The following is a 50,574-nucleotide window of genomic DNA, read 5'->3' on the forward strand; positions in this document are numbered from 1 at the left end:
TTTCGGTCGCCGAGGTGGCCGGACATCTGTCACTGCCGGTCAGCGTCGTCAAAGTGCTGATCGCCGACCTCATGGACAGCGGCCACATCGTCACCCGCGCGCCCATCCCGTCAGCCCAGCCTTCCGAGGCCCGCATCCTCCAGGAGGTGCTCGATGGGCTCCGCTCCCTCCTCTGAAGACGTCTATCTGCGGCGCAGTGTTCAGACAGCAGTCAAACTCCTGATCGTGGGGCACTTCGCGGTCGGCAAGACCACCTTTGTCGGCGCGCTGTCCGAGATCCGGCCGCCGCACACCGAAGAGGTCATGACGCAGGCCGGGGCCCTCGTCGACGACCTGGCGGGGACCAAGGACAAGACGACCACCACGGTCGCCATGGATTTCGGCCGACTCACCCTCAGCGACCGCCTCGTGCTGTATCTCTTCGGCACCCCCGGACAGCAGCGCTTCACCCGGTTGTGGCAGGACATGACGCGGGGAGCGCTCGGCGCGCTCGTCCTCGCCGACACCCGCCGCCTCAGCCAGTCCTTCGACGTCATGGGGGTTCTGGAGGAGCTCGACCTGCCGTACGCGGTGGCCGTCAACCAGTTCGACGACGCTCCCGCATACGGCATCGCCGAGATCCGCGAGGCCCTCGATCTGCTCCCCGGAACACCCCTCGTACGGTGCGACGCCCGCGACCGGTCCTCGTCCGCCCGGGCGCTGATCACCCTCGTCGAGTACCTCCAGTCCCGCAACAGCGCACCACGCCCCCTGGAGCAAGCGTGACCTTCGCCCAACCCACTCCCGAGCACTCCACACACGACTCCGTGCCACCGCCGGGCTGCCCGGCTCACAGCAGCGATCGCCCCGATCACACCGGCGACTGCGGCCCCTCACGCGAGCCGCTGTACGGCCCGGGCTTCGCCGCCGACCCGGCCGCCGTCTACGGGCGGCTGCGCGCGGCCGGACCGACCGCGCCGGTCGAACTGGCTCCCGGCGTCCGGGCCACGCTCGTCACCGGCTACGACGCCGCCCTGTACGTGCTGCGCAGCACGGAGACGTTCTCCAAGGATCCCCGCCGCTGGCGCGATCTGGCGGACGGCACCATCCCCCCGGACACCCCGGTCGCGCCGATGATGGCGTACCGGCCGAACGCCCTGTTCACCGACGGGGAGGAGCACCGCCGGCTGCGCGAGGCGGTCACGGACAGCCTCGGCCGCGTGGAGCCGAACGCACTGCGCGGTTACGTCGAGCAGAGCGCCGACATGCTCATCGATCGGTTTGCATCGGACGGGAAGGCGGATCTGCTCGGCGCATACGCCCAGGTCCTGCCGCTGCTGGTGTTCAACCAGCTGTTCGGCTGCCCGCCCGACTACGGCGACCGACTGGTCGAGGGCATGTCCGGGATCTTCGACGGCGTGGACGCCGAGAAGGCGAACGATCTCCTCACCCGGACCCTGATCGACCTGGCAACCCTGAAGCGCGAGAAGCCGGGGCACGATGTGACGTCCTGGCTCATGGCCCACCACGCGGAGCTCACGAACGAGGAACTCGTCCACACCCTCGTCCTGCTCTTGGGCGGCGGTACCGAGCCCGAGCAGAATCTGATCGCGAACAGCCTGCGGCTTCTGCTCTCCGACGACCGGTTCGCGGGCAGTCTGTCGGGCGGCAGCCTGCCGGTGGAGGACGCCCTCGACGAGGTGCTCTGGACCGACCCGCCCATGGCCAACTACGCCGCGCACTTCCCCGTCCACGACGTCACGTACCAAGGGACCCTGCTGCGCAAGGGCGAGCCCCTCGTCATCAGCCTTGCCGCCGCGAACACCGACCCAGCTCTGACGGCCGATCAACGCGCGGGCAACCGGGCTCATCTGGCCTGGAGCGCCGGTCCGCACGCCTGCCCGGCGCAGGGCCCGGCCCGGCTGATCGCGGCGGTGGCGGTCGAGAAGCTCCTCGACCGCCTCCCCGATGTGGAGCTGGCCGTGCCCGTCGAGGAACTGACCTGGCGCCCCGGCCCCTTCCACCGCGCGCTCGCCGCCCTCCCGGTACGTTTTCCGCCCGCCGCCGGCTCCGGCCCCGAGGGGCCTGCCGTGCCTGCCGGGAGCCCGGAGCGGACTCCAACTCCATCGGCGGCTCCCGCAACTTCGGCGACTCCGGCGCCCAAAGGCCCGCAGCGCGTGTGGTCCTCGCTCCGGGCCTGGTGGCGGGGAGAGTGATCGAACGGGAATGATCGGAGGCGACTGACTCAGGAGAGGCGTACGGGCAGTGCGCGATGTCCGTTGGAAATGAAGGAATCCACAGGCCGCAACTCCTCCTGCGGCACGGCAAGGGCGAGGCCGGGGAACCGCTCGAAGAGCGCCGGCAGCGCGATACGGGCCTCCATGCGGCCCAGCGGAGCGCCGAGGCAGTGGTGCACGCCGTAGCCGAAGGCCAGGTGCTCCTTGTCGAGCCGGGTGACGTCGAAACGGCTTGCGTCCTCCCCGTACTTCCCGGGATCGCGCCCGGCGGCGGCGTACGCGGCCAGGATCGCCTCACCCTTGCCGATCACCACCCCGTCGGGACCGCCCAGTTCACTCAACTCCAGGTCCTCCACGGCGTACCGCAGCGGCAGGCTGGCGACCGGTGCCTGCACCCGCAGGGTCTCCTCGATGACGTCGTCCCACTTGGCACGGCCCTCGCGGACGTGTGCGAGCTGTTCCGGGTGGGTGAGCAGGGCGTGGATGGCGTTGTCGATGAGGTTGACCGTGGTCTCGTGGCCGGCGCTGATCATCAGCACGAGCGTGTCGAGCAGTTCCTGCTCGCTCAGCCGGGTGTCGCCCTCGTCGTCGCGCGCCGCGATGAGTCCGGAGGTCAGGTCGTCGGCGGGCAACTCCCGCTTGAGGATGACGAGTTCTCCCATGGCCGCGTAGAGCCTGGCGTAGTTGTCGGTGACCTCTTCCGGCGTGGCGGAGGTGTGGAAGACGCCGTCCACGACGGCGCGCAGCTCGGAGCCCTTCTCCTCGGGCAGCCCGAACAGCTCACTGATCACCTGGATCGGCAGCGGATAGCAGAACTCCTCGCGCAGATCGATGGGTTCACCCTTCCGTAAGGCCTCGGCGATCCGGTCGAGCAGCCCCTTGGTGATCTCCTCGATACGAGGCTGCATCGCGGCGCTCCGACGCGCGGTGAACGCCTTGGAAACGAGCGTGCGCAGCCGTTTGTGCTCACCGCCGTACGCCGTGAACATGTTCTGCACCGCGACCCAGGTGAACAGCGGCCACTCCGGGGAGATCTCCCCGTTGATCCACACGGGCCAGTGACGCCGCGGGTCCTTGGACACGCGAGGGTCGGTGAGCAGCCTCTTGAGGAGCTCGGTGCTGCTGACCGCCCATGCTTCGACGCCGTCGGGGAGCTCGACGCGCGTCACCGGTCCCTTCTCGCGTATGCGGTCGGCTTCTCCGTGGATGTCGCTGCCGGTGGGGTCTATCACTAAGCGGGACTGGTCCCCCATCAGAGGCCTCCATGATGCTCGAACTCCAATACGACACATCACGCTAAGCCGTCGTACGGCTTCGGAGCGAGACCACACCGCACACGCTGCGTGCGGGGGGAACTTCCCTACGCGTACGCATAAGTGGCGGCCCCCATCGCGTCCTACGGTCACTGCATCCGATGGGAGAGCCGGTGAGAGCGCCATGACAATCAGCAGAGCCCAGCAGTGGGTGGAGCCGTACGGCGTGGAGGTACGGACCCTGCCCGCCGGGCGATGGTGGGACGCGGTACGCGTGCCGCTCAGTCTCGGAGTCCGCGCCCTCGAGCACCTCGGACACGATACGGGGGCTGTGATCAAGGACGGGTACGGCAGCGTCCTCTACTGGCTGATCCGGCCGACTGCCGCCGACCACTGGCGGTTGCCGCAGGTCCAGGTGCTCGGGCCTGGTTGTCACGTGGCGGTTCCGGCCCAGCACCGTACATCTGGGCCGGGGCTCTATTGGCGCGTACCGCTGACCCGCCAGCGGTATCGGACAGGCCCGGAGCCACTGCACTTCGCGCTCCGGGCGGCTCTGGCCGACGCCTCCGGACCGCGTCACCCGGCACGCGTCTGCTGTCGCTGCGAGCGCAGCACCGAGGCACCGGTCCTCGTGCGCGTCATCGAGCGCCGCCCCAATACCGCCAGGGCGGTGTACGCCTGCCCCGACTGCGTGCCTCACTGCCCGGCAGGACCAGGCCAGTTGGAGTAGTACATCCCGCGAGATGAGGGCATCGTCAGCAAGGCTGTCGGTGCTGTCCTCGACGACAAGGAACTGGACTGACGTGGATGCCACCATCTGCCGGCGCGCTGATCGACGCGACGAGGGGAGCGCCCAGACGCGGCTTCGCGGCGGCCGCGGGGTAGTGGACTCCAACGGGGTTCGTGCGGTGGAAGACGGCCACCCGCAGCACTCGGTCCGCCAGCGGCAGGCACCACGGCCGCCCGCCACCGGGACCGTTCCCGCCCGTTCCCGCACCACCTTCAACAACGCTCGAACTGCCTCATCCGCAGCCAAATGTCTCCTTGCACAACGGCCCAGCCCTCAACGACCCATGCACAAAAGGGAAATGCCCAAATCATCGTCTTCTGCACACGCTCTAGCCGGCTTTAGACGGTGTTGCGCTGCGCGGTCAAGAGCGGGTGGTCTGCCGCCCCGACTGCCTCGCCGAGGTGGATCCGGAGAGCCAACGCCCAAGCCTTGAAGTCCCCCTACGATCAGGCATATGGTCCTCACCGTGCCCGCGAAGCGGCGCACCACCACGACGGGGGACAATCCATGCGGCGCTTTTCTGTGACTGCTGCAGTAGATGCTGGTCTTCTTCTGCTCGGATCGTCCCCGCCTGTAGCCAGTCCTACGGCTGACTGGTAACCAGTCAAGGCCAATTCAATCTGACGGTCGACGGCTGGACCGCCCGCGTCGACAAGGGCTGGGAATACACCTGCAAGTAAGCGGCCGCGAAGGTGGGCGGCGGCATCACCCCAGTCGTCAACCCGGCGCCTCGTTCGGCTCAAGTCAGGTACTGCCGCTGCGATCTGGGCACCGCCCTTGCCAACTGTCCGCTGTGGGGGCCCGCTTACCCTGACGCCGACCGAACGACAACTACTGAGGAAAGAGACCTGATGAAGAAGAGACTTCTCAGCCTGCTCGCCGCAGGCGCGGCAGTTATTGGCTCCGGCCTTGCTACCGCCACCCCCGCGGTGGCGATTCCTCCGTACTGGCAGGCGGTGAGTACCAACTCGGACTGGGACTGTTCGCCGTACAAGGCGCATCGTCTGTCGCTCAATATCAAATTCAAGACGTGTATCGTGCGCAATTCCAGTGGTGGTGCCCAGGCTGTGCTTGTGGTGCAGAACAGTGGCACCAAGGCCGCCCTTATCCGTGGCGAACTCAATACATACAACACGGGCGGTACCTATCAGGGCAGCTACACATACTACTGCTCGGAGTCGACGCTCAACGCGGGATATACGCGGGGCTGCTTCGGCAGAACATTCCCCGGCACGAGTGACATTTCCGCCACCTCTTCGCTGTACATGAATGGTTACGACGATCTCCACCTCTCTCAGGACTCGTGGCACGGCTAGCCTCGTGGAGCTACGGATCAAAAGGCGCCCGTGCCCCTGCCGTGCCCACACCCACGGCAGATGAACGGCCCCTGACCAGGCAACTCGGTCAGGGGCCGTTCTCATGTGCGCTGCCCGGTAACCACCGCCGTCGCCGGAGAAGTCGCCGGGCGCAATGTCAACCGTCCGCGGCTGACCCTAGGCGGCGGGGCGGGTGACCACGTTGATGTTGAACGTGTGGGCACCCAGGCCGCCCGCGATGCCCATGAAGAGCAGGGCGAAGTGCTCCTGTCCGCGTGCGGTCGTGATGCCGCCGATGTCCAGCTGGGACGACGGGGGCCAGCCGAGGTCGGTGAGCAGGCGGCCGGTGGTCCGTTTGGCTTCGGCATCGTCGCCGGAGAGGAAGACGGTGCTCGGGCCATCGAGGCCGTCCGGGGCGGTCATCACGGTGGAGTCCATGGTGCACAGCGTCTTGACGACGGGGGTCAGCGGGAAGGCTTCCTGGATCTGTTCACCCAGGCTGCTGTTGGGGTGCGAGAGCTCGGTGAAGTCGTCGGAGAGGCCGACCCCGACGTCGATCAGCAGGGTGCCGGCCAGCGCCGGCGCCCCGATGGAGTGCAGCAGTTCCACGGAGACCGCCCCCGGGGTGGCATTGACCAGTACCTCTGCGTGGGCGGCTGTCTCGCTCAGGCCCGCCACGGGGAGACCAAGGTCTGTCCGTTCCTTGGGCCGACGTGAACCGAGGAGCACGTCGTGTCCTGCGGCACTCCAGCCGTGGGCCAGTGCTCGGGCGACGTTGCCGGTGCCAAGTAGTCCTATACGCATGGTGCGACGCTAGGCGTTGCCGGGGGCTCAGCGAATCGGACCGCGGGCCGGGTGGACCGGCACCAAGGACGTAGTCCTGTGGTCGCTTGCCACTGGCTACGACAAGACCGCCGAGTCCTACCGGGCAGCCGTCACCCTCGCATCGCTCCTGATGCGGGCGTGACGCTTTGACGACAACTCCCAAGTCGCCCTCTTGGCCTGACGGCCCTTCAGCCCATGCGGTCTCGGCGAACAACACACTCCGTACGGCGGAACAAACGCCCTGAATAGGACGTACGGCAGTCGCCCCCCTTGGAAACAATCCAGCAAACCATTAGGTTAGGCTCACCTAAGTGGTTGGATGTGGCCGTGCGGCTGCCCGACAGTCCGTTTTCCTCAGGGGGGACCCGTGCCTCGTTCGAACAGTGCCATCACGCCCGGGCCCATGGGTTCACCGAGTGACCACAGCAACCCGCCGATCTCGCACCGCTCGATGCCGCGTGCGCAGGTTCCCGGCTTCGCGCTGGGGCCGCGCCGGGCGGCGATGACCTGGACGGATTCGTCTACGGGCACACGCTGCCGCGCAACTCAGGCACAGCGCTTTCACGCGCGGTGATACAGCGCGACCTCGACCACCGCTGAACACCTTCAACCTCCCGCACCCCGACCCGAGGCAGAGCCGTGTCCATTCAGTTGCCGCCGTCCGCCGCCCCGCGATCCGCCTATCCCATAGACGTGCTCCCCGTAGCGGTCCGTCACCGTCTGCTGGAGCTGTCGCAGGCCGCGGGGCCGGTGTCGGCCTACGTATACGACGGTGCTGTCGCCGCGGAGCGTGCGCGCGAGTTGCGCGGGGCGCTTCCGGAGTGGGCAGCCGTCTACTACGCCGTGAAGGCGAACTCCTTCCCCGGGGTCGTCCAGGCGCTGGCCCCACATGTCGACGGCTTCGAGGTCGCTTCCTGTGCCGAGCTCGAACTCGCTGTATCGGCCAAGCCGGTGGCCGGGGACGCCCCGGCCCCGGTGGTCGCCGCCGGGCCTGCGAAATCCGTCCCCGTCCTCACCGCCCTGGTCCGGGCCGGAGCCGAGGCGATCAATGCCGAGAGTCTGCTCGAACTGCACCGGATCAGCCGGATAGCGGTCAGCGAAGGGCTCCGCGCCCGAGTGGCGCTTCGCGTCAATCCCGCGACGATCCCCGTCACCGGCTCGCTGCACATGGGGGGTGTGCCCTCCCAGTTCGGGGTGGCGGAGCCCGACGTGCCCGGGGTGCTGCGCGAGGCTCTGCGGCTGCCGGGGCTGGATGTGATCGGCTTCCACATCCACGCCGCGTCCAACAACCTCGACGCCGAGTCCCATGCCGCGTATCTGCGTTGGTGTGTGGAGTGGAGCGTGCGGACCGCCCAGGACAACGGGATCGAGCTGCGCCATATCGACGTCGGCGGGGGCATCGGCGTCGCCTTCGAGGGCGAGAAGCCCTTCGACGTCGCCCGCTTCGGCGAACTGGCCGCGGCTGTCGAGGTTCCCGCGGGCGTGAAGGTGGTGCTGGAGCCCGGCCGTTTCCTGGTCGCGGACTGCGGCTGGTACGCCGCCGAGGTGACGGACGTGAAGGAGTCCTACGGCGAGGAGTTCGTGGTGCTGCGCGGCGGCATCAACCACTTCCAGCTCCCCACCTCCTGGGACATCGTCCACAACATGGCGGTGCTGCCCGTGGAGGACTGGCCCGAGGAGTGTCCCCGCCCTTGCGCCGAACAGACGCGCGTGACGGTCGTCGGCGAGCTGTGCACTCCGGAGGACACCCTGCTGCGCGATGTCCTGGTGGACCGGATACGCGCCGGTGACCTGGTGGTCTTCCCGTACGCGGGCTCCTACGGCTGGGAGTTCGCCATGCACAGCTTCCTCGGCCACCCCGTCGCCGAGCGCCATCTGCTCTGAGGCGCCGGCAGCCCCGTCCGGGCCTTACCAGGCCCTCGGGGCCCTCGTCGCCACTCACTCGCTTCCTCACCCTCCCCATCCTGGAGCCGTACATCATGACCGTGCACCCCGCCGAACGAACCGACGCCGAACGCACTACGGGACAAGCCGACGCCATCCTGCAGCGCCAGCGCACCCGGGAGTCCTCGGCCCGCACGTATGCCCGGTCGTTCCCGATCGTTCCGGCCCGCGCAGAGGGCATGGACCTCGTGGGCACAGACGGCCGCCGCTACCTCGACTGCCTCTCCGGAGCCGGCACTCTGGCCCTCGGCCACAACCACCCGGTCGTAGTGGAGGCCATTCAGCGGACCATCAGCAGTGGGGCGCCGCTGCACGTCCTGGACCTGGCGACCCCGGAGAAGGACGAATTCACCGACGCGCTGTTCGCCACCCTGCCCAGCGGCTTCGCGGACAAGGCCCGCATCCACTTCTGCGGGCCCGCCGGGACCGACGCCGTCGAGGCCGCGTTCAAGCTGATGCAGACCGCGACTGGGCGACACGGGCTGCTCGCCTTCACCGGCGCGTACCACGGGATGACGGCGGCAGCCCTGGCCGCTTCCGGCGGTGTCACCGCCAAGCAGCCGGTACCGGGGATCGCCGCCGACGTCACCCGGCTGCCCTACCCGTACCCCTACCGCTGCCCGTTCGGCGTCGGCGGGGAGCGCGGCGCGCAGCTGTCCACTGCATACACCGAGCGCCTGCTGGACGACCCGAACGGCGGAGTCGTCCCGCCCGCCGCGATGATCCTGGAAGCGGTGCAGGGCGAGGGCGGCGCCGTACCGGCCCCGGATGCCTGGCTGCGCGAGATGCGTCGTATCACCAGGGAGCGGGACATCCCGCTGATCGTCGACGAGGTGCAGACCGGCGTCGGACGCACGGGCGCCTTCTGGGCCGTGGAGCACAGCGGGATCGTGCCCGACGCGATGGTGATGTCCAAGGCGATCGGCGGCAGCCTGCCGCTCGCGGTGCTCGTCTACCACGAGGACTACGACGGCTGGCTGCCCGGCGCCCACACCGGCACCTTCCGCGGCAACACCCTCGCCATGGCGACCGGCACGGCCACCCTGCGGTACGTCGCCAAGGAGGGCCTGGCCGGGCGGGCGGCCACCGTCGGCGCCCGGATGACGGACCGGCTGGAAGGCCTGCGGAGCGAACTCCCCGCGATCGGTGACGTTCGTGGCCGGGGCCTGATGATCGGTGTCGAGCTGGTCGACCCCGAGGCCGAACCCGACTCCTGCGGCGCCCGGCCGGTCGCCCCGCAGGTGGCCGCGCAGGTACGGGCCGCATGCCTTGAGCGCGGCCTGATCGTGGAGTTGGGAGGTCGCTACGACTCGACCGTGAGGCTGCTGCCGCCGCTGATCATCACCGACGAGCAGGCCGAAGCGGTGCTGGACCGGCTCACCGACGCCATCGCCACGGTGACGACGCCGCACGTTCGGGGCGTGCGGGCATGACGGGCGAGATACCCGGCCTGGGGCCGGCCACCGGTGGCTTCGACGCAGCCCTGAAAGCGTACGACGCGGAGACCGCGCCCGGTCAGACCGGCGGAATCCATACGCGCGGCGGATTGAGCCTCGTCCCTGAACCCGCCTCTGCGGGGGCCGGCGCTCTGGGCGAGGCCGTGGCCGGGCTGCTCCGCGGTGCCGCACCGTCGGGCAACCAGGTCCGGAACACGGCACTGTCCGGAGGCACGGGGGGTCCCGTCGCACTGGAGCCGCTGGTGCAGGCCGTGTTGGAGGCTCTCGCCAAAGGCGCCGTGCGGCGCGGCGGACCCGTTCCCACCGGGACGCCCGAGGAACTGGTCGCGGAGGTCGCGCGGGTGTTCGCCGAGGCGGACGGCGACGACGCCCTGCACCAGCTGACCGAACTCCTGGCGTACGGCAGCGCCGACCCCGCCGACCCGTCCTGCGCCGCGCATCTCCATTGCCCGCCGCTGGCCGTGGCCGTCGCCGCCGATCTCGCCGTCGCCGCGCTCAACCCCTCCCAGGACTCCTGGGACCAGGCGCCCGCCGCCACCGCTGTGGAGACCCTGCTGCTCGGGGAGTTGGCGCAGCTCGTCGGGTACGACCCGGCCCAGGCCGCCGGAGTGCTCACCTCTGGCGGCACCGAGTCCAACCTCATGGGCCTGATGCTCGCCCGTGACCGCGTGCTGGGACGGGCGGCCGAGCGTCAGATCGAGCTGAGTGGAGTACCGGGCACCGGCCCGCGTCCGCGGATCTTCGCCTCCGCCGCCGCCCACTTCTCGGTTCAGCGCTCGGCCGCGCTGCTGGGTCTCGGGGAGAACGCGGTCGTCCCCGTGCCGGTCGACCGCGAGCTGCGGATGAAGCCGGACGCGCTGGCGTCCGCTCTGCGCGACTGCGTCGCGCGGGGTGAGGTGCCGGTGGCGGTCGTGGCCACCGCCGGCACCACCGACACCGGTGCGGTCGACCCGCTGCGCACCTGCGCGGGCCTGGCCGCCGAGTACGGCGCCTGGCTGCACGTGGACGCCGCCTACGGCGGCGGCGCACTGCTGTCCGACGAGCTCGCCCCGCTGCTCGGCGGTATCGCGCTGGCCGACTCCGTATCCCTGGACTGGCACAAGCTGGGCTGGCAGCCGGTCGCCGCGGGCATCTTCCTGGTCCGGCGGGCGGAAACCTACGCCTCACTCGCACGACGGGCGGTGTACCTCAACCCGCAGGACGACGAGGAGGCCGGCTACCCCAGCCTCCTCGGTCTCTCGCTGCGCACCACCCGCCGCGCCGACGCCTTCAAGATCGCCGTCACGCTGCGCACACTGGGCCGCGAGGGCCTGGGCCGGCTCGTGGACGCCTGCCATGAGCTGGCGCGCGGCGGTGCGGAGGCCGTACGGGCGCATCCCCGGCTGGAGTTGCACGCCGATCCCATCCTGACGGCCTTCCTCTTCCGCTACCTGCCCGAGGGCGCTGACCCCGGGCACACCGACCGGGTGAACGCGGCGCTGCGGCGCAGGCTGCTGCGTGAGGGCCGGGCGGTCGTCGGCCGCACCGAGCTGCCGGGCGAGGGGCCGGGCCGGGTCCGCTTGAAGCTCACGCTGCTCAACCCGCACACCACCCCGGCCGAGGTCGAGCGACTGCTGCACGCGGTCGCCGCGGCGGGCCAGGCCGAGGAGGAGAGCCAGTGAACCGGCCCGACGACGCCCGTACGGCGCGGCCGGCACCGCCCACGGCAGGTGCGCCGTCAAGTGCTGCCGGCGCCCCGTCATACGGAGCTCCCGGGATCGGCCCGGACCCGCTCGACGACGCCGACCCGCTGCGCGCGGGAGATGCCGCGGCGATGGAGACATTGCTGCGCGCCTACGTACGCGAGACCGGGACCGACGTGCCGGAGACCGGGCAGGCACTGCTGATCGACCTGCCTGCCAGCCGGCTCACCCTGCGGGCGCCTGTGCGGTACCGGTCGGCCACCGGCTGGCATCGCTTCGGTGCGCCCAGCCTGGTCACAACCGATGGCGACGACGGCGACGGCCTCCCGGCCGACGCAGCGTTGGTGGCGGCGGCGCTGATCCGGCAGACCACGCTGGGCCGCGGTGTGCTCCCGCACCACGGGGGCGACGCCGCCGCCCGGGTGCTGAACTCCGCTCGGCGCACCGCCACGCACATCGCCCACCGGCGCGCCGAGGGCGAGCACGGCCAGGGGCCGACGCCGTTCCTCGACAGCGAGCAGGCGCTGTTGCTGGGCCATCCGTTCCATCCCGCGCCCAAGAGCCGCGAGGAGGCGTCGGAGGCCGAGCTGGAGGCGTACTCGCCCGAGCTGCGCGGCTCGTTCCCGCTGCACTGGTTCGCCGCCCACCCGGATGTCGTGGTCGGCGGTAGCGCGGACAGCCGTTCGCCCGCGGAGCTGCTGCGTCCGCTCGCCGCCGGGCTGAAGGTGCCCGAAGGCATGGTCGCGGTGCCCGCGCATCCCTGGCAGGCCCGGGAGGTGCTGTCCCGTCCGGAGGTCGCCGCGCTCGTCGACGCCGGACTGCTCCGTCCGCTCGGTGCCGCCGGACCCGCCTGGTACCCCACGTCCTCCGTGCGTACCGTGCAGCGGCCGGACGCCGAGGTGATGCTGAAGCTGTCCCTCGGCATGCGGATCACCAACTCCCGGCGGAACAACCTGCGCAGCGAGATGCGTCTCGGCGTAAGGGCCGCGCAGTTGCTGGCCGCGGGCCCCGGGGACTGGCTCCGTGCCGAGCATCCGGAGTTCGGCATCCTGCGCGAGTTCGCCTGGGTTTCTGTCGGTGTTGAAGGCCCGGAAACGGGTCTGGAGACGGCGATCCGTGACAACCCCTTCGGGGGCGGCGGCGACGGCGCGCCCGAAGGGCTGTGCGTGGCGGGCCTGCTGGCCGAGCGGACCGGTCCCGGCGACGGTACCCCGCCGCAGCAACGCGCCTTGCTGTGCGAGGCGATCGAGCGCGCCGCTCGCGCTCTCGGCGTCCCGGTGTCCGAGGCGTCGGAGCGTTGGCTGGCCCGCTACCTGGATGTACTGGTCGTTCCCCTGATCCGTCTTCAGGCGCGGTACGGCATCGCCCTGGAGCCGCACCACCAGAACACCCTGGTGGCCCTCGACACTCATGGACTGCCCCGCGCGGGCTGGTACCGGGACAGCCAGGGGTACTACCTGGCCGCTTCCCGCGCCGACGACATCGAGCGGCTCCTGCCGGGCGCCACGGATGGCGTCGAGCTGGTATTCGATGACGCCTTCGTGGACGAGCGGGTGGCCTACTACCTCGGCATCAACAACCTGCTCGGTCTCGTCGGAGCGTTCGGCGCGCTCGGACTGGCCGACGAGGGCCACCTGCTGCGCGTGCTGCGCACCGCCCTGGAACGGCTGCGCACAGCGGAGCCCGCCGCCAAGGGCCTGCTGGACCTGCTGCTCGACGCACCCGTACTGCGCTGCAAGGGCAACTACCTGACCTGCGTGGACGGGCTCGACGAACTCGTCGGCGACGTCCACACCCAGTCCGTCTACATCGATCTCCCCAACCCCCTCACGGAGGCCCAGCGGTGACCGCCCTCTCGACTTCTGACGACCGGAATCTCCCCTATGATCTGGTCGGCGTCGGAATCGGCCCGTTCAACCTGTCTCTGGCCGCGCTGGCGGACGGTGTACCGGGCTTCCGGTCCCTCTTCCTGGACGCGAAGCCGGCGTTCTCCTGGCATCCGGGCCTGCTGATGGAGGGAACGACACTTCAGGTGCCGTTCCTCGCCGATCTGGTCACCATGGCCGACCCGACCAGCCCGTGGTCGTATCTGAACTACCTCCGCTGCCACGACCGGATGTTCAAGTTCTTCTTCTCCGAGCGCTTCCACATTCCGCGCCGTGAGTACGACCACTACTGCCGCTGGGTCGCCGAGCGGCTGCCCTCATGCCGCTTCGACGCCGAAGTCACCGCGCTGGAGTGGGACGAGAAGGCGGACGCGTTCGCTGTCGTCCACCGCTCCGCCTCCGGCACCGAGACCCGCGTCCTGGCCCGCCAGGTCGTGCTGGGTGTGGGCACCGACCCTGTCGTTCCCGAGCCACTGCGGCCGCTGCTGACCGACGCCCACGCCGGCCGTGTGCTGCACAGCGCGGACTACCGCACGTACCGTGCCCGGCTGGCCGCCGCCGACGACGTCACGGTCATCGGCGCGGGGCAGTCCGGCGCCGAGGTCGCGCTCGACCTGCTCCGCCACCAGGACGGCGACGGCCAGGGCGGCCCGTACGTCCGCTGGCTGGCCCGCACCACGGCCTTCGCGCCGATGGAGTACTCGAAGATCGGCCTGGAGCACTTCACCCCGGACTACATCCGCTACTTCCGCGAGCTCCCCGAGGTCACGCGCGAACGGCTGGTGCGGGAGCAGTGGCAGCTCTACAAGGGCGTGAGCGAGGAGACGCTGGGGGAGATCTACGACGAGCTGTACGAGCGCACCATCGGGGGTGGCGAGCCGCGCGCCGCCCTGCAGCCGGGCGTGGAGATCGTCGCGGCCGAGGCCGACGGTGAGGGGTACCTGCTCACCTGCCGGACTCAGCAGCAGGATTCGCTCTTCGAGGTCCGGACCTCCGCCGTGGTCTCCGCCACCGGCTATACCGCCTCCCGTCCGGCGTTCCTGGAGTCGATGGGCGACTTGGTCGACTGGGACGACCGGGGCCGCTACCAGATCGACGGGGAGTACAGGGTCGCGCTCGACCCGCGGGTCTCCGGCACGCTCTACGTCCAGAACGCCGAGATGCACACGCACGGCGTGGGCGCTCCCGACCTCACCCTCGGTGCCTGGCGCGCCGCGACCATCCTCAATGCCACCGCCGGACGCGACGTACTGCCCGTTGCCTCGCGGCAGGCGTTCACGACCTTCGGCGCGCCTCAGTCGCCGACGTCCGCCACGCTCTCGGCGGCCGTCCCGGAAGGGGCTGCCGCCACACCCTCCGGTACGCCGCGATGACGGTTGTGGAACAGGCCGGGACAGCGGCCCCGGGTGGAGCGGCACGCCACGCCAGGACGGTGCTCATATCCGTCATAGGGCTCCACCTGGTCGCCGAGACCGCGCTGACGCCGTTCCTCCCTCAGCTGTTCGAGCGGCTGTACGGCATCGAGGACCCGGGAGCGACCGGGCTGTACATCTGGATCTGCCGCATCGTCGGGCTCGCCGCCCTCCCTCTGTGGGGGCTGGCGGCCCGGCGCTGGCCGCTGCACAAGCTGGTGCTGGCCGGACTGTGCGGGTCCGCCGTTCTGGACCTGCTGCTCGGTCTGGCACCGAGCTATGCCGCGTACACGGTGCTGTCGACGCTCATCGTGGTGACCAACAGCGCCCTGCTGCTGGCTTATCCGGCTTTCATCGCCGAGCACGGCGACGAATCGGAGGGCGGCGAGCGGAAACGGCTGGCCGGGGTGTGCACGCTGGTGGTCGTCTTCCATCTGTCCGTCGTGGTCTCCACGATGGTGGGCGCCGGGGTCCTCGCGCTTCCGGAACCGCGGATCGGGATCTCGGCGTTCGCGGTCCTGGACACGCTTCTGGCGGTGCTGACGTACCGCATCCTGGGCAGGCGCCGGGACGTGAAGACCGCCGAGTCCGCCGCGGACGGCTCCACGGCCGGCGACGACCAGGACACCGACGGCGCGTCGGACCCGGCGCCGGGCTCGCCCGGCCCGGCCGTGCGCGGGCCGTCGAGCCGCCGCACCTGGTTCACGATGCTCGCCTATGCCGCGCTGATCGGGGTCGCCTTCGACTTCTCGGCCAATGTCGCGCGGCCCTTCTTCACCGAGTTCGCCGACAGCCTCGGCAGCGGTTCGGTCGGGTCAGCCGTGCTGTTCTTCCTGCCGAGCGTCTCCGCTCTGGCTGTGCTGCCCCTGGTGCGCCGCTGCCACGACCGGTTCGGTGACCGGCTCCTGCCGCTTGCTCTGGCAGTGGGCGCGGCCGGGATGGCCTGGTCGTGGCTGGCCGACTCGCTGCCCGGCCTGGTCGGCGGCCGGCTGCTGTACGGCGTGGGGCTCGGCCTCGGCCAGGTCGCCGTCGAGCTGCGGATGTTCCGCGCGACCGGCACGAAGGGCCCGGCGTTCACCGCGGTGGAGACGGTCCGGTCCGCAGGTCTGCTCGCTGCGCCGCTGGCCGCCACGGCCGCGGTCTCCCACGACCTGGCGCTGCCCCTCGCTGTCGCCGCGGCCGTGCAGGTATGCGCCGTCGCCCTGTCCGTGCGGCGCTTCCGCGGCACCGGCCCACAAGTCGGCGCGCGGCGGGGTTCGCCCGGCCCGGACGCGTCGGCAGCCGACCGTGACCATGTGCCGAAGCCGCAGGCCGGCGTGACGACGACCAGCGTGCCGGCCTCTGTGGCGTCCGGCGCCGGTGATTCCGCGCCTTCCCTGATGGCCACCGCCTCACCCGCGTACTCCGAGGAGAACCACCGATGAACCGCACCACCCGTGACGCCTGGGCGCAGGCCGGCCGACGACTGCTCGTCAAGGCAGTGGAGGAGTTCGCCTACGAGGAGCTGTTCGTTCCCGGACCGGACCCGTCGGCCGGCGCCCCGGACGCGTACCGACTGGACCTCGCCGACGGAGTCCATTGGACCTTCCGCGCGACACGCGGCACCTTCGGCACCTGGCGGCTCACACCGGGCACCCTGCGGCGGCATCCCGAGCCCGCCGACGGCAGCGTGGCCGGCCCTGAACAGCTGCTGCTCGACGCCCGCCCGGTCCTCGGCTGGGACGGGCCCACCACCGCCGAGGTGCTGCGCGAACTCACCGCCACCCGGCGGGCGGAGGCCGAGGTCATCTCCCGCGCCCTGCCTGCAGCCGAACTCGCCGACCTCGACCACCTCGACCTGGAGGCACATCAGGACGGCCACCCGTGCATGCTGCTCAACAAGGGCCGGCTGGGCTTCTCCGCCTCGGACGCCGCCGCCTACGCCCCAGAAGCCGCCGGCTCGGTACACCTGCTCTGGGCTGGTGTCCACAGCAACCTCGCCTCCTACTCCGGCGTGCCCGGTCTGGACGCCGACACCCTGCTGGCGGAAGAGCTTGCCGAGGACACACGTAAGCAGTTCGGGTCGACGCTCCGGGAGACATGCGCAGAAACCGGTTACGACCCCGCCGACTTCCGCTGGCTGCCGGTGCACCCCTTCCACTGGGACGAGGCCGTCGCGACCCTCTTCGCCCCGTATCTCGCCGACGGCCGCATCGTGCTGCTCGGTGAGGGCCCGGACCGCTACCGGCCGCTTCAGTCCATCCGCACCCTGGCGAATCTGGACCACCCGCACCGCCGCAACGTGAAGGTGCCGCTGTTCATCCGCAACACCCTCGTCTGGCGCGGCCTTTCCACGAAGCCCACCGAGGGCGCACCCGATGTGAGCGCCTGGCTGCACGCCGTCCGCGACGCCGACCCGTATCTCCACGACGAGTTGCGTTTCCACCCGCTCGGCGAGGTGGCGGGCGTGGCCGTGCACCACCCGCTGTACGAGTCGGTGAAGGACGCCCCGTACCGCTACCACGAGCTGCTCGGCGCGGTGTGGCGTGAGCCGGTCGCGGCGCTGCTGCGCGACGGCGAGCAGGCCCGCACCATGGCTGCGCTGCTCAAGGTCGGTTCCGACGGGCGTGCACTGATCAGTGAGCTGGTCGACCGGTCGGGGCTCGAACCCCGCGCTTGGCTGGACCGCTTCTTCCGCGCCCTGCTGCCCGGCCTGCTGCACTACCTCTACCGGTACGGCGTGGCGTACTGCCCGCACGGCGAGAACACGGTCGTCCTCTACGACGCCGCCGACACCCCCGTCGGCATTGCGGTCAAGGACTTCGCAGAGGACGTCAACCTGCTGCCCGGCAGTCACCCGGAGTACGCCGGCCTCTCCGATCGCGCCGACTCGTTGCTGCTGCGCTGGCCCGCCGGAGAGCTGGCCCACTCTCTGCTCAGCGCTGTCTTCGCCGGTCACTTCCGGTTCTTCGCCCCGCTGGCCGCCGCGCACCTCGGAGTACCGGAAGAGGAATTCTGGGCCATGGTCCGCGCCGAGATCGAGCGTTACCACGCCCGCTTCCCCGACCTGGCCGACCGATTCGAGGAGTTCGGGCTGCTCTCCCCGGAGTTCGACCGGGTGGCACTCAACCGTGAACAGCTGCTCGGCGGCGGCTTCCACGACCGCGCCGAGAAGGACGAGGGCTTCGACGTCGTCCACGGCAGCCTCCCCAACCCCCTCGCCACCCTGCCCGCCGTCCGTCAGGAAATTCAGGAGCAGATATGACCGACTCGCCGTACGAGCGGCTGCGCGCCGAGGCCGAGGAGGGAAGCGTCGAGGAAGTCATCGTCGGCGTCCCGGACCTCCAAGGCAGGCTCCAGGGCAGCCGCCTGTCCGTGCCGTACTTCCTGGACGAGGTGGCCGAGCAAGGCTTCGGCGCCTGCGTCTATCTCCTTGCCTCCGATGTCGAGATGGGCACCGGATCCGGATACGCCATCGACGCCTGGCAGAGCGGCTTCGGTGACTTCGTTCTCCGCCCCGACCCGGCCACGCTGCGTACCCTTCCCTGGGACCCGGGCACCGCTCTCGTGCTCGCCGACGCCGTCTGGCCGAGCGGCGACCCGGTCGCGGTGGCCCCGCGCCAGATACTGCGCACCCAGCTCGACCGGCTCGCCGAGCGCGGACTGACCGCCTTCGCGGGCACCGAGCTGGAGTTCCTGATCTTCCGCGGGTCGTACCGCCAGGCGTGGGACCGCCGTTACCACGGCCTGGAAACGGGCACCGCCTACAACGTCGACTACTCCCTCCAGGGCCTGGCCGACATCGAGCCGGTGGTCCGCCGCATCCGTCGGGAGATGGTGCGCGCCGGGCTCACCATGGAGACGGCCCGGGGAGAGTGCCACGCCGGCCAGTACGAGATCGTCTTCCGCTACGACGAGGCGATGACCACCTGCGACAACCACGTCGTCTTCAAGAACGGCGCCAAGCAGATCGCCGCGCAGGAGGGCGTCGCGCTCACCTTCATGCCCAAGTACGACGAGGGCGAGGGCAACTCCTGCCACATTCACCTGTCGCTGCGCGGCACCGACGGCTCCGCCGTCCTCGCGGACCCCGCGGCCGAGGACGGCATGTCCGACCTGATGCGCCACTTCGTCGCAGGTCAGCTCGCCTGCCTCGCCGACTTCGCGCTGCTGATGGCGCCGAACATCAACTCGTACAAGCGGCTCCAGCCAGGTGCTTTCGCCCCCACCGGCATCACCTGGGGCCAGGACAACCGCACCTGCCCGATCCGCGTCGTCGGCTCCGGCCACTCGCTGCGGATCGAGCACCGGGTGCCCGGCGGGGACGCCAACCCCTATCTCGCCGTCGCCGCCGCGGTGGCCGCCGGCCTGTACGGCATCGAGAACCGCCTCGACCTCCCGGCGCCGCACACCGCCAACGCCCTGGCCGATCCGTCGGTGGAGCGGCTGCCCAGCACGCTCACCGAGGCCCTGCACCGGTGGGAGAACAGCGAGATCGCCGCCAAGGTCTTCGGCGAAGCGGTCGTCGGCCACTACGCGCAGGCCGCCCGCACAGAGCTGGCAGCCTTCGAGACCGCGGTCACGGACTGGGAGCGGGTCCGGGGCTTCGAACGCCTGTGACGTCATGAGCCTTTGCTACGACTGCGGCCCTGGCCACGGATATTCCGTGGCCAGGGCCGCAGTCGTAGTGTCCCGTAGCGCCGTTACGAGAGGTCCTTCTTCATCTCGTCGAGGATCTGGCCGGCTCCGGTGTAACCGATGCCGAGCATCCACAGGCTGTCGTCGACCTTGAACGCCTTCTTGTTCTTCACGGCGTCCAGGTTCTTCCACAGCTTGCCGCCGGTGACGCTGGTCTCCTTGGCCTTCGCCGGGTCACCGTAGGTGGAGTAGAAGATGACGTCGGAGTTGCCCTCGCTGATCCGCTCGGGGCTGATGTCGAGGGAGAAGCCGGTCTTGTCCACGTTGGCGGGGCGGCCGGCCTTGAGATCCTTGAGGATGCTGCCGACGAACGTGTCGTTCATGTACAGGCGGGTGTCCGCGCCTTCGACGAAGCGCACGAACCCGACCTTCGTCTTGGCGGCCTTGTCCACTCCGCCAAGTGCCTCGGTCACCTCGGTGACGTGCTTGTCATAGTCGGCGGCGACCTTCTTCGCCTCTTCCTTCTTGCCCAGCACGTCAGCGTGCAGCTCGAAGTTCTTCCGCCAGTCAGGGCCGGTCGTCTCGGTGAAGACGGTCGGCGCGATCTTGGAGAGCTCCTTGTAGCTCTTCTCGTCGCGCGCCTTGCTGCTGATGATCAGATCCGGGTTCAGCCCGTCGATCGCCTCGAGGTTGGGCTCCATGATGAGCCCGACCGGCTTGATGCCCTTGAGCTTGTCCTCAGGGAGGTAGGTGGACATCGGCGCACCCGCTTCGGCGGTGACGGCGCCGACCGGCGTGACACCGAGGGTGAGGGCCGAGTCCAGGGCGTCGGTGGCCAGAACGACCACGCGCTTGGGGCTGTCGAAGACCTCCACCTTGCCCATGGCGGTCGTCACGGTGTGCTTTCCGCCCTCAGCCGCCGACTTGGCGTCATCCTTTTCGGAATCGGACCCGCATGCGGTGGCGCTGACGGCGAGCGCGGCAACGACAGCGACAACTGCGGCGCGACGGTTGAAGGAGGGGGCCATGAGAGGAAAGCCTTTCGTCACAGGTACACAATCAGCGCGGGGGGTGAACTTAGGTAAAGCTAACCTTACGTAAAGATGGGGGCAAGCGCGCCGACATCACAACTCGGACTACGCGGCAATACGGCCGACCTCGCCTTACCTGACGTCGAACAGGCGTCCGCCCACACGAACACGAGTGCGCCGTCGACGAGTTCAGCCGACCTCTGCCGAGACCGCTGCCGTGGTGGACGCGTCTTGATGCCAGGGGCTGCCGGGGACGACCAGCGGGCCGCCGGTCACAGGATCCGGCACCACAACCGATTCGAGGCCGAAGACATCACGTACGAGGTCCGCCGTGACGATTTCCGAGGGGTGTCCCTGGGCGACGATCCGTCCCTCCTTCATCGCCACCAGGTGATCGCCGTACCGCGCGGCCTGGTTGAGGTCGTGGAGCACCGCGACAACCGTCCGTCCGCGTTCCCGATTGAGCTGCCGGACCAGGTCGAGCACCTCCACCTGGTGCGAGATGTCCAGGTAGGTGGTGGGCTCGTCGAGGAGCAGCAGATCGGTGTCCTGCGCGAGCGCCATGGCGATCCACACGCGCTGCCGCTGACCTCCCGACAGTTCATCAACGGGCCTCGCGGCGAGGGCGGTCACATCGGTGCGGTCCATGGCGTCGGTGACCGCCCGCTCGTCCTCCTGCGACCACTGCTGCCACCAGCGCTGGTGCGGCTGGCGACCGCGCGCGACGAGATCGGCCACCGTGATCGCCTCCGGCGCGACCGGGGTCTGCGGAAGCAGCCCGATGGACTGCGCGATCGTACGGGTGGCTATGCGGCCCAGTTCGGCGCCGTCCAGCAGCACAGAGCCCCGCCGCGGCTTGAGCAGCCGTCCGAGGGCGCGCAGCAGCGTGGACTTGCCGCAGGCGTTCGGACCGACGATGACGGTGACGAGGCCGTGCGGAACGTCCAGGTCGAGGCCCTCCACGACCGTGCGTTCCTCGTAAGCCAGGGTCAGGTCACGGGCTGTCAGCCTGCTCTCGGTCACGCTTCTCCTCCAGTACGGCCGCGGACGCTGCGGTCTTTCACGATCAGCCAGATCAGATACGGCGCGCCGACAGCCGCGGTCAGCACACCCACGGGCAGCTCGACCGGCGCGAACAGCAGGCGCGCAGGCAGGTCGGCGGCCACCACGATCAACGCACCGAGCAGCGCCGAGCACAGCAGCGGGATCTGCGCCGTGCGGGTCAGCCGGCGGGCGATCTGTGGGGCGAGCAGCGCCACGAAGTCCACCGGGCCCGCCGCACCCGTCGCCACCGACGCGAGAAAGACGCCCAGCAGCGCCAGCCCGAACCGGGTCCGCTGGAGCGGCACGCCGAGCGCCGTCGCCGTGTCGTCGTCGAAGGCGGCGTTGCGCTGTGCCCGTGCCGCCCAGACCACACACGGCGCCAGGGCGAGCAGCGTCCAGCCGAGCGGTGCGGCCTCGTCCCAGCCACGCCCGTTGAGTGAACCGGTGATCCACACCTGCGCCTGATGGGCCACCAGATAGTCGCCCTTGGTGATGAAGAGATGGACGACGGACCGCAGCGCGATGGCGACGCCGATGCCGATGAGGACGAACCGCGCCGCGTGCAGTCCACCGCGCCAGGCGAAGAAGTAGACGAGCACGGCGGCGATCATTCCGCCCGCGACCGAGAAGTACGGCAGCACACTGAACGAGCCGACACCGAAGGTCAGAGCGCCGATGGTCAAGGCGCTGGCCCCTTGGGAGACACCGATGATGTCGGGGCTGGCCAGAGGGTTGCGGGCAACGGTCTGGATGAGGGCGCCCCCGACCCCGAAAGCGGCGCCGGCCATCAGCCCCAGGACCAACCGCGGCAACCGCAGCTCGCCCACCACGAACTCGGCCCTCGAAGACCGCCCGGACAGCACGTTCAGTACCTCGCCCGGCGCGACGGATTTCTCACCGAGACAGAGGTACGCAAGGCAGACAGCCGCCGTCAGCACGGCGAGCACGCAGGCGACGACGGCGGCACGCCTGTGGACGAGGAAGGACGCGCGGCCGCGTCTCGCGAGCGAGTACCCGCCGGGGCGTACGGCCGCCGCCCGGCTCTCGATGAGCGAGGTCGTCATGCGCCCACCGCCTTGCGCCGGACCATGGCAATCAGGAACGGCACACCGATCAGGGCGGTCATCACACCCGCCGGCACCTCGCCCGGCGGGAAGACGACCCGGCCGATGACGTCCGACACGAGCAGCATGACCGGGCCGAGCAGGGCCGCCATCGGCAGCACCCATCGGTGGTCGGTGCCGACGATGGCGCGGGCGATGTGCGGAACTGCCAGGCCGATGAAGGCGATCGGTCCGGCCGCCGAGACCCCGACGCCGGTGAGCACGGTCGCGCCGATGCCGCCCACGATCCGTACGGTCGCCACGTTCTGTCCGAGCCCCTTGGCCACGTCGTCGCCGAGTGCCAGGGCGTCGAGCCCTCGCGCCACCGACAGCACCAGCACCGCGCCCACCGCGAGGAACGGCCAGATCTGACCGGCCACTTCCGCACTGCGTCCGGCGATCGAGCCGACCTGCCAGAAGCGGAACTCGTCCAGGGTGGCGGCGTCCGTCGTCAACATGCCCTGGATGACGGAAATGAGAAGCGCGTTGATGGCGGCGCCGGCCAGCGCCAGCTTCAGAGGCGACGCACCGCCCCGCCCGCTGGAGGCGACGGCGTAGACGGCCACCGACGCGACTCCGGCACCGACGAACGCGAACCACACATAGCCGGAGAGCGTGTGCACCCCCGCGAACGCAATCGCCAGCACCACACCTACCGCGGCACCCTGGCTGATGCCCAGCACACCCGGGTCGCCGATGGGGTTGCGCGTGATGCCCTGAATCACCGTGCCCGCGAGGGCCAGTCCCACGCCGACCATCACCCCGACGACCGTGCGGGGCACCCGCAGCGACCGTACGATCTCGGCGCCCTCGCTCGTACCGCCGTACAGCAAGGCGTCGAAGACCTCACCCGGGGCGATGTGGCGGGCTCCGACGGCAAGGCTGAGCAGCACCGCAAGCAGCAGCGCGACAACGGCCGCTGCCGTCCAGCCTATTCGGCGGCCGACAAGAGCGGCTCTCGGGCTGCTGATGGTGGCGGCTGACATCGCATCCATTCCGACGTGACGGATTCTCGGTGATCACGAACTTAGGCGAGCCTAAGTGTAGGGGTGACGGCAACCACCGCGTAACGGACTGCGAGCGATTTGATTGAGGGCTCGACAAGTGGTAAACGCCCCGGCCGCCTCCTGGGGAGCCCACTTCACCGGTGCCGCGTACCGGCGCAGGCGACGGGATCAGGCATTCGCCGAGCTGATGAAAGACGCGCAGAAATCGGGACTGCAGGCCCGTGCACGTCGCCGGGAGCGCAAGCGGGCCCCCTTCCGGGCCATGCGTTACAGACTGGTCCAGGGGAACACGGACGGCGGGTCCAACGCCCAGGCCCGTGAGGGTGTCTGAGGCCGGACTGCTGCGGTCACGTGCGGCGGCGCTGCTCCTGGACGGCCTTCATGAGGTCCTCGACGGCGGACTGGGTTTCGCGGTCACGCGCGTCGTCGATCGCTTCGAGAGCGGCGGCCGCGGCCTCACGAATGTGGTGGGGAAGCCCGTCGGCAGCCGTGAGGTGGTAGGCGGCCTTACGGCGCGCCCTGCGCTCGGCGGGGTCTACCGCGTCGGGGCCGGACAGCGGAAAGACGGAGGCTCTGTACGCGGATATCCCCAGCACCACCATGTCCCCTATTCCGTCGGCGTACCCGAGCGCGGCGGCCTCCCCCCGGCCTTCCCGAATGGTTGCGATCATTCGACGGCGGGACAGGACCGTGCCCAGGGCCGCGCCGCCTCCCAGGGAAAGGGCGCAGGCGACGGCGAGGAACGGCCCGTCCCAGGCGAAGCCGGCGAATGCTCCGAGGACCGCGAGCGCGACGGTCCATCCGGCCGCTGTCCGGGAGCTCATCTGCTCGGGTGTGGTGTCCACAGTGGGAGTATCCCAGCCGGTAACCAACAGCCCGGTGCGGGGTGGACCGCCGCACCCCCGCCGCCCCTGACGGCTCCGCCCACGGAGCGGACCCAAGGAAACGCGTCCTTGCCGGGCTGGGCTCCGGCTGCGCCGCGTCTGTCTGTCTGTCTGTCGTCCGTGCATTTTTTCATGGGTGGTTCATGACAATCCCGACTGTTGCAGGCACCGGAGGCGTGAAAACGTCTCAACCCCACCGGCCGAAGGAGTGCGATGAACAAGGGGTACGCCGTCTTCTGCGACGCGAACCGGCAGTTCTACGACGCTCCGCACCGGTCGCACGAGGAAAGCAGCGGTTCCTCCGCTCTCTACGAGGCCGTGCGACGCGAGCTTCCGGACGGCTGGCAGCGCCACCGGTCGGGCGACTGGCTGGCGTTCCGACCGCTCGACAGCGCACTGCCCAACCAGGGGTGGAAGATCCACGTTTCCGCCTGCCTGGACAACGCGGAGAAGGTGCTCGCCCAGGTCTGGGACTACTGCGTCCCTCGATCCGTCGCCTTCAAGTGCATGCCGAGCCGCTACCTGCTGCACACTCGCAACGCCAAATACGCCGACCGCGCCGCCAGTGGGAAGTTCCTCACCGTCTACCCCGCCGACGACGACCAGTGCCGCACCATTGCGGAAGACCTGGACCGTCTGCTCGCAGGCGAGCCCGGTCCGTACATACTCAGCGACTTGCGCTGGGGCGCGGGGCCGGTGCATGTGCGCTACGGCAGCTTCACGGAGCGGCACTGTTACGACGACCGGGGTGAGCTGTGCCCCGCAGTCGAAGACGACCATGGACGACTTGTTCCCGACCGGAGGGACCCGACGTTCCACGTCCCGGAATGGGTCACTCTCCCGGCGTTTCTGGAACCGCATCTGGCCGCCCGCTCCGCCACCACGCTCACCGGCATCCCGTACCGGTTCGAGCGCGCGCTGCACTTCTCCAACGGCGGTGGCGTGTTCGTCGGCCGGGACCTGCGTACCGATGAGCAAGTGGTCTTGAAGGAGGCCCGGCCACACGCCGGCCTGGCCGCGGACGAGGCCGACGCCGTGACCCGGCTGGAGCGCGAGAGGGATGCGCTGCGGCGGCTTTCCGGGCTCGGCTGCACCCCCGAAGTGCGCGACTGGTTCACCCTGGGCGACCATTCCTTCCTCGTCATGGAGTTCATCGAGGGTCGCCCGCTCAACAGCTTCTTCGCCCACCGGCACCCGCTGATCGAAGCGGACCCCAGCCCGGAGCGGCTCGCCGAGTACACCCAGTGGGCCATGCGGGTGCACCGCCTGGTGGAGGACGCCGTATCGGCGATCCACGCGCGGGGCGTGGCCTTCAACGATCTGCACCTTTTCAACATCATGCTGTCCGAGGACGAACGCTCGGTGGTTCTGCTGGACTTCGAGGCGGCCGCGGTCGACGACGTGAACCGGCGTCAGGTGGTCGCAAATCCGGGGTTCGTCGCACCGGCCGACCGCAGGGGCTTCGACGTCGACCAGTACGCCCTGGCGTGCCTGCGCCTGGCCTTGTTCCTGCCCCTCACCAGTCTGTTCGCCGTCGACCGGGCGAAAGCCGCGCACCTGGCGGAGATCGCCGCAGAGCAGTTTCCGGTGCCCCGCGACTTCCTCCAGGAAGCGGTCGACGAGATCCTGCGCGGCCATCGTGGCTCGGAGATACCGGAAGGTCCGCCCCGCGGCTCGGCGGACCGCTACTTACCCGTGGAGCTCGCCGACTGGCCACGCAGCCGCGACTCCATGGTCCGCGCGATCCTGACTTCCGCCTCTCCGGAACGGGAGGATCGTCTCTTCCCCGGAGACATAGCCCAGTTCGGGCCGGTCGGCGGCGCATGCTTCGCCTACGGAGCGGCCGGCGTCCTCTACGCCCTGGCAGAGACCGGGGCCGAACCGGCTCCGGAAGCGGAAGAATGGCTGCTGAGGGCCGCGAAGTCCCCCGCTTCCGGCAGCCCGCTCGGTTTCTACGACGGCCTGTCCGGCATCGCCTGGGTCCTGGACCGGCTCGGGCACCGCGAACGCGCCCTGGACCTCGTGGACACGATCACCTCCCAGAACTGGCAGGACATAGCCCCCGACCTGCACAGCGGACTGGCCGGACTCGGCCTGGCCCTCGATTCCCTGGCCACTTCCACGGGCGAGAGCGCCCTGCGCGAAAAGGCGCTCCAGTGCGCCCGGCTCGCAGCCGACAAGGCCGCCGCTCCCTCATCCGGGCCGGCCGGCGCCGGGTCCCCACGGGCCGGACTCCTCCACGGAGCCACCGGAACGGCGCTGCTCCACCTGCGCCTGTACGAGGCGACCGGCGACCACGCCTTGCTGGACCTGGCCGCCGACGCGCTCCGGCGCGACCTGGCCCGTTGTGTACGAGGCGTGGGCGGAGCCCTCCAGGTCGACGAGGGCCGGCGGACCATGCCCTACCTGGGTGCCGGCAGCGTCGGCATCGGCATGGTGCTCGACGACTACCTCGTCCACCGCGCCGACGAAGAGTTCGAGAAGGCCAGGGGCGAAATCGTGCAGGCGGCGCAGGCCAAGTTCTATGCCCAGCCCGGCCTCTTCCGCGGTGCCGCGGGCATGGTGCTGCACTTGAGCCGCACCACGACCGGAGGCCCGGGCACCCACGCCGCCGATCTGCGCCGTCAGATCGACTCACTCTCCTGGGGCGCGATCCCCTACCAGGGGCATCTCGCCTTCGCCGGCGAGCAGATGATGCGCCTGTCGATGGACCTCGGCACCGGCACAGCCGGCTGCCTGCTCGCGCTGGGCAGCGCACTGCACGACCAGCCCGTGCACCTGCCCTTCCTCCCGCCGCCACGGCGGCCCTGAAGCCGGTCCCCCTGCACGGGGGGACCTGAGCAAAATCCGTCCCCATAAGAGAGGAACACCACCATGGCACTTCTCGACCTGCAGACGATGGAAATCCCCGAGTCAGAGGACACCGGCGAGCTTGCGACCGGCGGCAGCCGCGCGAGCCTGCTGCTCTGCGGTAACAGCAGCCTGAGCGTGGTCACCTGTAACTGACGCGTCGTCACCACGGGACTCCGGCTCTGTGGTGACACCGGCGCAGCGGTCCCGGGCGAGCAACTTCGCCCGGGACCGCGGCGTGACCGGCTCCCGCATCTCTCCGACGGAGGCGAGGACTGCACCCCCCATGGCCCCGACGCCCCCCTCTGGAACACCATGGAACGCCACGGAATCCGTACCCCCCGCCGGTGCTTCAGGCATCCTGGCCGGTGCGGTACGGCACAGTGCGAGCCGCACATTCGCCATCTTCCTGTTCAGCGCGGCATCTGCCGCCGCGGCCGTCGCGCTGCCCGCCGCACTCGGGCACACGCTCGACCTGCTGCTCGATGAAGCCGCGGGGGTACAACGGGCCGTCGTGCTGTGCGCCGTGCTGGTCGCCGCCGAGGTCCTTTTCGACGCCTTGGAGGCGCTGGCCGGCGGCGCGACCAGCGCCCGCACCACCGCCTGGCTGCGCCGCTGCGGAGCCGACCACCTCCTCTCCCTCGCGCCGCACCGTCCAGCCGACCGCTTCACCCCGGGCGATCTGGTGACCCGGCTGACCGGCAACGCCGCGGAGGCGGGCACCGCGCCCACCACGGCCGCCATCGGCCTGGCCTCGCTCCTCGTCCCGGTCGGCGGTCTGGTCTTTCTGGCGCTCATCGACCTCTGGCTGGCCGTCGTCTTCCTCGCGGGGGTCCCCCTGCTGGCCCTGTTGCTGCGGGCCTTCGCCCGCGGGTCCTCCGACAGCATCTCCCAGTACCAGCGGGTGCAGGCGGACGTCGCCGGCCGCCTCCTCGAGGCCCTCGGCGGCGCCCGTACCGTCGCAGCCGCGGGGACCGCCGAGCGCGAAATCGCCCGCGTGCTGGCACCGCTTCCCGAACTGGGCGCGCAGGGGCGGCGCATGTGGCAGGTCTACGGACGCGCGTCGGTCGACAGCGGGATTCTGGTGCCCCTGCTGACCACGGCCGTCCTCGCCGTCGGCGGGGTGCGACTGGCCGGTGGAAGTCTGTCCGTGGGCGACCTGCTGGCAGCCGCCCGCTACGCCGCCCTCGCCGCCGGCCTGGGCGCGGTGGTCGGACAGCTCAACTCCCTCCTGCGCAGTCGCGCCGCCGCTCGCCGCATCGCCGGACTGCTCGCCCTTCCCGCCGTACGCCACGGGACGCGTCCACTGCCCGCCGACGGTCCTGGGCGCGTCGAACTGCGGGCGGTCACCGTCAGCCGCGGCGGCGATCCCGTGCTGCGCGGTATCGATCTCGTCGTGCCGGGGGGCACGACGATGGCCGTCGTCGGGCGCTCCGGCGCGGGCAAGTCCACGCTCGCCGCCGTCGCCGGGCGGCTGGCCGACCCCGACACGGGAGTGGTGCTACTGGACGGCGTACCGCTGGCCGAGGCCGATCCGTCGGAGCTGCGCCGGGAGGTCGGGTACGCCTTCGAACGGCCGGTGCTGTTCGGCGAAACGGTCGGCGCGGCCATCGGATTCGGACTGTACGAGCCCACCGTCCGCGAGATCGGGGCCGCGGCCCGGGCGGCGGGGGCCGACACCTTCGTCCGGCTCCTGCCCGGCGGGTACTCGGCACCGCTCGCCGACGCCCCTCTGTCGGGCGGAGAACTGCAACGCCTCGGGCTGGCACGGGCCTTCGCCCACGCCGGCCGATTGCTGATCCTCGACGACGCCACCTCCAGCCTCGACAGCGTCACCGAACTCCACGTCGGCCGGGCACTCGTACACGACGTACGGACGGGTACCCGGCTGCTGATCGCCCACCGCGTCTCCTCTGCGGCGCGTGCCGACCTGGTCGCATGGGTCGAGGACGGCCGCGTCCGCAAGGTGGGCCCGCACGAACGCCTGTGGGAAGAGCCCGACTACCGGGCCGTGTTCGCGGACAACGGTCAGGAAGCAGGCGGGAGTTGATGACGGTGACGGGCTCACGGCTCCTGCCGCAGGCCTTGCGCTTCCTCGGACGCCGCAAACGCGTGCTGCTCAAGCTCAGTGGCTGGTCCCTGCTGGAATCGGCCCACACCTTCCTCGGCGGTTACGCCGTGGCGATGGCGCTCGACCGGGGCTTTCTCGCCGCCCGGACCGGCACCGGCCTGGCGTGGCTGGCGGTGGCCGCGCTGGCCGTCGTCATAGGCGGCCTGGCCACCGGCGGTGTCTTCCGAGGGCTCGCCGACCTCGTCGAACCGCTGCGGGACGGCCTGGTACGCCGGGTGGTGACACGGTCCCTGGACCAGGCGCTGGCCGAACCGGCGCACGCCGCTGACAGCGCGGTGGTCTCCCGGCTGACCAACCAGACGGAGATCGCACGGGACAGCTTCGCCGGGCTGGTGCTCGTGGCCCGGTCCTTCGTCTTCACGTCAGTCGGGGCGCTTTTCGGGCTTGCGGCGCTCGCTCCCGCACTGCTGGTCGTCGTGGCGCCACCGCTGCTGACGGGACTGCTGCTCTTTCTGGCCACGCTGGCGCCGATGGCCGCCCGGCAGCGCGACTTCCTCTGTGCCGACGAGGCACTGTCGGCACAGTTCGGCTCGATGGCTCAGGGTCTGCGCGACGTGGTGGCCTGCGGCGCAGGGGCACCCGTCGCGGCGCAAACACACGCGCTCATCGAGCAGGAGGCCAAGTCGGCACGGTCCCTCGCCCGGTGGGCGAGTGCCCGCGCCCTGGCACTCGGCATAGCCGGACACCTTCCGGTGGTCCTGCTCCTGGTCGCCGCACCCTGGCTGCTGCGTCAGGGCGTCACGGCGGGCGCCCTGCTCGGCGCGCTGACGTATCTGACCCAGGCCCTGCTGCCCGCTCTGCACAACCTGATGAACGCGCTCGGCGCGGCCGGCACCAGGCTGCTCGTGGTCCTCGGCCGGCTGTCCCCCGGGCCGGACCCCCGTCCGGCCGTCCCGGTGCCCGCGGGTCCCGAGCGGCCGGCGCAGGCACCTGGACGCCCCGACGCACCGCGGGTCGAACTGCGTGCGGTGACGTTCGCCTACGGGCCGGCGGCGCAACCCGTGCTGCGCGGCCTCAACCTGACGATCGAGCCCGGCGAGCACCTCACCGTGGTGGGGCCCAGCGGCATCGGCAAGTCCACGCTGACCTGTCTGCTGGCCGGCCTGCTCGAACCGGACAAGGGCGAGGTACGGCTCCACGACCGGCCGGCGCATGCGCAAGCCGGTCGTGGAGCAGACCCCTCCCGGCTGCGCGTGCTCATCCCGCAGCAGGCCTACGTCTTCACCGGCAGCCTGTACGAGAACCTGCTCTACCTGTGCCCGGACGGAGCTTCGCGGTCGGCGGTGGATGCCTCGTCGGAAGCGGTCGGTCTCGGCCCCCTGGTGCGCAGGCTCGGCGGGTTCGACGCCCATGTCGATCCCGCGGCCCTGTCACAGGGCGAAAGGCAGCTCATCGCGCTCGGCCGGGCTCATCTCTCCCCCGCGCCGCTCGTCATCCTGGACGAGGCCACCTGCCACCTCGATCCGGCGGCAGAGGCCCGGGCCGAACGGGCCTTCGCCCTGCGGCCCGGGACGCTGATCGTGGTTGCCCACCGGATCAGCTCGGCTCGGCGCGCCGACCGGATCCTGGTGCTCGACGGCCTCAACGCCACCTGCGGGAGTCATCAGGAGCTGCTCGACCACTCGCCCCTCTACCGTGACCTGGTGGGACGCTGGCACGCCGAGAAGATCTGAGACGGCATCCGTCTACACCCAGCCCGCCCCGTGCGAAATACGGACGGCGTCACCCCAGTTACGGGCGTTGGTCTTGCGGATGATTGCGGACATGTAGTTCCGCACAGTCCCCTTGCTCAGCTGCAGAGTGCTGGCGGTCTCAGGGACGGAAGCTCCGTCCGAAGCAAGCGCCAGCACGCTCAGTTCACGGGGAGTCAGTGACAGGTCGGCCGCCTGGACGAGGTCCGGGGCGAGCGAGGCGTCGACGTACCGCTTCCCCGCCGCCACAGCCCTGATCGCGTTCGGCAAGAGGGTCGGCGACGCGTCCTTGTCCACGAAACCCAGAGCCTTGGCCTGGGCGGCACGCCGCAGAACACCGGGCCTGCACGAGGTGGCCAGGACGATCAGCTCGCATCTCTGCCCGGTGGGATGGTCCGGTAATCGCGATGACCCCGGACAGTCCGCGTCCACCACGCAGAGGTCGGGCTCCAGCGAGTGGGCCTGGTCCGCGGCCCTGTCCCAACAAGCGGCTGACGCCTCGATTCCCTCCGCAGGCTCCAACAGTGCGGTAAGGGCCGATCGCATCAGCCATATGTCGTGCACCAATAACACCCGGATCACGTTCGCCTCACTTCAACAAGAAGTAACGAAACTTGCGCCGTGCCACGCCCACATCTACCCGGCTCGGACGGAGCAATGGCTCAGCTTTCGGCCAGCTGTAAGTGCCTCTTGTCCGGGCGGCGAAACCGGCCTCCACCGGGCCAAATCGCCTGCCCCGCTGCCTTTGGGGCTTCCGTCTCGTGACCGGATTCGACGGGCGGCTCAGGGTGCAGGGCACCGCGTCCGGTCTCCGGCTGGTCTTCCGTGCGGCCGTCCGGTGCGGGCCGGGACAGCGCGTGGCTGTGCTCAGGCAGCACGACGCCGGGAGCGTGCCCGAGCCCGCAGCGCGCAAGTCACCAGAGCACGAACCGGCGCGGGCGGGCGGCGTACTTCCAGGGCCGTGCGCAGCGGCTGGTCCAGCAGCGACGCGGCCACCGCCGGAGCCAGCGGGGCCAGGGGAGCGGGCAGCCGGGCTGCCAGCAGACCTCTGCTTGCAGCCTCCCAGAGTGCGCGCCCCGGAGCGCTGGGGGCGAAGCAGCGGCTTTCGTAGCCTCGCATCCAGCTTTCCACGCCGGCCAGATGACCGTCCGGGGGACTGGGCAGACCGAGGGCATCCGAAAGGCTCAGACAGAAGGTGTACGCCGCGTCCCGTTCCTCACCCGTGACCGTCCGGTATCCGTGGTCGTCGATGAACCGCAGCGGGCACACGGTGAAACAGGCCAGGACATACTGCATCAGCTCGGGCGTGATGTCCGGCCGATCGTGGACCCGGCGCAGCCCGTCGACGATCCTCCGCCCCTCGGCGCTGTCCAGCCCCAGTCCGATCAGGGAGAACATGGCCGCCCCGGTCGCCTTGGCCCGGCTGCGCGGCTCGGTGGTCATCCGGCCGGTGCCGTACAGCACTCGGGCGATGTCCGGAATGCCGAAGGTCCGGACGAAGCCCAGGGTGAGCCCGACCCGGGACTCCTCCGGCATCGTCTCCAGGACGAGCCGTGCGTAGGCGCGGTGCGCGCCTGGGGGCAACTCCCAGCCCCCGGGGGGCTGGGGCGTCCCGGTGCTCATCCGGTCGCGGTGGCGACGGCCAGCGCCTCGCCGGTCAGGGGCCCGTACAGGCTGCGGGCGACCCGCACCAGGTGCGCCCGCTCCTCAGCCGGCTCCGCGTCCAGGCCGGGCAGCGGAGTCTGGTCCTCGCGCGGGCGCGGCGGGATCCCGGTGTTCAGCGCCTCGACGGCGCATCGCAGCGCGGCGGCCACGATCAGCGCCGCCCGATCCTCCGCGCCCAGGTCGGCCCGCTCGGCGACCTGGGCAGCAACGGTGACAACCGCGGGATCGACCCACGGGCGAAGGGTCAGCTGGCCGTCCCGGATCTCCAGTCCACGCCGGGCGGTGCGCCACTCCAGGTCCCGGAACGCCAGCCGCTCGGTCCAGGCCGACGGGGGCGCTTCCAGGGCCAGGCGCTCGTCCGCCCGGTACACCAAGTCCCACAGCGGGCGCAGGGCTTGGTAGTCCCGGCGCCGACGCGTCCATGCCGCGGCGGCGGGTCCGGCGAACCCGGCGGTGATGAGCACGGCTCCGAGCGCGGCGAACGCAGGGCCGAGGGCAGTGCTGAGCCATTCCGTCCCGATGGCCCTCCCCCCGGCTTCGCCCGGGTCACCCCCGGTGAAGGCCGCACCGATCGCAATGAGCTTGCACACGACGTAGCCGCAGGCGACGAGTCCACCGAGGGCGATCAGTCGGATGCCCCGGCGCAGCCACCCGGGCGGCAGCCGGGAGGCGTGCCCGAGGCACACCCTGCTGATGTCGATCAGCGCAAAGCCGAACAGAGCCTGGTAGAGGACCAGGAATATCGCGATCTGCGGAATCGTCGCGAAAGTGGTGTCGAACGTGAGGGGTGTCTCCGGACCGTCGGCTCCCCCCGTGAAGAACAGGACGATCATCACCGGGACCAGGACGGCGAACACCGCGAGGCGCCGCCGCACCTCGCGCCAGATGTCCGCGCCGGCCGCGTCCCACACCTGCGAGTCGGCGCGCTCGCTCGGCGGGGTCCACATCCGTGCCAGCACCACGACGGCGGCGGAGAAAGCCGTGATGCCCAGGTAGACCAGCAAAGTCGCCAGGTTGCCGAGGTTTGCGATCCGGTCGACCAGCCGGTACACCAGCGGCGCGGCCACCACGAACGCGGTCGCCGGTGCCGCGATCGTCAGGGCGACGACGAGCAGGCCGAGGGACGGATCCCGGCGCCACGCCCGGATCTTCAGACCGGCCACGGCCCAGGCCACCGTGCCGATGCCGAGGTAGATGATGTCGAACGGTGTCTCAGGTATGTCAGACATGCTGGCCTTTGCGGTGCTCCAGCGCGGGCGCCAGTTGGGACGTGGTCCCGGCCCCGGGCGCCAGGATGAGGATGCGCGTCAGCTCGGCCCCCAGGATCTCTGCTTCCTCTTCCGCCGCGTCGTCGTAGTGGGAGCGGCCGAGGACCAGTCGGATCATGTCGGCGTCGATGGTGGACAACTCCACATGTGCCGTCCCCTCGTCCACGGCCGGGGGCTCGGCCAGGTGCCCGCACAGGAGGTGGGCGAGTTCATGGCAGATGATGTGGGCCTGGTGCAGGCCCGAGGTCTCCTGCTCGAAGTAGATGACATCGGCGTCCGCGCGGCGTTCGACGAATCCTGACGGCTCGCCCACCCGCATCCGCCGCGGAACCAGCCGGACGCCACGTCCGGCCCGGTCGGCGACCACCGCGCACAACTCCTCCACGGTGCTCACCGGCGGAAGCTCCAGCCGCCTTGCCATGGCCCGCATCCGGCGGCGGGTACGTCCAAGATCTCGCACGTTCTCCCCATCAGCCTGCCGCCAGTGCCCCAACGGCGTTTGCTGGTAGCCGGTCACGCCTCTGAGCTGCCGTCGGGCAGCCCGACCGCCTTGCGCAGTTGTTCCACAACGGTGAGGGCAGCGTCCTGCATCTCAGGGGGCAGGCCGGCCGCCCGCATCGCGATGCGTTCCACCCGTGCGTCCCGTAGTGCTTCGATCTTCCGCAAATCCCGCTCGACGGCCTGGGCGGTGGCGGAGTCGCTGAAGTAGTCCAGCGGAATGCCGAAGAACTTGGCGATCTTCACCGCGTTCTCCAGACTGGGCTTCTGAGTGCCTTTGCGCAGGTTCCCGATATAGGTGCCGCTCAGACCGGTCCCTTCAGCGATCTCCGAGTCGCGCCAGGGACGGCCCAGATCCTTCGGATAGATCACCGAGATCACGCGCCGGAAGCGAGCCGCGAAGTCCAGAGAGTCCGCCGGCTCCTCACCTTCGCCAGGTCGAAGAGCCGACGCTTCTGAGCGTGGAGGATCGGTGGCCATATGCCGGATCATAGAACTCTCCGGCCCTCAGCGTGGATCCTCGTACCGCACCGATTCAAACGATCGTTGCGAACAAGCGGACCAAAAAGCCCAGTTGACGCAGAATCATCACTGATTGCCCATCAGGCAATCAACAATAGTTGACACAGTCTCAACTCAAGTGCAGGATCGACCACGCTGGCGCATGCGCCTCAGGGCCGTTCCTCGCGGCCCCCGGATCCGCAGCCGCTGGGCGTCGCTGCCTTACGGGGGTGGGCAACAGCGCCCGGCGATGCGTCCCTCGGGCCGCGTCCGTCAGCCAAGGCAAGGCTGCCCGGGTGGCCGAGGATGTCACCGCACTCACCGCGATGGATGGCGGCGACGCCAAGTCGGCGGCCGCGGGCCGAGCCGCGAGAACCCGCAGGTCACAGGTCATGGACAGGGTTCTCGGCACCCAAGGCGCGGGGCGAGGGGCGCGCGGAATGCGAACCCGAGTGCTGATGTTGTTGTCTTGGTGAGCGATTCTTCAGCTGATGCCCCTTTCCCCCCGGTCACGCGTGAGCCCGTCCGCGAGCGGCTGGCGGCCGAACGTGCCGGCACGAGCGCCCAGATCGCGGCATTGAGCCGTGACTTCGACGGGATCGTCGCGGCGAATGCCATGGTGGCGGTCGACGACGAGCACGACCCGGAGGGGTCGAGCACCGCCTTCGAGCGGGCCCACGTCGCCTCGTTGCTGGCACAGGCGCGCGACCATCTGGCCGATGTGGACCGGGCGCTGGAACGGCTGGAGCGAGGCGACTACGGGCGGTGCGAGGGATGCGGCGAGCCGATCCCGGCGGAACGCCTGGAGGCACGCCCGGCCGCCAGCACCTGCGTGCGCTGTGCCGCGGCCCGCCCTCGCTGACCGTAGAGGGCTGCGCTCGGATGCACCGCTCAGTCCGGACTCGCGCCGAGGCCGTCATGGGCGGCGTCCGCCCGGTGCGCCGCCTTCGCGATGTTGCGGGCCATGCCGCCGAACACGACCGCATGGAACGGCGACACGCTCCACCAGTAGACATGCCCGAGCAGACCGTGCGGGTGGAACAGCGCCCGCTGCCGGTAGCGCGCCCCGCCCTGCTCGTCCCGGTCGGCGTACATCTCCAGCCAGGCCAGCCCCGGCAGGCGCATCTCGGCACGCAACCGCAGCAGCCGGCCCTCTTCGATCTCCTCCACGCGCCAGAAGTCCAGCGAGTCCCCTACCCGCAGCCGTGCGGCGTCCCGGCGGCCACGGCGGAGTCCGGCGCCTCCGGCCAGCCGATCGAGCCAGCCCCGTACCGCCCAGGCGAGCGGGAAGGAGTACCAGCCGTTGTCACCGCCGATCCCCTCGATGACCTGCCACAGTGCCCTCGGTGAGGCGTCGACAGCACGCTCGCGCCGGTCGTTGTAGAGGCTGCCTCCGGCCCAGTCCGGGTCCGAGGGCAGGGGATCGCTCGGAGCGACGGGCGGCGAGGCGGAGGACCAGCGGGTGGCCACCTGGGCGTCGCGTACGCGCTGAAGGGCCAGGGTGAGGGCCTGGTCGAAGCCGATCGGTGCGCCGGGCGGATCGGGTACGTACTGGGCGATCTCGTGCTCGCGGCAGACGACCTCGTGGCGCAGCGACTCGGCCAGCGGCCGGGCGAGGGAGGGGGGAACAGGAGTGATCAGGCCGATCCACAGGCCGGAGAGACGGGGTGTCAGCATCGGTACGCGCAGGATGAAGCGGTGGGGCAGGCGGGACACCACCGCGTACCGCCGCATCATCTGCTCGTACGTCACGACGTCGGGCCCACCGATGTCGAACGCGCGGTTCACCTCGTCGGGCATCCGTGCACTGCCCACCAGATACCGCAGCACGTCCCGGACGGCGATCGGCTGGATGCGGGTACTGACCCAGCTCGGGGTGACCATGACCGGCAGCCGCTCGGTCAGGTAGCGCAGCATCTCGAAGGACGCCGAACCGGAGCCGATGATGACCGCGGCGCGGAGCACGGTCGCCGGCACCGCCGAGCGGAGGAAGATCTCGCCGACCTCGGCGCGGGAGCGCAGATGGGGTGACAGTTCGCGTTCCGGCACATCGGCCGGGGTCAGCCCGCCCAGGTAGACGATGCGCCGTACGCCCGCGGCGCGGGCACGCTCGGCGAAGGCACGGGCGGCCGTCCGGTCGGTTTCCTCGAAGTCGTCCCCGGCCCGCAGGGCGTGCACGAGGTAATAGGCGACATCGATACCGCGCAGAGCGTCGCCGACCGAATCCGGGTCGGTCACGTCCCCGCGTACCACCTCGGCGCGTCCCGCCCAGGGGTGATCGCGCAGCTTGTCCGGAGACCGGGCCATGCACCGTACGCGGTACCCGGCGTCCAGCAAGTCGGGCACCAGCCGGCCTCCGATGTACCCCGTCGCGCCTGTCACCAGACAGTGCAGGCTCCGCGTGTCCCGGCCGCTCATGGAAGCCTCCGATCCGCCGGCCGCTCCCATGCCACTTTCGCCCCTGCGGACGGATTCCGCTCATGGGGCGACCGCGGCGAAGTACGGGCTACGGACTACGGGGAGGACTGCGACGTACGCGGGCGAGTACCAGCACCGTGTCGTCGTCCGGCGGGCCGGGCAGCAGGTTCGAAAGCATGCGGTCCGCTGTCCCTTCCAACTCGTCCGAATCCCGGCGCAGTTCATCGCGCACCGCGTCCAGTCCCTCTTCGATGTCCCGGCCACGCGCTTCGATGAGGCCGTCCGTATACAGGGCGAGAACAGCGTTGTCGGCAAGGTCGATCTCGGTCGTTCTGAAGGGGTGGCCGCCGACTCCAAGGGGAACCCCCAGGACGTCGCTGATCGTCTCGACCGTGCCGTCCGGGTGGCGTACGAGGGGCGGGGGGTGGCCGGCGCTGGCGATGCGGGCGCGCCCGGTGGCGGGGTCGTACTGGATGTACAGGCAGGTCGCCAGCTCGATCCCCGCCTCCTGGGCACAGGCGTCGAGCTCGGCGAGCAGGGCGTCCGGTTCCTGCTTGTGCCTGGCCAGTGCCTTGGCGGTGATACGCAGCCTTCCCATGGCCGCGGCGGCCGGCACCCCGTGTCCCATCACGTCGCCGACGACCAGGGCGACCCGGTCGCCGGACAGGTTGATCACGTCGTACCAGTCGCCGCCGACCTCGGTGATGTGGCTGCCGGGCACGTAGCGGTGGGCGACCTGTACGTACGGGCTGGTCCCCAGGGCGCTGGGCAGCAGCGCGCGCTGGAGGGTGAGCGCGATGTCATGCACTCGGCTGTAGAGACGCGCGTTGTCCAGGCAGAGCGCGGCGCGGGAGGCGAGCTCACTGGCCAGGCTGTGGTCCTGCTCGGTGAAGGCGGGGCGGGCCGCGGAGCGTCCGAACATGGCGATGCCCTGGACCGTGCCTCGGGCGATGAGCGGGGCGATGAGGATGCAGGCCAGACCGCTGTCTCTCAGTAGCTGGGCGCGGGCCTGTTGGATGACGGTCCGGGTCATGAACTCGTCGTCCACCAGGACAGAGACGGTGCGGCCCGTTCGCAGCATCTGGTGGATTGCGGAGCCCGGCGGGTATGTCACGCTCTCCAGTCCGCTCACGAGTTCGGTGGCGGGTGGGGGCAGGATGGTCCCGGAGGCGATACGGCGGGTGATCAGCGGCCGTTCCGGGTCGAACACCTCAGGCTCGTCCATCCACTCCACGACCTCGACGACGGAGGCATCCGAGAAGTCGGGCACGGCGGCGTCGACCAGCTCCTGGGCGGTGACGTTCACGTCCAGGGTGGTGCCGATGGAGGCTGCGGCCCGGTCCAGCAGAGCCAGCCGCTGTCGACCGGCAGTCGCTTCCCTGATGGCCTGCTCCCGGTCGGTCACGTCCACCAGCAGCCCGCCCAGTCCGGGCCGGCTGCCGACTGCCCGGCTGAGAGGGAAGAAGCTCACCGACCGCACCTGATCACGATCCGGGTGACCTGGCGTGCGCACACCCACCAGAGCGCCCACGACAGGTTGTCTCTCCTCGGCGACGCCTCGCAGTACCCGCTCGTACTCACCTCCGTCGGACGTGATCATGATTTCGTCCATCCGCCGTCCGAGGTGCTCCTCGATGGGGACTCCGTCCATATCGGCGAGCGCCTGGTTGAGGTGGACGTAGCGCAGGTCCTCATCGAGCATGACGAGGCCGATGGGGCAGGTCTCGAAGAGCGAATCAAGGAAGGCCAGATTGGTCTTCACCCGATCGAGCTCGTCACTTCGGCTGGCCAGGGCCATGACCACCGAACGCCCCCCGGCGCCGGTCACGGGGAACACCCTGAAGCCGCAGTCGAAGACCGTGCCGTCCCGGTGCAGTGCCCGCAGTCGGCCGCGCCAGTACCCGAAGGTGCGGCCTGACTCCGCCAGCCGGACCGATGCGCCGGCGGCGCCCCGTGGCGGTTCCGGAAAGAGGACGCCGAGGGGTTTGGACAACAGCGACGCGGAGTCGTGCCCGAAGAGGTCCTGCGCGCCAGGACCCCAGTAGCAGATCCGGTCGTCTTCGTCGATGCCGAAGACCGCAATGCGCACCTGCTCCAGCAGCGTCCCGGGCTCGGACCGGAGCAGGCCGGGAGCCTTCTCGCCCCCCGGCCGATCTGACGGCACCGACTGCCTCCTTCCACGGCGGCACGCATTGTTCGAGTCCGCCGACGGGACGCCGGACACGGCTCAAGCCTGCCTGACTCCATTGTGCGGAGGTCGAGGCGACTCTGTATGCCCGGAGGGTGGGCCACCGTGACGTGGCGGAACGAGCGGCTCACGCGGTCGGCCCTTCCGTGTGTCAGCCCGGCGTCGCTCGGTTGCTGTACGTGATCGGGGCCGCGGCCAGCCATTGCGGCCCCGATCAGGTGGACCTCAGTACCGGGCGGGGCGCCCGGACGCGGACGCGTCCTCCTCACGGGCCTGCCGCTGCTGATTCCGCACGGGAGACTGAGCCACGCTCTCGGTTACGCCAGCGTGGGCGGGCAGCGTTGGTCACCGCTCGCAGCAGCCACTCGACAGGACCGTAGGGGTGACGGCGCAGCCACCACCGGCCGGCCACGATCTGGCATGCGAACAGGGCCAGCGCGATGCCCGCCACCAGCGGCGGTGGCACGCGGCCCACCAGGGCGGCACCGAATCCGGTGAAGAGCAGGGCGCAGACCAGTGACTGGGTGAGGTAGTTGGTCAGGGTCATCCGGCCCGCCGGAGCCAGGACGGCGGCGAGGCGCCGGCCTCGACCGGTGGATATCAGCTGCAGCACGGTGGCCGCATACGCGGCGGCCAGCAGAGGCGCGGTCACCACATCCGCGCCCAGCGCGAAAAGCTGGTAGGCGGTGCCCGGATGCTCCAGGCTCGCGTGCGCGTAGACCACGCCACCGGCCAGCCCGATGGGGAAACCGGCCAACTGCAGCCGTCGCAGCACCTGTTCGTGGCGGGTGACGTCGGCGAGGACCTGGTGCTTACCTGCGGCGAGACCGAGCAGGAAGGCGGCCAGAGCAGCAGGGGCTTGGAAGAAGGCGAGCATGAACGCGACATCCGGCAGCTGATCGATGTGCGCCCCGATCACCGAACCCGGGCCGCCGCGCAGCGCGCCGGTGCCCTGCTCGGCGTGGGCTGCCACGGAGGCCGAGTCGATGCCGTCACCGCCCGCGGCGTGCTGGGCGAGGCCGAGCAGCAGGTAGCCGGCGGCTGTGACCGTGAACAGCACGAGCGCGACGCGCACCGCCGTGCGGGGTCGGCTGTGGCGAGCGATGAGCAGGATCAGGCCCAACAGGGCGTAGGTGGTGAGGATGTCACCGGGGAAGAGAACGACGGCATGGAAGGCGCCGATCGCGAACAACGCTGCGAGGCGGCGCAGGAACCGGGGGACGAAGGCGACGCCCCCGCGTTCGGCGGACCTCAATTGCAGGGTGAAGCTGTAGCCGAACAAGAAGGAGAACAGCAGGTAGAACTTGGCCTCGAACAGCATCGCCACCAGAAAGCGCACAGCGCGGTCGGCAGTTGAGTCGAAGCCGGGGTCCTCGAGGCCGGTGCCATGGTAGGCGGAGGCGAGGTAGGTGATGTTGACCATCAGGATGCCGAAGAGTGCGAAGCCGCGCAGCGCGTCGATGTCCGCGATCCGTCGCACTGCCGCACGTGCGGCCGTCGGCGGGGGCGTCGTGCCGGTCACGCCGTCCCTCCCTTGCTGTCGTCGTCGACGTGGTGGAGGAAGCGGCGCTGGTCGGCGAGGAACCCGGCCGCGAACAGCGCCCTGGGCGCGAAGAGAGCCGTCAGCGTCACCCTGACCTCCGATTGCTCAACGCCGTGCTTCACCAGGGAGTGAGTGGCGTCGGGATAGTGCTCGACCTGCAGGCCGGGGCCGGGGCCGGGGAGCAGCTTGCGGTAGACGGTTTCGGTGTCGGCGACGTCGACATTGATGTCGTGACCGGCCAGGATCAGCAGGACGGGCGTCCCGCGAATCGCCCGCAGGTCTGCCGTGGCGTCGGCGGTGTAGTTCTTCGAGACGAACCGCCACCGGTCGGCCGTCATGCCCTGGGCGTCGCCGACTTCAGTTCGGTACTCCTCGAACGACGCGCCACGGCGCAGCAGTTGCAGCGTGGTCTCCCGCCGCCGGAGCGCCGCATCGACCTGCTCGGCGGAGGCGCCGTCCTCGCGCAGCTGGGCGAGGAGGTTGTAGCGGCCTTGCTGCTGCCAGTTCACGGCTGGGGATACGGCGATGACGAACTTCAGGCCGGGAGTACGGGCTGCGACCTTGGGCAGCACCCATCCCGCCTGGCTCGCGCCCCACAGTCCGATGCGCCGACTGTCGATGTCCGGCCGCTTGCGCGCCCAGGAGATGGCAGCCATGGTCTCGTCGGCCCGGTCCTCCATGCTCTGGTCCAGCCAGTTGCCCGCCGAGCCCCCAACTCCGGGCTTGTTCATGGACAGTGAGGCGTACCCGGCTCTGGCGAACGACTCCCACAGCGGCCGGTAGAAGGTGTCATGGGTGGCGTCGACCGGCCCGTCCCCGTGAACGAAGACGACCAGCCCGTACGGCCCACGTCCCTCCTTCGGCGTGGCCAGCACGCCATCGAGCGCATCTCCACCCTGCCGGATGGTGACTCGCTCCTCCCGGATGTTGTAGGAGTTCTGCCAGATCACCACTGCGCCCAGCCCCGCTGTCACCAGCAGCAGGCCGGTCAGGGACCAGACCACCGCTTTCACCAGGCGACTCCTGCCCCCGGGCACAGTCCCGCGTTGTCTCGATCGCACAGCCCCACCAAACTATCGATTACAAAACGTTCGTTTAGAATACGAACGTACTAGAGTGGATAGCGACATCGCTAGGCGCGACGCAGGACGAGAAGCGAGGAGGCCTTGGGAATGGCCCAGCCGGAGGACAGACCGGAGTACAGACGGGACGCGAGGAACACCGCTGAAGGCGGACCCGTACCGATATCCGTCCAGCGAGGCGTGCCGGACGGAGCCGAGGAACGCGTCGCCGAGCTGTACTGGGAGGCGTTCGGTCGGAAACTGGGCGCGGCCCTCAACCCACCCGCCACAGGCAGGCAGTTCATCGCGACGCATCTGCACCGGGACCGGGCCGTGGTGGCACTCGCGGGTGACCGGGTAGTGGGAGTGGCCGGCTTCCAGCTCGAAGGGCGCGGGCTCACCGGCGGAGGCGTGGCCGATGTCCTCACTACGTATGGCCTGTTCAGGGGAGTCCCACGACTCGCACTTCTGGCCGTGCTCGAACGAACCCCGGCACCACGGCAGCTCGTCATGGACGGCATCGCAGTCGACGCGGACTTCCGCGGCAACGGCATCGGCAGCCTGCTCCTACGGGAGACGTTCCGTGTCGCCGCCGACCATCGCTGCGACGAGGTCCGGCTTGACGTCATCGACGTCAATCCCCGCGCACGCGCCCTCTACGAACGGCACGGGTTCACCGCGGTCCGCACCGAACAGACGCCCTACCTGCGACGTCTGATGGGGTTCGGCGCCGTCACCACCATGCACCGCGCCATCGCCCCACCCGCCGGAGAGCGGCCGTGACGAGCGGGGAGGTGACCACCGGAGAAGTGGTCACCGGGGAGACGCGCATTCCACACGCCTATGCTCGGCCCATGCCCGAAGCCGCCCCCGAGATCCCCACCCGCCTGCTCGTGCATGCCATGGTCCGCGAGGACGGCACGGTCGACGCCGGCGAGCTCTACACCGTCGCGGGCACCCTGGGAATGAGCGATCAGCAAGTACGGCTGTGCATCAAACGACTCGTCGCCGAAGGCGGTTTCACGCACGAAGGCCGCGGCCGCAAAGCCCTGCTGCGTGCCACTGCCGATGTCACGGGATCCCTTGCGCCGAACGTCGGCTACGTCCGCTACGCGTACCAACAGGACCACGGCCAGGCCCCCTGGGACGGCATCTGGCACCTCTTCGCGTTCGCCATCCCGGAGTCAGCGAGAGCCGCACGGGACATCCTGCGCGACACCCTCCTCAAGCTCGGCGCAGCCGCCGTGCAGGGCGGCCTGTACGTCAGCGCCAACCCCATCGAGGAACACGTCGAGGCACAGGCGCGGCACCTCGGCATCCTGGATGCCGTCACCTTCCTCACCAGCGGCGACCTGCGCATCGGCGAACACCGCGCCCCCACCGAGCTGGCATCCGCACTCTGGCCCCTGGCTGAGATCGCCGACCGCTACGACCGGCTAGCCGTACTCGCCCAAGCACGGCTCGACCAACTCGACGCCGCCGCAAGCCCGACCGACACCGAACGGCTGACCATCGCCATCGAACTCGCGGCCGAGTTCACCCGCGCCATGGAACCCGACCCCCTCCTCCCACCCGAGCTCCTCCCTCAGCCCTGGACCGGCACACACGCCCGCCACCTGGCGGCCCGCTGCTGGACCCGGCTCCTCGAGCACCAAACAGTCACGGCGACGGACACCCATCCACGGCCGCGCCTCTTCAGCCTCTACGCCGACGCCATCCACGACGCCGCACATCAAGCAGGCTGAGCCTCGCCGAGGTGCTCGTGCGCTGGGGCGGGGTCGGGGGCGGGGCGTCAGGCTCGTACGGCGTAGAGGTAGCCGTCGCCGCAGGTGACGAAGACCGCTCCGGCGACCGCGACTGGGGCCGAGGGGCTGCCTTCCAGTCGAGCGCGGCCCCGGCGGTGTGAATTTCCAGCGCTGCGTTCCGGTCTGCGTATCCACCGCATACAGATTCGTGTTGTCGCTGGCGAAGTGGACCGTGCTGCCGGAAGCGGCCGGATTCGACCCGAGGATGTCGGCTGATGCCATCGGACGCGTCCAGGCTGGGTCGGTTAACCGCGAACCTCGGCCCCCTTTCCGGCCGTCAGCCAGTCACCCGCAACGAGCGCCCCCACTGGAAGAGTTGGAGCGCGCGGCAGCCTACGCACGACGCGAGACCGACACTAAACCCCTGAGACCCTGCCGACGACGCTCGCCGAACTTCTCCCAGATGACGACCTGTTGGCGCCACACGTCGAACCGCCGGCCGCCTGACCGCACAACGCTCGTGATCAATACACGTAGGACATGGGAGTGTTGTGCAGGCTCAAGGGGGCTCCTACGCAGCTCAAGCCCACAACACCCGGATGAACGAGGGAAATCAAACTTCGTCCCCCTGCGGATCGCCCGCACAGCACGACATGGCCACGGTCAAGGTGCAGTCAGGAGCCCGGGAACGGGACATCTCTGATCCTTCAAGGCGATCGAGTACCCGACTGGTGCTCTCCAAGAGCGCTGCCATGTCCTCCTGAGTTGCCTCGGCAGGGAAGTCATGACGGGGAACGCTGATGGTCACTTGTGCCTCGGGTGGGGAACTCGCCCAGCAAGCTTCGGTTCAGGAGCTGAATAGGGAGGTAGTCCGATGCGACATCGAGGGGGAAGTCGCCGTCGTAGGCCAGACACGCCACCGCCAGCGGTCCAATGGCCCAGAGGCCCCTGACATCATTCGCACGGTCGTCTGTCTCGCTCCAATACGCTTTGTGAAGCTCAAGCGCTTCCGTCAGAGCGGCGTTGAAACCCTCATGGTCCCGCTTGACGAAACGGTAGAAGAGGTTGATCGGCGGATAAGAAATCTGCTGAAGCCAGTCACGCGGAGCGATCTGCACCGCGTCGGGGTGGGACTGCTGGAACGCCAGCGTGAGCGCCTCCACCATGTCCCCCTGCCGTTGTGACCAGTAAGCCTGCAAGGCGGCAACCCAGTGGTAGAGGTATTCGTCGTGCTGGACCCCGGACGCCCGGAGCGTATCCAACGGAATCTCGCACAATTCGGTCATCCGGTTCTGATCACGGCAAATAATGGCGTACCAGGGACTGCGCATACGCCTGATCGTCAGGCCCTGGGCCGCCGTGCCGCGTCACCAAGTTCTCCGTCTCGAGCTCGAAGCCGAACTCTTTTTCTTTGGGAGCTGGGGTCCGCCAGAGACGAGATCGGTCAGTCGGACGCCTTTTCCCAGTTCTTCGTGGAGCAGCCGTTCTCATCCCATGCTCGATCCGCCAGCATGGTCAGTCCGTCCTCCGCGAAAACCTTCTCGGCGGCAAGCTTGCCGTTGGGATGCCATTCCTTCGAAGTTCCTACTGGGCGACCCATCAGCGCCTGCCCTTCGGAGCGAAGAGCGCCGTCCGGATACCATTCACGACTGGCTCCGTGCTGGACGCCATCGACATAGTTGTCCAAGCTGATGAGAGCGTCTCCTGTGCACTCTGTAACCTCTCCGGTGAAGAGCTCTCCCCTGTACAGCAAACGACCTCCGTAATCCATGTCGACTTCGGGGTCGTCAATATCAATTCGTTCTACCGCAGCCATCAAGGGATCCAATTTTCGTCAGTCGGCGGATTGCCCGTGAACCGCCCGGGAGATCGTGGCCGCCGCCGATGGTCTGCCTGCTTACGTGGGGAACTCGCCGCACCAGTTCCGCCCCAGGAGGGTGGCGGGCAGGTACTCCGACTCGACCTCGATGGGGATGCCCGCGTCGTGGGCGAAGCAGGCGATGGCGAGCGGCGCGAGCGCGACAAGGCTCGGGATGGTGAGGGCTCGCTCCTCGTCGCTCCAGTACTCCTTGTGCCACTGGAGGGCGGCGGCGAGCGCACGGTTGAAGCCCGCGTGGTCCTGGCGGACGATCCGGTGGAACATCTCCATCGGCGGGTACAGCAGCTTGCCCACCGCCTCCGGGTCGGTGACGGACTCCGGGTCCGTGCCGTCGACCGCGACCACCAGCTTCTGGCCGAGGTCGGGTCTGCCGAGCCAGTAGGTCTGGAAGGTGTCGACCAGGCGTACTGGAACTCGTCGAAGCGCGAACCGTTCTCGCGAAGCAGGGACAGCGGCACCTGGCACAGGGCCGTGATCCTGTCCCGTTCCCGGCACACCACGGCCAGGTAGAAGGCGGTGAGCCAGGTGTTCGGGTGCACATACCACTGCGGGCCAGTGGCCTGGAGTATCCGGTCCTTGTGCGCAATGCGGCACTGCACGTGATCCTCGGTCGTGGTCGTGGCAGCGAACACGGCGGAGCCGACCTGCATCGCGTTCACCCAGGCATCCCACGTGGGGAAGATCGACCCTCCCGGGTCCACCAGTCAGTGCGCCTTGGCCAGGGTGAGCGTGGTGCCCAAGGCATCGCCCAGCCTGGTGGAGCGTGCCTCCAGCCCGTCGATCAGCTCCTGTGCGTTGTTTTGGAGCACGGCGAGGCCCGCTTCCGCGTTCCCCGTGGGAAAGGGGTGGCGGGGGATGATCGAGACCAACGCGATTCCCCTTAGAAGAGCTTGAGGTGGTTGAGCTCGGCCCCAGCATACTTGCCGGTGTTCTCGGCAGCCTGGACGAGACCGAAGCGCAGGGTCTTGAAGTGGAGGTCCAGTTGGGCTGCGGGGATGAGCAACCTGTACGTGGTGGACCTTGCTTTGAACCTTCGGGCGTCGGTACCGAGCGCCGTAGTCGCCGATCTGCGATGGCATCTCGGCATCAAGATCGACGAGAACGGGGAAGACCGATCCAGTGAGACGGGCGACAGGTTTCCCTTGCTTGCAGCGCGCGGGGCCGCAGTACGCATCGGCGGGGTCCTGGTCGACGAGCTTGTCCAGGCAGCCGCCGGACGAGTTCTGACGGTTCGTCAAGAGGCACATGCCGAAGTCATGCCCGAGCTGGAGTCGCTTGCGGAGCGGCGCGTCTGGCACGCCAGCACTCAGGGAGTCTTCGGCCAGATCCGCTTCTACAAGGACGACGTTCCCGAACTGTTGATCAACACCGTCTGGGACACTGGTGAGGCTGCCGCTGGCTCCGGAGGGAACCGCGTCCGCTTGATGGGAGAGGGGTTTTCGATCCTCGATCGCGAAATCCCATGCCCCAATCCGGCCTAGATCTCACTCATGAGGCGTCGACACGAGGTGCAGCACGACCTCGGCGTTCGCAATCATGCGCCCGATTTCAATGGGGAGATTTTCGAATTCCTCCATCACTACGTCATAGGGCTCTACACGATACATTTTCCCGTCCAAACCCTTGGCCTCAATCACGTAGCGATAGCCGGCCGGTGAGCTCTGGTCGGTGACCTTCCTCCAGGCAGCACTGCGGCGACGCACCAGCAAGTCGCCCAGGTACGACGTCAAATCCGTGTGGAGAGTGATCCAGTCCGATTGCTCGAACTCGCTCAGCGGCAGGCGGTCCACATAATTCTGAAGGTTGAGCAGGAGCGCCAACGGGTCTTCCGCATATCGCTCGGGCGCCACACCGAGCATCGTCGCGACGCCGACAGCGTTGCGGTGCGCCCCCTCCGTCCATTCCAAGACCTCTACGCCTGCCCATCCGGCTTCCCGTTGTTCATTCCGCACGGCCTCTCAGTCGACCCGTGGCGTCCCAGCCGCATTGCTGCCGTACGCAGCCAGTTCTTGGACTTCATAGCGTTTTCCGCTTCACGTCTCTCATGGAATGGTTGATCATAGGTTTCTGTTGTGGATCTGATCGAGCGGGTGCGGCTGAGCGCCTTGGGATCGGGCAAATGCTGCCGATCGGGCCTGTGTCGGCCGCGACACCAGTAGCGACATCGGCTGTCCATCTTCTGCCCGATTAGTGATCACTGATGCGATGTGGGCGCGGATCGAGCCGTTGATCCCGGCCGTGCAGGACCGCCTTGTTCAGAGCCGTAACCGAACATGGTCGACGTCGCCGCCACGCCACTCGCGTTGAGCGTCGGGAAGCGTCATGGGCGCCTCAGGTGGGGAACTCGCCGAGCCAACCACGTTCGAGCAGATACTTGGGCAGGTAACCGGACTCGACCTCGATCGGGAGCTTCCCGTCGTAGGCCAGGCACGCCATGGCCAGCGGCCCCAGAGCCATGGTGCCGTCGATGTCGGCTTCCCGTTCCTCGTTCAGGGTCCAGTACGCCTTGTGCAGCTTCAGCGCCTCCACCAGGGCCGGACTGAAGCCCTCTTCGTGCTTGCGCACGAAGTGGTAGAAGAGGTTGATCGGCGGATAGAGCACACCCTGCAGCAGGTCGCGCGGAACGGTCCGCGCTACTTCGGGGTTCGACCCCTCGATTGCCGCGATGAGCTTGTCCACCAGGCCCGGACGCTGGAGCCAGTACGTCTGCAGGACATCCACCCAGTGGTACATGAACTCTTCGTACTGACCCTCCGGTGAACGCAAGCGCTCCAACGGGATCTCGCACAGCTGCGTCATCCGCTGCTGCTCACGGCAGACGACCGCCAGCCAGAACGCCGACAGCCAGTTCCCCGCATCGGCGAACGGCTGGGGTCCGATCACCGGAACAGTCCGCATCCTCCCGTTGATACGGCACTCCACGGTCCCCTCGCTCGCACCAGTCACGGCAAACAGCGCCGAGCCCAACTGCATCGCGTTGACCGTGGCTTCCCACGTCTCCAGCTTCGCCGCTTCCGGGTCAGCCACACAGTGGGCTTGCAGTGCCATGAGAGCGGTGCTGAACTCGAAGTCGATCATGTCTGTCGACTCTTCGAGTTCGTCGATCCGCCTGGCCACTCGCTCACTCAATCGCTCCGCGAACTGCTCGGCATCGGGTCCCGGTACGCCATGCCGGGCAACAATCACGGTCACGGAAGAGTCCCCTTGCTGATGTCGAACCGCCGGTACTGGTAGCCAGTGTACGTGCCTGCGTTCTTCTCACCTTTGACGACGACGTACTCCAACTTGCCATCCTTGAGCGCCTTCCGTAGATCATCCACGAGATCCATTTCGCCGCGCTTTTCCATGATCCGGAGAATGTCGAGGAAGTATTCCCTGCTTCCCTGGGAAACAGACCTTCTACTGGGAGGGGGAAGTGTACGCGCGCCGAGATCCGTACCGGGGCTGCTTTTGGCCTCGATGACGACAATCCGTCCGTCGTCGTGCTTCCACACCTGGTCGAACTGGTCATTACCGTTCTTCGGGCCGAGGAGATCCTCCTTCTTGAAGTCCGGGTAACGCTCGGCGATGAAGTGGTGCTCGGCTGCCGCCTCACCGAATGCCTCGGTCGCGTTGCCCATCTCCGTGTGGGATTCCTTGTAGGTCCCCCTGGCCTCTGCCCACGCCCCGGCAGAGTCGGGGGTGCCGCGGACTTCGTGGGCCCTGCCGGTCTCCGCCTTCCACGCCTCGACGAGGTTGTCCCACTCCACGGCGAAGTGGCGCGTCTGAGCGGCCTCGTCAAGCACTCTGAGCCGGGCCGGACTCGTGACGGTGTTCGCGCCCACACCGATGTAGTCGTCGTCGAGGAAGTGGGGTTCGGGGGCCTCAGGAGCGTCCTTGGCACGAATCCACGGGCCGTTCTCCGACATCTGGGTGAGCTGGGTCGGGCTGTACCCGCTCTCGTCCTTCAGTGACAGGCGCAGGCGGTGACCGTTCTTTTGGTAGTACTTCTCGCGATAGCCCGGCTCTTCGTTCGCGCGATAGACCTGGATCTCTTCGATCTGCTCCAGTGTGAGCCGTCCGCGCGGTCCGTAAGGATTCGGACCATCCAGCATGAACTCGGGACGCGGCACGGGCTGGCGCGGGGCCGGGGTGCCGCCGGCCGGGTGGTCCCCGGCAGGCGTGGCCGCGTCGTCGCCGGCGCGGGCCGCGTCGGCGCCCGCGTTGTCGGCGCCGCTCTCACGCGCGCGGGCAGCGTCGTCGAGGGCATCCATGCCTGGGGGCTCCGGGCGCGCCGGGAGACCTTCGTCGACCGCCCCGGTCGGGAGGTCGCGGCCGCCGCCGCCTGTGCCCGGGGGCTCGGTGCGGGGGCCCGGGACGGTGTTGTCGCCGAGGTTGCCGCCGGGCGGAGTGTTTCCGGCTCCGGGGGTGTTGTCGCCGGTCCGGCCCGCGCCGCCCGCCGTGTTGTCCAGGTTGTTGGTCGGCAGGTTGTTGCCTGCCGTGCCGCCGGGGAGGTTGTTGCCGGCCTGGCCCGTCGGCAGGTTGTCGCCGGCTCCGCCGCCCGGCGTGCGGTCGACCGCTCCGGCGCCCGGTGCGTCGTCGCCCAACCGCCCCACATCGCCGAGGTCGTTGCCGAGGCTGTCGCCGAGGCGGGTGACACCGCCCGCGTTGTCCCCGACGTGAGCCGCGC

At 69.4% G+C, this 50,574-nt stretch carries 44 protein-coding genes and 4 pseudogenes (1 of these 48 running past the window's edge); 21 read left to right on the top strand and 27 right to left on the bottom strand.

Annotated features, from left to right (window positions below):
* The 3 genes in view from ACFYWY_RS19660 to ACFYWY_RS19670 are tightly spaced (each overlapping or abutting the next) and all read left to right on the top strand, a layout consistent with a single transcriptional unit that may run on beyond the window.
* On the top strand, positions 1-176 hold the 3' portion of the coding sequence (locus ACFYWY_RS19660; RefSeq protein WP_389187883.1) for a DUF742 domain-containing protein. Its footprint begins 151 nt before the window's first position; only the last 176 of its 327 coding nucleotides appear in the window; its start codon lies beyond the left edge, outside the window; the stop codon is at positions 174-176.
* Positions 154-765, top strand: coding sequence for an ATP/GTP-binding protein (locus tag ACFYWY_RS19665; RefSeq protein WP_389187886.1), 612 nt, complete (start codon positions 154-156; stop codon positions 763-765). Before ACFYWY_RS19660 ends, ACFYWY_RS19665 begins: the two co-directional genes overlap by 23 nt.
* Complete coding sequence (locus tag ACFYWY_RS19670; protein WP_389187889.1) at positions 762-2,195, top strand: cytochrome P450; 1,434 nt, start codon at positions 762-764, stop codon at positions 2,193-2,195. Before ACFYWY_RS19665 ends, ACFYWY_RS19670 begins: the two co-directional genes overlap by 4 nt.
* A gap of 29 nt (positions 2,196-2,224) precedes the next feature.
* On the opposite strand, the gene ACFYWY_RS19675 is transcribed toward ACFYWY_RS19670, so the two are convergent.
* On the bottom strand, positions 2,225-3,469 hold the full coding sequence (locus ACFYWY_RS19675) for a cytochrome P450 (RefSeq protein WP_389187892.1): 1,245 nt from the start codon (positions 3,467-3,469) through the stop codon (positions 2,225-2,227).
* A 184-nt stretch (positions 3,470-3,653) separates the two neighbouring features.
* On the opposite strand from ACFYWY_RS19675, the gene ACFYWY_RS19680 reads away from it, so the two are divergent.
* Positions 3,654-4,199 (top strand): hypothetical protein, encoded by a 546-nt coding sequence (locus ACFYWY_RS19680; RefSeq protein WP_389187895.1) that lies wholly within the window; start codon positions 3,654-3,656, stop codon positions 4,197-4,199.
* A 169-nt stretch (positions 4,200-4,368) separates the two neighbouring features.
* Here the strand turns inward: ACFYWY_RS19680 and ACFYWY_RS19685 are convergent.
* A pseudogene (locus tag ACFYWY_RS19685) lies at positions 4,369-4,548 on the bottom strand (IS5/IS1182 family transposase); the annotation flags it as partial.
* Between the two features lie 562 nt (positions 4,549-5,110).
* Between ACFYWY_RS19685 and ACFYWY_RS19690 the strand changes: the two are divergent.
* Positions 5,111-5,575 carry a hypothetical protein gene (locus ACFYWY_RS19690; RefSeq protein ID WP_389187898.1) on the top strand — a complete coding sequence of 155 codons (465 nt, stop codon included), beginning with the start codon at positions 5,111-5,113 and terminating at the stop codon, positions 5,573-5,575.
* A gap of 177 nt (positions 5,576-5,752) precedes the next feature.
* On the opposite strand, the gene ACFYWY_RS19695 is transcribed toward ACFYWY_RS19690, so the two are convergent.
* Positions 5,753-6,379, bottom strand: a complete 627-nt coding sequence (locus ACFYWY_RS19695) for an NADPH-dependent F420 reductase (RefSeq protein WP_389187901.1) — start codon at positions 6,377-6,379, stop codon at positions 5,753-5,755.
* 714 nt (positions 6,380-7,093) lie between these two features.
* Between ACFYWY_RS19695 and ACFYWY_RS19700 the strand changes: the two genes are divergently transcribed.
* From ACFYWY_RS19700 to ACFYWY_RS19735, 8 genes are all read left to right on the top strand, one after another.
* Positions 7,094-8,284, top strand: coding sequence for a type III PLP-dependent enzyme (locus ACFYWY_RS19700; protein ID WP_389187904.1), 1,191 nt, complete (start codon positions 7,094-7,096; stop codon positions 8,282-8,284).
* A gap of 95 nt (positions 8,285-8,379) precedes the next feature.
* A complete protein-coding gene (locus tag ACFYWY_RS19705) occupies positions 8,380-9,777 on the top strand; it encodes a diaminobutyrate--2-oxoglutarate transaminase (RefSeq protein ID WP_389187907.1) in 1,398 nt (465 codons plus the stop codon).
* Positions 9,774-11,462: a pyridoxal phosphate-dependent decarboxylase family protein gene (locus ACFYWY_RS19710; RefSeq protein ID WP_389187910.1), complete on the top strand. Its 1,689-nt coding sequence runs from the start codon at positions 9,774-9,776 to the stop codon at positions 11,460-11,462. The genes ACFYWY_RS19705 and ACFYWY_RS19710 overlap by 4 nt, the downstream gene beginning before the upstream one ends.
* Positions 11,459-13,330 (top strand): IucA/IucC family protein, encoded by a 1,872-nt coding sequence (locus ACFYWY_RS19715; protein WP_389187913.1) that lies wholly within the window; start codon positions 11,459-11,461, stop codon positions 13,328-13,330. The genes ACFYWY_RS19710 and ACFYWY_RS19715 overlap by 4 nt, the downstream gene beginning before the upstream one ends.
* Complete coding sequence (locus ACFYWY_RS19720) at positions 13,327-14,742, top strand: lysine N(6)-hydroxylase/L-ornithine N(5)-oxygenase family protein (RefSeq protein WP_389187916.1); 1,416 nt, start codon at positions 13,327-13,329, stop codon at positions 14,740-14,742. The genes ACFYWY_RS19715 and ACFYWY_RS19720 overlap by 4 nt, the downstream gene beginning before the upstream one ends.
* The gene (locus ACFYWY_RS19725) at positions 14,739-16,205 is read left to right on the top strand and encodes an MFS transporter (RefSeq protein WP_389187919.1); all 1,467 of its coding nucleotides are present in this window, start codon (positions 14,739-14,741) and stop codon (positions 16,203-16,205) included. Before ACFYWY_RS19720 ends, ACFYWY_RS19725 begins: the two co-directional genes overlap by 4 nt.
* Positions 16,202-18,025, top strand: coding sequence for an IucA/IucC family protein (locus ACFYWY_RS19730; RefSeq protein WP_389187922.1), 1,824 nt, complete (start codon positions 16,202-16,204; stop codon positions 18,023-18,025). Before ACFYWY_RS19725 ends, ACFYWY_RS19730 begins: the two co-directional genes overlap by 4 nt.
* Complete coding sequence (locus ACFYWY_RS19735; protein WP_389187925.1) at positions 18,022-19,380, top strand: glutamine synthetase family protein; 1,359 nt, start codon at positions 18,022-18,024, stop codon at positions 19,378-19,380. Before ACFYWY_RS19730 ends, ACFYWY_RS19735 begins: the two co-directional genes overlap by 4 nt.
* Positions 19,381-19,463: 83 nt before the next feature.
* Here the strand turns inward: ACFYWY_RS19735 and ACFYWY_RS19740 are convergent, their stop codons facing one another.
* The 5 genes from ACFYWY_RS19740 to ACFYWY_RS19760 form a co-directional block, all read right to left on the bottom strand.
* Complete coding sequence (locus ACFYWY_RS19740; RefSeq protein WP_389187928.1) at positions 19,464-20,426, bottom strand: ABC transporter substrate-binding protein; 963 nt, start codon at positions 20,424-20,426, stop codon at positions 19,464-19,466.
* Between the two features lie 192 nt (positions 20,427-20,618).
* Positions 20,619-21,452, bottom strand: a complete 834-nt coding sequence (locus tag ACFYWY_RS19745) for an ABC transporter ATP-binding protein (protein WP_389187931.1) — start codon at positions 21,450-21,452, stop codon at positions 20,619-20,621.
* On the bottom strand, positions 21,449-22,537 hold the full coding sequence (locus ACFYWY_RS19750; protein WP_389187934.1) for a FecCD family ABC transporter permease: 1,089 nt from the start codon (positions 22,535-22,537) through the stop codon (positions 21,449-21,451). Before ACFYWY_RS19750 ends, ACFYWY_RS19745 begins: the two co-directional genes overlap by 4 nt.
* Positions 22,534-23,562: a FecCD family ABC transporter permease gene (locus ACFYWY_RS19755; protein ID WP_389187937.1), complete on the bottom strand. Its 1,029-nt coding sequence runs from the start codon at positions 23,560-23,562 to the stop codon at positions 22,534-22,536. The genes ACFYWY_RS19750 and ACFYWY_RS19755 overlap by 4 nt, the downstream gene beginning before the upstream one ends.
* A gap of 368 nt (positions 23,563-23,930) precedes the next feature.
* Positions 23,931-24,428 (bottom strand): hypothetical protein, encoded by a 498-nt coding sequence (locus ACFYWY_RS19760; protein WP_389187940.1) that lies wholly within the window; start codon positions 24,426-24,428, stop codon positions 23,931-23,933.
* A gap of 252 nt (positions 24,429-24,680) precedes the next feature.
* On the opposite strand from ACFYWY_RS19760, the gene lanKC reads away from it, so the two are divergent.
* The 4 genes from lanKC (at position 24,681) to ACFYWY_RS19780 (ending at position 31,121) form a co-directional block, all read left to right on the top strand.
* Entirely contained in the window at positions 24,681-27,278 is a 2,598-nt protein-coding gene (gene lanKC, locus ACFYWY_RS19765) for a class III lanthionine synthetase LanKC (RefSeq protein ID WP_389187943.1), read from the top strand.
* Positions 27,279-27,341: 63 nt separating this feature from the next.
* Entirely contained in the window at positions 27,342-27,473 is a 132-nt protein-coding gene (locus ACFYWY_RS19770; protein ID WP_389187946.1) for a SapB/AmfS family lanthipeptide, read from the top strand.
* 130 nt (positions 27,474-27,603) lie between these two features.
* Positions 27,604-29,367 carry an ABC transporter ATP-binding protein gene (locus tag ACFYWY_RS19775; RefSeq protein ID WP_389187949.1) on the top strand — a complete coding sequence of 588 codons (1,764 nt, stop codon included), beginning with the start codon at positions 27,604-27,606 and terminating at the stop codon, positions 29,365-29,367.
* Positions 29,367-31,121: an ATP-binding cassette domain-containing protein gene (locus ACFYWY_RS19780; protein ID WP_389187952.1), complete on the top strand. Its 1,755-nt coding sequence runs from the start codon at positions 29,367-29,369 to the stop codon at positions 31,119-31,121. Before ACFYWY_RS19775 ends, ACFYWY_RS19780 begins: the two co-directional genes overlap by 1 nt.
* Before the next feature lie 12 nt (positions 31,122-31,133).
* On the opposite strand, the gene ACFYWY_RS19785 is transcribed toward ACFYWY_RS19780, so the two are convergent.
* The 5 genes from ACFYWY_RS19785 to ACFYWY_RS19805 form a co-directional block, all read right to left on the bottom strand.
* Positions 31,134-31,685, bottom strand: a complete 552-nt coding sequence (locus ACFYWY_RS19785; RefSeq protein WP_389187955.1) for a LuxR C-terminal-related transcriptional regulator — start codon at positions 31,683-31,685, stop codon at positions 31,134-31,136.
* A gap of 321 nt (positions 31,686-32,006) precedes the next feature.
* Entirely contained in the window at positions 32,007-32,762 is a 756-nt protein-coding gene (locus tag ACFYWY_RS19790) for an oxygenase MpaB family protein (protein ID WP_389187958.1), read from the bottom strand.
* Complete coding sequence (locus ACFYWY_RS19795; RefSeq protein ID WP_389187961.1) at positions 32,759-34,033, bottom strand: MAB_1171c family putative transporter; 1,275 nt, start codon at positions 34,031-34,033, stop codon at positions 32,759-32,761. Before ACFYWY_RS19795 ends, ACFYWY_RS19790 begins: the two co-directional genes overlap by 4 nt.
* A complete protein-coding gene (locus ACFYWY_RS19800) occupies positions 34,026-34,532 on the bottom strand; it encodes a hypothetical protein (protein ID WP_389187964.1) in 507 nt (168 codons plus the stop codon). The genes ACFYWY_RS19795 and ACFYWY_RS19800 overlap by 8 nt, the downstream gene beginning before the upstream one ends.
* Before the next feature lie 53 nt (positions 34,533-34,585).
* The gene (locus ACFYWY_RS19805; protein ID WP_389187966.1) at positions 34,586-35,050 is read right to left on the bottom strand and encodes a helix-turn-helix domain-containing protein; all 465 of its coding nucleotides are present in this window, start codon (positions 35,048-35,050) and stop codon (positions 34,586-34,588) included.
* Positions 35,051-35,543: 493 nt separating this feature from the next.
* Between ACFYWY_RS19805 and ACFYWY_RS19810 the strand changes: the two genes are divergently transcribed.
* On the top strand, positions 35,544-35,933 hold the full coding sequence (locus ACFYWY_RS19810) for a TraR/DksA family transcriptional regulator (protein WP_389187968.1): 390 nt from the start codon (positions 35,544-35,546) through the stop codon (positions 35,931-35,933).
* Between the two features lie 29 nt (positions 35,934-35,962).
* Here the strand turns inward: ACFYWY_RS19810 and ACFYWY_RS19815 are convergent, their stop codons facing one another.
* From ACFYWY_RS19815 to ACFYWY_RS19830, 4 genes are all read right to left on the bottom strand, one after another.
* Positions 35,963-37,489 (bottom strand): SDR family oxidoreductase, encoded by a 1,527-nt coding sequence (locus ACFYWY_RS19815; protein ID WP_389187971.1) that lies wholly within the window; start codon positions 37,487-37,489, stop codon positions 35,963-35,965.
* Positions 37,490-37,577: 88 nt separating this feature from the next.
* The gene (locus tag ACFYWY_RS19820; protein WP_389187974.1) at positions 37,578-39,653 is read right to left on the bottom strand and encodes a SpoIIE family protein phosphatase; all 2,076 of its coding nucleotides are present in this window, start codon (positions 39,651-39,653) and stop codon (positions 37,578-37,580) included.
* A gap of 289 nt (positions 39,654-39,942) precedes the next feature.
* A complete protein-coding gene (locus tag ACFYWY_RS19825; RefSeq protein ID WP_389187977.1) occupies positions 39,943-41,199 on the bottom strand; it encodes a DUF418 domain-containing protein in 1,257 nt (418 codons plus the stop codon).
* Positions 41,196-42,233: an alpha/beta hydrolase family protein gene (locus ACFYWY_RS19830; RefSeq protein WP_389187980.1), complete on the bottom strand. Its 1,038-nt coding sequence runs from the start codon at positions 42,231-42,233 to the stop codon at positions 41,196-41,198. Before ACFYWY_RS19830 ends, ACFYWY_RS19825 begins: the two co-directional genes overlap by 4 nt.
* Before the next feature lie 159 nt (positions 42,234-42,392).
* Here ACFYWY_RS19830 and ACFYWY_RS19835 point away from each other — a divergent pair, with 159 nt between their 5' ends.
* Positions 42,393-43,064, top strand: a complete 672-nt coding sequence (locus tag ACFYWY_RS19835) for a GNAT family N-acetyltransferase (protein WP_389187983.1) — start codon at positions 42,393-42,395, stop codon at positions 43,062-43,064.
* A gap of 71 nt (positions 43,065-43,135) precedes the next feature.
* Positions 43,136-44,026 (top strand): PaaX family transcriptional regulator C-terminal domain-containing protein, encoded by an 891-nt coding sequence (locus tag ACFYWY_RS19840; protein WP_389187986.1) that lies wholly within the window; start codon positions 43,136-43,138, stop codon positions 44,024-44,026.
* A gap of 47 nt (positions 44,027-44,073) precedes the next feature.
* Here ACFYWY_RS19840 and ACFYWY_RS19845 read toward each other — a convergent pair whose 3' ends face one another.
* The 7 genes and pseudogenes from ACFYWY_RS19845 to ACFYWY_RS19875 all read right to left on the bottom strand — a co-directional run bounded on the left by ACFYWY_RS19845 (position 44,074) and on the right by ACFYWY_RS19875 (position 46,908).
* Positions 44,074-44,226: a PQQ-binding-like beta-propeller repeat protein gene (locus ACFYWY_RS19845; protein WP_389187989.1), complete on the bottom strand. Its 153-nt coding sequence runs from the start codon at positions 44,224-44,226 to the stop codon at positions 44,074-44,076.
* Positions 44,183-44,371 (bottom strand): annotated as a pseudogene (locus ACFYWY_RS19850) (PQQ-binding-like beta-propeller repeat protein); the annotation flags it as partial. The gene ACFYWY_RS19845 and the pseudogene ACFYWY_RS19850, both read right to left, overlap by 44 nt.
* Positions 44,372-44,808: 437 nt before the next feature.
* The gene (locus ACFYWY_RS19855; protein ID WP_389187991.1) at positions 44,809-45,357 is read right to left on the bottom strand and encodes an immunity 49 family protein; all 549 of its coding nucleotides are present in this window, start codon (positions 45,355-45,357) and stop codon (positions 44,809-44,811) included.
* A gap of 113 nt (positions 45,358-45,470) precedes the next feature.
* Positions 45,471-45,842, bottom strand: a complete 372-nt coding sequence (locus ACFYWY_RS19860) for a toxin-antitoxin system YwqK family antitoxin (protein ID WP_389187994.1) — start codon at positions 45,840-45,842, stop codon at positions 45,471-45,473.
* 81 nt (positions 45,843-45,923) lie between these two features.
* Positions 45,924-46,555 (bottom strand): annotated as a pseudogene (locus ACFYWY_RS19865) (immunity 49 family protein).
* A gap of 54 nt (positions 46,556-46,609) precedes the next feature.
* Positions 46,610-46,774: a hypothetical protein gene (locus tag ACFYWY_RS19870; RefSeq protein ID WP_389187997.1), complete on the bottom strand. Its 165-nt coding sequence runs from the start codon at positions 46,772-46,774 to the stop codon at positions 46,610-46,612.
* 11 nt (positions 46,775-46,785) lie between these two features.
* Complete coding sequence (locus ACFYWY_RS19875; protein WP_389188000.1) at positions 46,786-46,908, bottom strand: hypothetical protein; 123 nt, start codon at positions 46,906-46,908, stop codon at positions 46,786-46,788.
* Between ACFYWY_RS19875 and ACFYWY_RS19880 the strand changes: the two genes are divergently transcribed.
* Positions 46,901-47,386 carry a hypothetical protein gene (locus ACFYWY_RS19880; protein WP_389188003.1) on the top strand — a complete coding sequence of 162 codons (486 nt, stop codon included), beginning with the start codon at positions 46,901-46,903 and terminating at the stop codon, positions 47,384-47,386. The genes ACFYWY_RS19875 and ACFYWY_RS19880 overlap by 8 nt on opposite strands.
* Positions 47,387-47,389: 3 nt before the next feature.
* Here the strand turns inward: ACFYWY_RS19880 and ACFYWY_RS19885 are convergent, their stop codons facing one another.
* From ACFYWY_RS19885 to ACFYWY_RS19895, 3 genes and pseudogenes are all read right to left on the bottom strand, one after another.
* The gene (locus ACFYWY_RS19885; RefSeq protein WP_389188006.1) at positions 47,390-47,812 is read right to left on the bottom strand and encodes a hypothetical protein; all 423 of its coding nucleotides are present in this window, start codon (positions 47,810-47,812) and stop codon (positions 47,390-47,392) included.
* Positions 47,813-48,236: 424 nt separating this feature from the next.
* Positions 48,237-49,097, bottom strand: coding sequence for an immunity 49 family protein (locus ACFYWY_RS19890; RefSeq protein WP_389188009.1), 861 nt, complete (start codon positions 49,095-49,097; stop codon positions 48,237-48,239).
* Positions 49,094-50,574, bottom strand: a pseudogene (locus tag ACFYWY_RS19895) (hypothetical protein); the annotation flags it as partial. The gene ACFYWY_RS19890 and the pseudogene ACFYWY_RS19895, both read right to left, overlap by 4 nt.

Origin of the sequence: Streptomyces sp. NPDC002870, from assembly GCF_042888505.1 — a bacterium.
Classification (GTDB): domain Bacteria; phylum Actinomycetota; class Actinomycetes; order Streptomycetales; family Streptomycetaceae; genus Streptomyces.

Coding starts and splice junctions, on each gene's coding strand:
- ACFYWY_RS19840 (WP_389187986.1), top strand. CDS start 43,136: ATGCCCGAAGCCGCCCCCGAGATCCCCACCCGCCTGCTCGTGCATGCC.
- ACFYWY_RS19880 (WP_389188003.1), top strand. CDS start 46,901: ATGAGCAACCTGTACGTGGTGGACCTTGCTTTGAACCTTCGGGCGTCG.
- ACFYWY_RS19695 (WP_389187901.1), bottom strand. CDS start 6,379: ATGCGTATAGGACTACTTGGCACCGGCAACGTCGCCCGAGCACTGGCC.
- ACFYWY_RS19750 (WP_389187934.1), bottom strand. CDS start 22,537: ATGACGACCTCGCTCATCGAGAGCCGGGCGGCGGCCGTACGCCCCGGC.
- ACFYWY_RS19755 (WP_389187937.1), bottom strand. CDS start 23,562: ATGTCAGCCGCCACCATCAGCAGCCCGAGAGCCGCTCTTGTCGGCCGC.
- ACFYWY_RS19835 (WP_389187983.1), top strand. CDS start 42,393: ATGGCCCAGCCGGAGGACAGACCGGAGTACAGACGGGACGCGAGGAAC.
- ACFYWY_RS19845 (WP_389187989.1), bottom strand. CDS start 44,226: ATGCGGTGGATACGCAGACCGGAACGCAGCGCTGGAAATTCACACCGC.
- ACFYWY_RS19690 (WP_389187898.1), top strand. CDS start 5,111: ATGAAGAAGAGACTTCTCAGCCTGCTCGCCGCAGGCGCGGCAGTTATT.
- ACFYWY_RS19785 (WP_389187955.1), bottom strand. CDS start 31,685: ATGCGATCGGCCCTTACCGCACTGTTGGAGCCTGCGGAGGGAATCGAG.
- ACFYWY_RS19725 (WP_389187919.1), top strand. CDS start 14,739: ATGACGGTTGTGGAACAGGCCGGGACAGCGGCCCCGGGTGGAGCGGCA.
- lanKC (WP_389187943.1), top strand. CDS start 24,681: ATGAACAAGGGGTACGCCGTCTTCTGCGACGCGAACCGGCAGTTCTAC.
- ACFYWY_RS19795 (WP_389187961.1), bottom strand. CDS start 34,033: ATGTCTGACATACCTGAGACACCGTTCGACATCATCTACCTCGGCATC.
- ACFYWY_RS19855 (WP_389187991.1), bottom strand. CDS start 45,357: ATGCGCAGTCCCTGGTACGCCATTATTTGCCGTGATCAGAACCGGATG.
- ACFYWY_RS19730 (WP_389187922.1), top strand. CDS start 16,202: ATGAACCGCACCACCCGTGACGCCTGGGCGCAGGCCGGCCGACGACTG.
- ACFYWY_RS19815 (WP_389187971.1), bottom strand. CDS start 37,489: ATGAGCGGCCGGGACACGCGGAGCCTGCACTGTCTGGTGACAGGCGCG.
- ACFYWY_RS19675 (WP_389187892.1), bottom strand. CDS start 3,469: ATGGGGGACCAGTCCCGCTTAGTGATAGACCCCACCGGCAGCGACATC.
- ACFYWY_RS19680 (WP_389187895.1), top strand. CDS start 3,654: ATGACAATCAGCAGAGCCCAGCAGTGGGTGGAGCCGTACGGCGTGGAG.
- ACFYWY_RS19775 (WP_389187949.1), top strand. CDS start 27,604: ATGGCCCCGACGCCCCCCTCTGGAACACCATGGAACGCCACGGAATCC.
- ACFYWY_RS19740 (WP_389187928.1), bottom strand. CDS start 20,426: ATGGCCCCCTCCTTCAACCGTCGCGCCGCAGTTGTCGCTGTCGTTGCC.
- ACFYWY_RS19665 (WP_389187886.1), top strand. CDS start 154: ATGGGCTCCGCTCCCTCCTCTGAAGACGTCTATCTGCGGCGCAGTGTT.
- ACFYWY_RS19705 (WP_389187907.1), top strand. CDS start 8,380: ATGACCGTGCACCCCGCCGAACGAACCGACGCCGAACGCACTACGGGA.
- ACFYWY_RS19710 (WP_389187910.1), top strand. CDS start 9,774: ATGACGGGCGAGATACCCGGCCTGGGGCCGGCCACCGGTGGCTTCGAC.
- ACFYWY_RS19790 (WP_389187958.1), bottom strand. CDS start 32,762: ATGAGCACCGGGACGCCCCAGCCCCCCGGGGGCTGGGAGTTGCCCCCA.
- ACFYWY_RS19805 (WP_389187966.1), bottom strand. CDS start 35,050: ATGGCCACCGATCCTCCACGCTCAGAAGCGTCGGCTCTTCGACCTGGC.
- ACFYWY_RS19780 (WP_389187952.1), top strand. CDS start 29,367: ATGACGGTGACGGGCTCACGGCTCCTGCCGCAGGCCTTGCGCTTCCTC.
- ACFYWY_RS19735 (WP_389187925.1), top strand. CDS start 18,022: ATGACCGACTCGCCGTACGAGCGGCTGCGCGCCGAGGCCGAGGAGGGA.
- ACFYWY_RS19860 (WP_389187994.1), bottom strand. CDS start 45,842: ATGGCTGCGGTAGAACGAATTGATATTGACGACCCCGAAGTCGACATG.
- ACFYWY_RS19770 (WP_389187946.1), top strand. CDS start 27,342: ATGGCACTTCTCGACCTGCAGACGATGGAAATCCCCGAGTCAGAGGAC.